Below are 56,930 nucleotides of genomic sequence, written 5' to 3'. Positions count from 1 at the left end.
CGTTTTTATTGTATGTAAAACCATTTTCAAAACCTAGGACAGAAACGCCCACAGTAGCTTTTTTGTTCTTAAGGATTGAGTTTATTTTCTGTTCTAATAAAGAAGTCTGGGCAAAGGTAAATGCTGAAATCAGAAGGAAAAAGAATGCTGTTTTTTTCATAATATGATCATTAAAAAAGCCCTCTTCTGAAGACCGGAAGAGAGCTGCAATTTAAGACAATTATTACTATTTTAATTCAAAATAATTCAGATTAACACCGTCATTTTCAAAGACAATTCTGATCTTGTTTTCACCTTTCTGAAGGCTGATGTTTTTTGCTGATACCGTTTTCCAGTTTTCATTTCCACCTGTCGATGCCAATGATACTGTAGCTAAAACTTTTCCTGAAGCCGTTTCAATTCTTATTTTAGAATCGTTGGCCGCAGAATATCTGATATCCATCGAATAACTTTTGTCTCCTTTGGACTGAACTGTGTACTGAAGCCATTCTCCGGTTTCTGTTTTTCCTACATAATACTGATTGGTAACTTTATCATTACATTTATAAATATCCACCCCGTCATTTCTCATCTGCTGTCCGGAGTTCCATTCCGATCTTTTAGCCGGATCACTTACCCAGAGATTAATAAAATCCTTATCCAGATACGCAGCCCCCATTCTTCCCAAATCATATTCTGAAGCAAATATTCTTCCCGGAGCCTGGTGATTTCTGAAAGGTTTTGTAGAAGCATCTGTAATCTGTCTGAACATCGCATCAATTACATCTCTTTTAATTTCCGTATTGTTCAGTTTATAATTGTCGGCAATCTGTAGTAAAGCTTTTTTGGCATATTCTTTAGAAGGCTTTTCACCTCCGTTTTTCCAGTAATCCAACAGCTTTTCATATTCAGGCGTGATTTTTACATTGGTAATTCCCGCGATATTATCAATCTTTTTCATCGGCCAGAAGGCATATCCTATATTATGCTTGCCCAAAAGCTGAATCAGCTCGGTAAACCATACATTGGAATTCTCACCAGTTTCCCCAAGCCATATCGGCATATTGTGTTTCTCTCTAAGATCCAGCGCGAATTGAATGGTTCGATCATCATTGTAATTCCAGTATTTATGAAAACTGAAGGCCATATTATTATCCCAGATCGCCGGAAGCCCGTTATAATTGTTTCCCCATCCGTTTCCTTCAATAAAAATAATATGTTTTTTATCAACTTCTCTAATAGCTGCAGTGATGTCTTTCTGAAGCTTCCAAAGTGGAGCATTGGACATTTCATCTGTACCATTCGGATTTTTACCTGTAAAATTGATGTTGGGTTCGTTAATCAGGTCATACCCTCCAATCCATGGATTATCTTTATACCGCTCAGCTAGTTTTTTCCAAAGCGCAATCGTTTTTCTCTGGTTTTCTTCATTAGCCCAAAGTGAAGGCTTGGATTTGTCATTATCAGAGATGTTCGCATCATTTCCCTGACCTCCCGGTGCAGCATGAAGATCCAGAATAAGGTATATTTTATTATCGGTGCACCATTGAAGAAGGTCGTCAGTCATTCTAAAACCTTCATCTAGCCATGTATCTTTTCCTTTTGCAGGTTCTTTTTCAATAGGAAGGGTGTAAAGGTTGTAATGCATCGGCAACCTTATAGAATTGAATCCTGCTTTGGCTAAAAAGTCGATATCCTGCTTTGTGATTCCATTTTTCAGGTAAGCTTTGTAGAACTCATTCATTCCGTCTTCACCAATCAATTCTGCAATTTTCTCCTTAATCTTATACTGAGGGCCTGCAAAATCAGCAGTTTTCAGCATATATCCTTCCTGTAGCATCCAACCGCCAAGCCCAAGGCCTTTCAATTGAATATTTTCACCTTTATCATTAACGATTTTTTGTCCTGAAGTCTTCAGTAATTGTGATGTCCCAAATTGAGACAATAAAAGTGCGGATAATAGAATGGCTCTTTTCATAGTAGTTTCAATGATTTAAATAATAGGAATTTTTTAGAAATTAGTCATAATGAATGGTGGCATCATAGTAAGAATCTACATTCAGACCATTTATTCTGCCAGGAATCCATTGCGTGTGTAAAACAAAATCTTTCAATTGTTTATTGAATTGTTTTTCAAATATATTGTTTTTTTTGTTTTGAAATTCACTTTTTACTGATAAATCCTTAATTTTTCCGTTTTTAGTAATAATAAAAGAAGCTGATGTGTAGGAATAAAACTTTTCCTTTTTTGATTTATATCCTTGGGGAGTAGGAAATTTTTTTAGATAATCAGTTTGTAGTTTTTCAAACTGATTGTCTGCGGTAGAGTTAGGATAGCGCGAAATATCATCACATTCTTCATATGAAAATATTTCATCGGGATGATTTTTTATAAACAGTTGCTTTGCGGTAAAGCGCAATGAGTCTATAAATTTCTTTCCGAATCTTTTTAAAATAAGTCTGTTCATCTCGATTTCCCGGCAGTTTTCATACTGATCATTCGGAAATCTTACACAAGATATGGGAATTTGCTTTGTTTTTATATGATTCTGATTCAGAAGCTCTATAAATTCCTTTTCACCCAGATAATCATAGCCTAAGCCAGAGAAATTGGTCCAGGTATAATTTTTATAATTGAAATCATTTTGTGCCTGCTTTTTTTGATCATCACAATCTATCTCGTAACCATTTTTTTTCTGATGACAAGATAGCATTGTGATTGCTGCCAAAAATAGTGCAGACTTTATTTTCATGTTAACTGATCAGTTTCATAATCTCTAAAGCCACTTTCAATGCTTCAGTTCCATCTTCAAGAGAAACTTCTACATTTTTGTCGCCAGTAATCGCATCAGCGAAAGAATTTAATTCGTCCAGAATAGCATTGTTAGGCTGGATATTTGGATATTCAAACAGAATCTGGTTCTTTTCTCCCTCTGCATTTTCAATGATCATATCAAATGGAGTAGGGTTTTCAGGAGCATCTTTCATTCTGATCACTTCAGCCTTTTTCTCAAGGAAGTCAACGGAAATATAAGCATCTTTCTGGAAGAATCTGCTCTTTCTCATCGCCTTCATAGAAATTCTGGAAGTCGTAAGGTTGGCCACACATCCGTTCTCGAACTCTATTCTTGCGTTGGCAATATCCGGAGTTTTGCTGACTACACAAACACCACTTGCGTGGATATTTTTCACTTTGGATTTCGCAATGCTTAATAAGATATCAAGATCGTGAATCATAAGATCTAATACCACAGAAACATCTGTACCACGGGGATTAAACTCTGCCAGCCTGTGGATTTCAATAAACATCGGAGTACTGATATATTCCTTGGTAGCAATAAACGCTGGGTTGTATCTCTCAACGTGTCCTACCTGTGCTTTGATTCCTTTTTCCTGGCACAAACGAAGAATTTCTTCTGCCTGCTCAAGAGTTTGGGTTACCGGCTTTTCAATAAAGAAATGAAGACCTTTTTCAATGGCTTTTAAGGCATAATCATAATGATAAACAGTTGGAGTGACAATATCAAGCATGTCAATCTGCTCAAGCAATTCATCAAAATTTTCAAAATATTTATATCCGAATTCGGCTTCTAATTTCTTTCCGTTTTCAATATCTTTATCATGGAAACCTACAAATTCATATCTATCTGACTGATTAAGAAGTTTTAAATGTATTTTTCCCAAGTGTCCGGCACCTACCAAACCTGCTTTTAACATAGCTGTATTAAATTTTTGTAAAGATAGTGAATGTACATTTATAAAATACATGACTTTTCACTTGGTGATAGTCAGGAATGAACGTCTTCATTCATTAAAGAAATTATACTAAATTCACGGTCAGAAAAATAGCTATGAAGAGAATAATTTCGATTGTAATCATCTCTGGATTATGCACTGCAGGATGTATAGGAGATAGCCCATATGATCCGCAGGCTCAATGCGGAACGCCAACAAATCTGATATTTGAAAAAGGAAATAACAAGCTTTCCTGGAGCTTTATCAGCCAGGGAGAAGGATATTTTGAAATACAGTATGGGGGGCAGGGGTTCACTTTGGGAAAGGGAACTACAGTGGTCACCAACAAGTATTTTTATAACCTTCCTCTCTATAAAGATAATAAATATGACCTTTATGTGAGAAAAAATTGTGGAACAGCTAATGGGCGCAGCCATTGGGCAGGACCTGTTACCGTATTGGCTGGCACTACAACTACCTGTGTAAGGCCAGAGTATGCAACCTATTCAAAAACAACCTCTTCTGCGAATTCTTCTATTTTTGATGCTACAGTATCCTGGGAAAATGATGGGGTTTCTGCATATGAAACGGTTTTGACAACAAGTTCTGCTCCTCCCGCAAGTGGAGATTTGGTGTTTGCAGGTCAAAAAGCTATTTATGTAGGATTAAGTAAAACAGTGAATTATAACTTTTTTGTGAGAAAAAGATGTGCTGACAATACTTTTAGTGATTTTTACGGACCTTATCCGATAAAGTGGAATTAAGAAATAAAAACCAAGCAATCAAAAAATGATTGCTTTATTTTTGTGGATAATTCTTTGCTTCAATTTCTGAAATCTAATTTCTAATTTCTTACTTTTGTCAAATGCAGGATTCGTTTGTACATAAAGGAAAAAGAAAGATTTTAGTAGATTACCTTCGAAACAGAATTGGTATTTCGGATGAAAATGTACTTTCGGCGATGAGTGAAGTTCCCAGACACCTTTTTATCGAAAGTATTTTTGAAGATTTTGCCTATGAAGACAGAGCATTTCCTATTCTGGCTCATCAGACCATTTCCCATCCTTCCACGGTAGCGGAACAGTCTGAATTACTGAAGGTAAAACCAGGTGAAAAAGTGTTGGAAATTGGAACAGGATGTGGATACCAGACCGCAGTGTTAATGGCGATGAAAGCTCATGTCTATACGGTGGAAAGACAGAAAGACCTGTTTGATTTTTCCAAAAAGAAACTCAGAGAACTTCATCTGTTTCCAAAATTCCAAAGCTTTGGGGATGGTTTTGCAGGACTTCCTACTTTTGCTCCTTTTGATAAAATTATCGTTACATGTGGCGCTTCTACACTGCCTACAGAACTTTTAAAACAACTGAATGTCGGAGGAATAATGGTGATTCCATTAGGTCCAACGGATGAGCAGGTTTTATACAGATTTACCAAAGTAGGCCCTACAGAATTTGAAAAAGAAGAATTCGGAGCTTATAAATTTGTTCCGATGCTTGGAAATACAAATCAGTAGAATAGATTTGGTAGACTTAGTGGTCTCAAACACCAGTTCTTTGTGAGAAACATCTTATCAGTAGAAGCTCACTTTTATTCGTTTTTTCAAAAAAAATCATTTGGATTTAATCAAAATTTAAAATCTTTTAACTCCGTTTCGGAATGAAAATTGATGGAATTAAAACCCTCAGTATACAATCACGATCACAGAAATATATATAGATTTTGAATCAAACATTCAGATGAAAAGAAATAATTTTTTTAATATTAAAGTTCAATAACCTTACTTTTTGAGAGTGAGGTTTTTTTATTTAAAATCATTAAACAACAGTACAATGAAAGTTTTTATCAATAAAAGAATTCCCGAAACAGGAATTGAAATGCTGAATGAGGCCGGTCTGGAACTTATATTTCCGGAAAAGGAAACCCTTTCTTACGAAGAATGGATTCATTACTGTAAAAACACTGACACCATACTCAATGTGGGCGGAGATTTCAAATATGATAAGAATTTTTTTGATGCCTGCCCGAATATCAAAGCCATTGCCTTATATTCTGTAGGATTTGATCACGTTGACATTAAAGAAGCTACGCAAAGAAATATTCCGATAGGGAATACTCCGGATGTTTTGAGCAGAGCTACTTCAGATGTTGCTTTTTTACTGATGCAGTCTGTTGCCAGAAGAGCAAGCTATAATTTTCAGAAAGTAAAAGATGATAACTGGGGAGCATTTGATCCTCTACACGCCCTGGGCCAGGAATTATATGGAAAAACACTGGGGATTTTTGGATTGGGCCGAATCGGGTATGAAATGGCTGAAAAATCAAAAAAGGCTTTTGGTATGAACATCATTTACCACAACCGCCATCAGAATGAAGAAGCAGAAAAAGAGCTGGGGGCAGCTTATGTTTCTTTTGAAGAATTGATCAGAAACTCAGATGTATTGAGTGTACATGCTAATTTTACCCCTGAACAGAAAGAATTGTTTAATTATTCAATATTTGAACAAATGAAGCCAGACTCGATTTTCATCAATACAGCCAGAGGAGGTTTTCACAATCAAAAAGATCTGTATCAGGCACTCGTTGACAAAAAAATCTGGGGAGCAGGTCTGGATGTTACCAATCCGGAACCAATGTCTGCAGATGATCCTATTCTGGGACTTTCAAGTGTCTGTATTCTGCCGCATATCGGTTCTGCGACTTTAGAAGCCCGAAATGGAATGGCCAGACTGGCTGCAGGAAATATTATCGCTTTTTCAAAAAATGAAAAAATGCCGAATTGTGCAAATCCTGACGTTTATTCTCATCAATCATCATAACTTGGAATTATTTTTGTTCTGATGATATAAACCTAAAATCTTAAATACTATGGCACCAGAGAAAAATATTAATGAGCAAAACAAGAGGTTAGAACAGATGGATTATAGCCCTAATGAAGATATATTTAAGAGAGAAAAACATATTTCGCTCGATGGCGACGGAAATCCTATTCTGGATGAAGACTTTGATGAAGATAAAATTGATAAAGGGTTAGATATCCCTGGAGCTGAGGATGATGATGAAATGGAAGAAATAGGAGAGGAAGATGAAGAAAACAACTACTGGAGTCTCAGTGATAATGAAGATGACCATGAAGAAGAAAACGATGATGTTTTAACTTAAATTTTAACGATACAAAAACCAGCCTTATTGAATTTCAGTAAGGTTTTTTTATGCTGAATAACGACTAATATGGGTAAGGGTAATTCCCCTCCCTCGGAGGGGTGGATTCGAAAATTCTTTAAATTTTTGAAGACGGGGTGGTTCCGTAATGCAGCACAATAAAATCCTCCAACTCCTTCATCACCAGACTCAGATTATTCCTCACATCAAAATCACTAATCCTGAAGACCAACAACCCCAAAGATTCAAGATATTCTTCTCTTATCCCGTCATAAATCTGTTTTTCATCATGGCTTGAACCGTTTATTTCTATAATGAGGCCAAGCGTTTTTACATAAAAATCAACGATATAATTTCCGATAATCCTTTGTCTGTCAAAATCAATGGTATAGAATTTTTTTGCACGGACTTTTTTCCAGAAGATCACTTCTCCCAAAATCCGGGCCTTACGTTTTTCTTTTGATAATGCTTTTAAATAGGGATTGTAGGGCAGGTTTTCAACGAAATTCCTGCGGATAGGAATTCCGTTGATGACGGTAATAATTTCTTTCATTGTTGTGTTTTTGACCACCCCGTCTTCCAAAGTTGTTAACTTTGAAATCCACCCCTCCAAAGGAGGGGAATTGAGGTGTGTTTATTCAAATATAGTATTTAATATTAAATGATAGTCGATTTACAGTTTTCATAATTTTGCTTAAACCTTAAACCATTCTTTCCTTCCCCTCTTGCCTATATTTCCTATTTTGAATATCTTTAAAACTTCAAACATTGTTTAAAAACATAGACCTTTAAATAGTAATATGACATTCCAAGAACAGATACAGCAGGGGATTCCGAATCAACTGCCACAACCCAAACCATATGAGAACAATATCAACCATGCTCCGAAGCGTAAAGAAATTTTAGGGGAAGAAGAGAAAAAACTGGCATTGAAGAATGCTTTACGTTATTTCGAACCTCAGTTTCATGCAGAACTGATTCCTGAATTCAAGCAGGAACTTGAAGATTACGGAAGGATTTATATGTACCGTTTCCGTCCGGATTATGAAATGAAGGCGAGACCTATTACAGACTATCCCGGAAAATCTGAGCAGGCGAAAGCGATCATGCTGATGATTCAGAATAACCTGGATTATGCAGTAGCACAGCATCCACACGAACTGATTACGTATGGTGGAAACGGAGCGGTTTTCTCCAACTGGGCGCAGTACCTGCTGACCATGAAATATTTGTCTGAAATGAGCAATGAACAGACCTTGGTAATGTATTCAGGACATCCGATGGGATTATTCCCTTCTCATAAAGACGCACCAAGAGTTGTGGTAACGAATGGTATGATGATCCCGAACTATTCAAAACCGGATGACTGGGAGAAATTCAATGCATTAGGTGTTACTCAGTATGGGCAAATGACGGCAGGAAGTTATATGTATATCGGTCCTCAGGGGATTGTTCACGGAACGACGATTACTGTGTTAAATGCTTTCAGAAAAATCAAGAAAGAACCGAAAGGAGGACTTTTCGTTACTTCAGGATTAGGAGGAATGAGTGGAGCTCAGCCAAAAGCAGGGAACATTGCAGGCTGTGTTACTGTATGTGCAGAAGTGAATCCGAAGATCACGAAAATCCGTCACGATCAGAAATGGGTGAATGAGATTCATGAAGATCTTGATGCATTGGTAAAAAGAGTAAGAGAAGCACAGGCGAACAAAGAAACAGTGTCTTTGGCTTACCTTGGAAATGTTGTAGAGGTTTGGGAGAAATTTGATCAGGAAGATTTAAGAATCGATATCGGATCAGATCAGACTTCCCTTCACAATCCATGGGCGGGTGGTTATTATCCTGTAGGACAAAGTTTTGAAGAATCCAATACCATGATGGCTGAAAACCCTGAGTTGTTCAAAGAAAAAGTTCAGGAAACGTTGAGAAGACACGCTGCGGCCATCAATAAACATACAGAAAAAGGAACTTATTTCTTTGATTACGGAAATGCCTTTTTGTTGGAAGCTTCCAGAGCCGGAGCTGATGTAATGGCAGAAAACCCGACATTAGGAAGAGAATTCAAATATCCGAGTTATGTACAGGATATCATGGGACCTATGTGTTTTGATTATGGTTTTGGGCCGTTCCGTTGGGTATGTTCCAGTGGAAATCCGGAAGATCTTCAGAAGACAGATGATATTGCCTGTGCAGTATTAGAGGAAATGGTTAAGAACTCTCCTGAAGAAATCCAGCAGCAGATGAAAGACAATATCCAATGGATCAAGGGAGCGCAGGAAAATAAACTGGTAGTAGGTTCTCAGGCAAGAATCCTTTATGCAGACGCAGAAGGAAGAATGAAAATTGCTGAAGCCTTCAACAAAGCCATTAAAAATGGGGAAATAGGCCCCGTTGTATTGGGTAGAGATCATCACGATGTTTCAGGAACAGATTCTCCTTACAGAGAGACTTCCAATATCTATGACGGATCAAGATTTACAGCAGATATGGCCATTCACAACGTGATTGGAGACAGTTTCCGTGGAGCTACCTGGGTTTCCATTCACAATGGTGGCGGAGTAGGCTGGGGAGAAGTAATCAACGGAGGTTTCGGAATGCTCCTTGACGGAAGTGATGATGCCGACAGAAGATTAAAATCCATGCTTTTCTGGGATGTAAACAACGGAATCTCAAGAAGAAGCTGGGCAAGAAATGAAGGCGCTGTTTTTGCCATTAAAAGAGCGATGGAAGCAGAACCAAACTTAAAAGTAACCCTTCCGAACCTTGTAGACGAAAACTTATTGTAATATAAAAATTTAGCATTGGCAACCATCAACAAAAAACTGTTTTCACACCTGAACGTAGAGGATAGTGATCCTGTATGGGAGAAGTTTGCTGAGGTTGAATTTTCAAAGAAAAATATATTTACTGACAACAAAGCCTATCTTGTAGAAGATGGGCTTGTCCGTAAATACTACATCAACAGTACCTCAGATATCGATACCGAGATCTGTGCAGAATTCTACTTTCCCGGCGATATTTTTACTGTGGAAGAAAAAAGCTCTGATGCCGTTTATGAGTCCATTAACAAAGGACTGGCCTGGGAAATCACCCTGGATGAGGTGAAAAAACTGTTTGCTGTCAATCCGCACTGCCGTTTCGTACAGAACTACTATCTGAGCAGAAAGCTCAATGCTGCGATGAAAAGGGAAATGCTCTTGCTGAAAAACACTCCGCAGGATCTCTATGAATATCTGTTGAAGAACAAACCCCATTATATTCAAAATATTCCTCTGAAATACCTGGCTTCTTATATCGGGATTACACCTATCTCTTTAAGCAGAATCAGAAAAAGAATTTTGTAAGATGCTGGAAATTTGAAGATAATAAAAGAAGTTACTAAGACTATATCATATTGCTGAGTTTTTTTAACATAGAACGTTTATAAAATCCTTACTGTTAATTCAAAGAAAAGGCAATAGAAACTGTAGAGAAACAATCAACTTCCATCCTCCATCTTCCAACCTTAAAAACACCCCATTAATTAACTTTTGTTTATTGACTGGCCTTCCGTAAGTTTCTTCCTTTGCTGAAAAAAGAATATGGAAATACAAAAATTAAACTGGGCAGGTGTAAAACTCACTTCACATAACAAAACCATCTTAATAGATGCTGTAGAAGATTTCTCTTATTACAAACCTGTTTTGGGTGATGCTGTAGAAAATCTCATAGAATTTTCAGACCATGTACAGGCAGATTATATCCTGTTTACGCATATGCACCTTGACCATTTTGATAAGGGAGTGATCCAAAAATGCTTAAAGAAAGACGGAAAACTGATCGTCTACGCAGGACTGGAAGCTATTGTAAGAAAACTTGTACCTGATGTTGAAATGATCGTTCTGAATCTTGATGAAAACTTCACAGAAAACAATATCACCTTCAAACCTGTATTTGCCATGGATGGTGTGGGAGAAATACAGTCTTCCTGGATTGTAGATGATGGTGATACTAAAATCTTTCATGGTGGAGATACCATCTGGCACAACCAGTTCTGGAAGCTTGGAAAAGAAAACGCTAATATCGATTACGCTTTCTTACCCGTAAACGGAGTAGTAGTGAATTTCGAGATCATTGGATTAGAATACAGCCCTGTTCCTGCTTCCCTTAATCTTAAAGAAGCCTTTGCTGCAGCTCATCTTCTGCATGCTAAAAAGCTGGTGCCTATCCATTACGGATTGTTTGCCCACGAGAAATGCTATATTCCTCAGGTGTTTGATGATCAGGATTTAAAAAACATTTCTGAGGAAGTAGGTCAGGAGTATTTGATTTTGAAGGATGGAGCTATGGTGGTAGAATCTTAACTGATATTTGTAAGGAAAATTGTCATTCTGAGTGAAATGCAATGGAGTGAAGAATCTCAATATCAATAGGAACGGGCCATGATCCTGAGCCTAGACGACGTTAACTCGTTTTGGTATGTAAAAATAAATCAATAGGAACGGGGCTTTAGCCCGTTTTATTTGTTTGTAATATAATTGGCTTTAGCCGAAATTTAAAACTAAGTTTTGGCTAAAGCCTTTGGTATTTTTCTTTTTTATATCGGGCTAAAACCCGATGATATGATACTAATAAATAAAAAACCGCTGTGCGGTAATTTTTAGTCTATAATACTAATTGTTACTGTTAAAATTAAATCTTGTAATCTTTATATTTTGATGTAAATTTACTTATATTTTCTTCTAAATCAATTAATTGTTGATTTTCAATATCAGTTAAATTTCGTTTATCATTAATTATTTTCTTTATATCATTAATTAATTTACTAAAACTATTAACTTCTATTTTAAGTTCTTCTTGAAAATTGCCAATTATTTGTTTTTTTCTACCCTCAAATTCTATGGGGTATTTTTTAGCATCAACTTCTTTGCTTAAAGTTACTAATTGAGATTTTATATTAGTGATTTTATTTGCTATATTAAAAGAGGAGGTATTAATTTTTTTGATATTAAATTCTATCCAATCATCAACTAAATAACCGATATAATTTTCTTGTAATTTTTCTCTAATCTGATCATCATTAAAATTTTTTAAATAGATTTCATATTCGAAATTTTCTAAATTAAATGTATTATCATCATTATTATTTTGATTAATAATTCTATCTATAATAAATAAAATGACATATGTTAGAATCACAATTTTAACAAATATAAATTTTTCAAATAATTCTATTTTTACTGAAATAATAAAAGAATAAATTATCACACCTAATGAAGTAAAAAACGTTACGGCTTCGATTGGGATGGTATCATTATTTGATTTTACAATTTTTATTTTCTTTGGATTATTTAATAAAATCTTAGTAAGTATTGATATAGAAATTAGATTTAAAATTCCTAAAATTAAAAAATATTCAAAATCAAGCTGTGTTGTTCTGAATCTTATTGATAAAAAAGTACTTAATATAGGTATTAGAAAAAATATGAACATCAAAAGATATCCATAAAAATTCATATTTAACTTACTATGCTTAATGGTCGTTAAGTTTGAAAATGTTTTTTTTTCAGATTGAAAAGTTATTATAATATAATAACAAGCTATCATTGAGTTTGAAGTAAAGCATATTAAAAATATAGAATTATATATATCCAAACTATCTAAATTTTGAAAGTAATAAAATACATTTTTATATAATTTATATAAACAAAATATTAATGCTGAGTAAAGAACATATGAGGTAAATCCTGATTCCCTTTTTCTTTGTAGATTTCTATCATTTAGTTTTGAAATAAAATTTCTTAAATTCTCTTGATTACTCATGGCAGAGTGTATTTGTTTTAAGTAGGTGAGTATCTTTCTACTAATGTTCCTTAACATTAGTCTGAAGTTTTAATTTATCGCTATTTCTCTAATTCTATTTGAAAGAAATGTTTCGGTAAATTGAGTGTTAAAATCATCATAATTTTCTAATATTTGAATGATATCATTATCAACAATTGGAATTATTAATCCTCTACCATCCCTGAATGTATCTCTACATCTTTCCATAAAAAGATTAAAATTATCAATATTTCGACATAAAATAAATCCGACCTGTCCGCGATTAAAGGAAAATCTTCCACCTATTTGATCTAATTCGGGATTAGCAACCTCTCGTGAATAATTTTTACATTCAATGAAAATATAAGGACAAGGGATTCTATGATTTTCAGATAATCGTCTAAAAATTCCAGTTTTTGCAGCATTATCAAATGTAATATCAATTCTTTTTCTGCCATTATGAATTTCTCTTTCTTTTATAGGATTTATTAGATGAGGATAAAAGATGATTTCTAGTATTCCTATAACTAAATTATGATATAAGGTAGCACCATCATTACCTGGAGGAATATTATTTAAATCTGTAATTAATTGTCTTGTTACTTCTCTAATATTTATACTCGTGATTTCTAAATTTAATAATGATTCAATATCATCTGCTTCATCTTTAAATTGCTGTAATACTTCTGGATGATCGTTTGTAAATCTGCGTAAAAAATCTTTTGATAAAGGATTAATTTCTTTTAAACTTTTCTTTGTAACAAAAGGAGCACCATTTTTCCGTGTTTCGACTAATGCGGTTTGAAGTCTAATATTTTCGTTTTGTAGAAATTCTAGTACAAATCTATTATAATATTTATCTGGAGTATAGGATTTACAAAATGAAACAATACCTTTTGGTACGAGTAAAATCTTATGTTCATTTATAACTAACATTTCAGAATATGAATTCACCCATTCTTCATAATCTTTGTCCCAGTAAAATCCTGTTGGAATATTTTGTACCAAAGGGATATTATGCAATCTACATTGATTTATAGTGTAATCAATTAAATGCTTTGTAATAATATTCGTTGTCATATCGGATAACTTATCTTTTCCAAATTTGTCAACGAATAGAATATTATCTTCAATATCTTGAATTAGTCCTGTTTGAATCGCTCTACTTCTTTGTAAATTATCGTAGATTTTTTCGGTATCTTGAAATCCCACCCCTCGACCTTGAGGATTTCCTCGTGATAATCCTAGGCAAGTTGAATTGGGTTCGCCTAAATGTTCAAATAATCTTTTAGCTTCTCTTTCATTCCCTTCTCTTATTAAATTAATTAATTTCTGAAAAAAACTTCGAATTGTTAATGTTGCTTCAAAAGACCAGTTATCTTTTTTTTTACTAAGAAAAAAAGGATCTATGAATAAAGGAATATCATTCTCTATATCAATATCGACAAAATCTAATTCTGCTTGAGATTTATTTAACTGAAAAATCTGACTTATTTTCACGGCTTTTGAGTTTATGGTTATATTTTTTTTCTGAAATTATATGTTTTTTTGAATTAAGAAAATTCAAAAAAACATATAATTCAAATGTAACTTAATTAGGAATATATTAATCTCCGTATTTCTACGGAAACTTAATCAAATATAAACTACATAATTATCAGAATATTACGGTTTTCCGTAATCCACAAAGTCCTGGAGCCAAAAACATCCTCTTTTACAACCTCCCCACCCCTCCAGAACTCTAAAACAACAGCAAAACACCCCTCCCAAGCCCTCCGGCTATTACAAACAAGTATGTTTGAAATTTCCCAAGAACTTGGGAAATCTCCAGCAGGTTGGGGGAAAGCTCCCAAGACCTCGGGAGGTTTGTTGTAAATATGTTTGTAACAAAACAACTTTTTTCTATATTTGAGTGTTAATTTATTAATCCCAAAAACACAAAAAATGAAAATTGCCCTCACACAGCTGAGCACTAAAGATCTTGCGACTTTAGCTCAGAGAATTCTTTCCAATGCCCAATCCGGAAAATACCCTGTTATTAACAATCATCCTCTTGTAGGCGCTTTGGCGTCTTCCTATACGGAATACGATAAGGTCTATACAAAGCAGGTCTACAGCGGAAAAGGGAAGGACGTAGCCACAGCCGATCACGAAAGAGATACCGCCTATGCCAATCTGAAATCTTTCCTGAACGGCTATCGTAAGCTGCCTTCTGCGGCCAACTATCAGCTGGCAGAGGATCTCTACGGAGTATTCAAAACTTTTGGGCTGAACCTGGACAGGCTCAGTTACTCTTCACAGACGGCTCAGATGAAGAAGCTTATAGAAGCATTAGAAACGACAGAAAACAAACAGAAGATCACAGCTCTTTCTCTGGATGCAGCCTTTGCAGAGATGAAAGCTAAGCAGGATGCTTTTGAGATCGTGTTTGCAGAGCAGGCGGGAGCTAATGCCGATCTTCGTCAAATGACGAGTGCGAGTGCTATCCGTAAAGATCTGGAGAAAACAGTGAAATCTTATCTTAATCTGCTTACGGTAATGAAAGAGGTATCAGGCTGGGAATTGCTGTACAGTGATACCAATGAGTTGGTGAAAGCTGCAAAGAACTCTACATCAGAGAAGAAAGAGAGTGGTGAAATTCCACAGAAATAGGCGAGCTGATTTTTTGTTGGAGAACCGCAAGGGCATAAAGTTTTTATCTTGATGTGTTTTGTAAGATGAAAGAGAATCTGATATTTTCAGCAAGTGGTACGGTATTATTTTCCAAAAAATTAATAGCAATTCCAACCTATTCTTTCACTAATGCATCTTTATAAGAAAAGAATCCTATGAAAATAACCATACCCAAACCTTGTCATGAAAATTGGAATGCCATGACACCAGATGAAAAAGGAAGATTTTGTGCGGTCTGTTCCAAAACAGTGCGAGATTTCAGAAGAGCATCGGATGATGAGATTATAGATGTTTTTGCTGATGCTTCGCAGGAAATCTGTGGAGCTTTTAATCCATCACAGCTCAACAGGGATTTGCATTATTCTTATATTAATTCTCTTTTTGTGAAGTTTGCCGTGGGCTTTATGCTGACAACAGGAGGGATTGTAAGTGCTAACGCACAGCAAAATAAAACCTGTGATACCTTAAAGACTGAAGATGAACATGAAATTGTTTTCAGTACTCAGAGAGACAGAAAATTGCTTGGTTCTGTTGCAGTAATGCCTGCCAGTGCTTTATTAGAAGACAAAGAAAAGGAAAATAAAGAAATTGTATCAAAATTATCAGGAGTTATTGGGAAGGTACCTAAAGATAATAGCAATATACGTATTGGTGGAGCTCCTTCAAGCGGAGCAGTCTATAAACCTATGTATATTGTAGATGGGAAAATAAGTGATTTTGAGGCAATAAATGCACTGGATCCTAATCTGATAAAAACAATGAATGTTCTGAAAGGAACTTCTGCTGTAGTAAAGTATGGCGAAAAAGCCAAAGATGGGGTAATCGTAATTACTACAAAAAGAAAAAAATATAAAACAAATTAAGACTCTTTATTTTCCCACAGATCTCACAGATCTTTTTCATATTTATCTGCTTAATCCGCCTAATCTGCGGGAGAATATTGAGATTGCTTCACCTGCGGTTCGCAATGACAGTGGTGGTGTGAAATTTTATCGGAGATAAAATCCTTGCGCCTTACAACAGAAAGTTTTTAATGTCATTTTGCGCCTTAGCGTTTTTCCAACAAAACAATTATAACAAAAAAAACTCAGCAATTCGCTGAGTTTTTTTTAAGCCATTTATTATTTCACAGCCGCAATAGCCGCCTCATAGTTCGGTTCCTGAGAAATATCCGGCACTTGTTCTTCATAGATAATATTACCTGAAGGATCTATTACCACAACCGCTCTGCTCAGAAGCCCTTTCATTGGAGAATCTACCAGTTCCACCCCATAGTTCCAGCCAAAGTCTGAACGGAAATCGGAAAGCATGATTACGTTTTTGATGCCTTCCGCGCCACAGAATCTTTTCTGGGCAAACGGCAGATCTTTGGAAATACAAAGTACTACCGTATTGGGAAGGTTTCCAGCCTCTTCATTGAAATGATGTACAGAAGCAGAACAAACACCAGTGTCTACACTCGGGAAGATATTCAGAATAACGTATCTTCCTTTGAAGGAGTCCAGGGTCTGGTCATTCATATTCACATCGGTAAGGGTAAATTTAGGAGCCGGTTTATTCAGTGCCGGCAATTTGGCATAAGTATGAACTTCTTTCCCGCCCATTAAAACTGTATTGATCGCTTTAGATTTTTGAGCAAAGCCCACCGCAGAGAAAAATAGCAGTGTGCCGCAAACTAATTTTGAAAACATGAAATTTATTTTTAAGCTAAATTATTCTTTTTTCAGGAGCTAAGATTAATTTTAATTCAAATAGATCGAATCTATTGTCAGATTATTTTTTTCAACACAATTTACTTTTACCTTTATATTATTAAACAGGGTTGTTTCAAAGGTGTCATTCTGAATGAAATAAAATGTAATGAAGAATCTCATATAAAAATCAATAAAGATTCTTTGAACAATGTTCGCAGAACTTCATTCTGTGTCAGAATGACAAAAGTCAAATAATTTAAATTTTGAGACAATCTCAATCTTATCACATAAAAAAATAGAAAGATTTATGAGTTCAGAAAATACAGCATCATTTCATCACAGCATTTTTAAAGGAGAAAACGAAATTCCGGAAGAATATAAAGTTCCGGTCATCCATCAGAGAACGTATCTTTTAAATGGAGAACTGGTAGAGTGGAAAGGAGATGTCACGGAAATTTATTCCCCGGTATGCATCCCCACAGAAAACGGATTGGAAAGAAAACTTCTGGGAAGTATTCCGAATATTGGTCCGAACGAGGCGATGGAAGTTCTCGAAGCTTGTGTAAAAGCCTATGATAACGGTCTTGGTGAATGGCCTACCATGTCTGTGGAAGGACGTATCAAATGCATGCAGAAATTCGTATATCTGATGATCCAGCAGAGAGATCTGGTTATCAGACTACTGATGTGGGAAATCGGAAAGACACTGGCCGATTCTACCAAAGAGTTTGACCGTACTGTAGATTATATTAACCAAACCATTGACGCATTAAAAGATCTTGACAGGGAATCTTCCCGCTTTCAACAGGCAGAAGGAACCATTGCACAGATCAGAAGGGCTCCGCTTGGCGTGGTGTTAAGTATGGGACCTTTCAATTATCCTCTCAATGAAATTTTTACCACATTGATTCCGGCTTTGATCATGGGAAATACCATCCTGTTTAAACTTCCAAAACATGGCGTCCTTGCTCATTATCCTTTATTGAACGCTTTCAAAGAAGCCTTCCCGAAAGGAACGGTGAATACATTATATGGAAAAGGCTCAGAAATTATCACTCCCATTATGGAAAGCGGGAAAGTAAACGTTCTGGCTTTTATCGGTTCCAGTAAAGTGGCGAACGGATTAAAAAAATTACACCCGAAAGTGAACCGTTTAAGAGCCATCCTGAGTCTGGATGCTAAAAATGCAGCCATCGTTACTAAAAATGCGAATCTTGATGTAGCGGTAAGTGAGTGTATTTTAGGAGCACTTTCTTTCAACGGGCAGCGTTGTACAGCATTGAAACTGATATTTGTTCAGAAAGAAGTGGCATTGGAGTTTACAGAGAAATTAAGTGCTGCTGTCTCTGCTTTGAAGGCTGGGCTGCCATGGGAAAAAGAGGTGAAAGTAACTCCACTTCCGGAGGTCAATAAACCGGCTTATCTGAAAGAATGTATTGATGATGCTTTACAGAAAGGAGCTGCAGTACTGAATAAAGATGGAGGCTATACAGATGAATCTTTTGTTTTCCCGGCAGTTGTATATCCTGTAAACAGTGAGATGAAACTTTATCATGAAGAACAGTTTGGTCCTGTGATTCCTGTTGTTCCCTTCGAGGATATAGAAGAGCCTATAGAATATCAGGTGAATGCCTCCCACGGAATGCAGGTAAGTATTTTCAGTGAAGATCCTCATGAAGTAGCAAGACTGATTGATCCTTTTGTAAATCTTGTAAGCCGTGTCAATATCAACTGTCAGGCACAAAGAGGCCCCGATGTTTTTCCATTTACAGGAAGAAAAGACAGTGCAGAAGGAACACTTTCTGTTTTTGATGCACTCCGTTCATTCTCCATCCGGTCTCTGGTGGCGGCAAAACTGACAGATTCCAACAAAGAGCTGCTGAATACTATTGTCAGAGAACATGATTCTAACTTTTTAAGTACAGATTATATTTTCTGATTCTGACTGAAACAGTATTTAACATAAAATAAAAATCCTCAATAAACATCTTGGTTTGTTGAGGATTTTTTTAACTTAATGCCGGAAATTAGAGTTTTGTATTATAATAAGATGGTGTTTTTTAGAAATATCATCTAAGGATCAGTGTGTAAATCATGTCTTCACCCGAAAAAGAATTTTTAGAGAAAATTGAAAAGCACAAAGGTGTTGTTTTCAAAATCTCTAAAATGTATATGGATAATAAGGACGACCAGAATGACCTCTATCAGGAGATCATTTACCAGGCCTGGAAATCATATGGTGATTTTCAAAAGAGGAGTGATTTCTCCACATGGCTGTACAGAACTGCACTCAACACAGCAATTGTTTTTCTGCGAAGTGAAAAAAAACGTAGTTTTATACAGAATCAGAATGTCGATGGGCTGAATGCCCGGCAGGAACCTTATAATGATACGGATGATATGAATATGAAGCGGATGTATGAAGCTATCCATCAGCTAAGCCCCATTGATAAAGCCCTTATATTCTTTTTTTTAGAGGGTTTTTCCGGAAAAGAGATTGCTGTACAGCTGGGAATTACTGAAGTGAATACACGGGTAAAGCTGAAGAGAGCAAAAGAAAAGCTGAAAGAGATCATTACCAGACAGGGAACAGATTCCTATTAAAAATAACACTATGGATTTAGAAAATTTTAAAGAACTTTGGAATAAAGATACAGGACAGGAATCCCCTGAAATTTCTCTGGAAAAACAGAAGGAAATACATTCTCCACTGCAGATGCTGAAAGTGAATATGGAAACTGAATTCTGGCTGATGATTGTAACACTGCCTTTGCTGTTAACAGGTTTTCCTTTCGCCTCTAAGGATTCTAATATTAAAACGATTTCAGTATTTGTCACGATCCTGACCGTTGCTATTATTGTTTATTTTTATTCCCGCTTCCTGAAATTGTATAAGCTGCTTAGAAAAAACAGTACCAATACAAATTATGATCTGTTTACGCTCAAAACGCAGCTTCTCATCTCGAAAGAAATTTATATCTCATATTATATTTCTTATATCCCGCTTGGATTTCTTTTGTCTCTGATCCAGATCAATTTTCATTTTGACAGGGAATATAACCTGGCTATTTTCGGGATCAGTCTTCTGATTACCCTTTTGTTGATTGCTTTTATTATCAGATACTGGATCTATTATATGTACGGAAGATACATTGATGATGTAGTGCGTTGGGTAGATGAACTGAATGGAATTGAAGTAAGACCAAAACGTGAAAAGAAAAAAACATGGTTTGAACGTTCACAGAAATTTTTCATGAATAAAATGGGAATTAAAGGAAACATCCTGAATACCGTCATATGGTTTGTATCCATGTATTTTTTTATTATTTTATTTCTGACAATTGTTCTTTTGATCATTATCATAGTAGGAGCAAAACTTCATTTTCTGGATATCGGATCATTGCAGAGGGCTTTAAATAAACTGAATTAGAAATTACGCTGTATTCTGTAAAATTTCTATCTTTAGAAAATTGAGTTGTAAAAAAATGTCACATGGATGATTTTAAAAATCAGGTGTATTCTATAGAAGAATTTCTGGAACTGGTAAAGAGCAAACAGGATAGGCAAGCATCCTTTGACCCGGAATATAATTATGCAGTCTATTCTTCAACAGATGAGTTTAAACCCGAAATGAAAGTTTTTATCGGAGATCCTTTGGATATTGGTGAGCATGATAATGAAATCTTACCTGATTTTGTTTTTCATAACAAACTTCATTATATGTGTTCTGATGAAAATATTCAGGATGTGGTAGATCTTGCTTTAAGACAGCGTGCTGATATTAGCTCTTCTCAGCTTATCACAGCTCTGAACCATTATCTTGAAAAAGATGATTTCTTAGATTTTAAATAATAAAAGAATTAAATACTTAAAAACAATAAGCTGATATCAAAAATATCAGCTTATTGTTTTTTTTTTATGTAACATTTTTTGTTTTTTTTCTACTAACTGACCAGGTCAGAAAAAATTATTTCGACTCATACTATTCTGAGGAAATAGTAAAAAAACTTAAAAAACACACAATGAGGCCTGGCAGTATTTTCTGTCAGGTTTTTTTATTTCTTTTGTAAAAATCTGTAACAATTTTTTTAAACGAAAACTAACTCTATAGAGTAACAAGCTATGACCTCATTAGAACAAGAGTTTATCAGTAAAATTGGACAGCATAAAGGAATCCTGTTTAAGATTGCTAAGATGTATATGACTGATAAGGACGATCGTGATGATCTTTTTCAGGAGATTACCTATCAGCTCTGGAAAGGATTTCCCGGTTTCAGAGGTGAAAGTGAATTTTCTACATGGCTGTACAGAATCGCTTTGAATACCGCTATTATTTTCCTTAAAAAAGAAAAGAGAAGAAGCTTTATTTCTCATGAAGATTTTTCTAACCAACTCATTATCCAGGAAGATTATGATGATCGTAAAGAAGAGCGCCTGACTGAAATGTACAAAGCTATCCATCAGCTTAATTCTATTGATAAGGCTTTTATATTCTATTATCTGGAAGATTTTTCAGGAAAGCAGATTGCCGAACAAATGGGGATTTCAGAGGGCAATGCAAGAGTGAAAATGAACCGGGCCAAAAATAAACTTAAAGATATCTTAAGCCAAATAAAAACCAACCAACATTAAAATCAGTAATCCAATGAATATCGATGAATTGAAAAATACCTGGAACGAAGATATTGTGGAGGAAACTCCCGAAATAACCATAGAACAGAGAAATAAACTGAATCTTCCCCTTGAAAAAATACGTAAGAATATGCGTGTTGAATTCTGGTGGATGATAGGAATCTTTGTCTTTGCTTTTCTGGTGTGCTCTGTGTGCAGACCATTTAAACTTCAGTTGTACATAACCGTATTGATTGCCTCCATGCTTATTGTTACTGTTTTCTTTTTCAGCAAGTTTTTTAAACTGTATAATGAAATCAGTAATCCTGCACCTAAAACTTATGATTCTTTGAAAGATCTCGTGATGCAGCTCAATCTTAACAAACAGTATTACCTCTCATACTATATCAGTTTTGCCCCATTTCTGGTGTGTGAAATCCTTATTGTCCTGGAGTTTATCCCGTGGCCACAACCTTTGAGCGAATTGAAGATTGCAGTGGTCTTAATTAGTACAGTAACCGTAGGATTATTTTTGCTTTATATTGTTGGAAGGTTCTGGTATCAGCGCTACTATGGAAGATACATCCAATATATTGAAGGTCTTTTGGAAGAATTAAAAAGATAAAAAGAGTTCAGCGGGCTGAAAGCCCGCCGAATCTATATTCATTACTGTCCTTTATGTTCTTTTTCTTTGGCAATTTCGTTTTTTATCCAATCCAGCTGTGGGTCTTTTTTATCAATAATATCCTGCATGTTTTCAGTAACAGTCACATCAGGAACAACACCTTTCCGTGAATCTGAAAAACTGATATTAGGTTGTACTAAAAGTAATCCTATGGGAAATCTGATTTCAGAATTGGGAAGCTTTTGGTAGGAATAAAAACCGGCCACAGTTCCGTCATTGGCACCACCTGTTTCTTCTCCCACAAGCGTTGCTCTTTTATCATTTTTAAGTTTGGCGGTAATAATAGACGATGCCGAGAAACTTCCTCCGTTAATCAGTACAAAAATTTTTCCATGGAAGGCATCCTTTTTGGGTTTTGTAGGTTTGTCAGCTTTCATCTTGTAGAATACTTTTCCATCCTTTTTATAGGTACTGAAAGTCTGCGCAAGAAAAAAACTCGGATAAGCGATACTTTTAAGAGCATACTCTAAAGGAGTACTTTTTCTGAAATAATTGGTACGCAGAGGGGCATTTCTTGAAGTTAACTGAGAAGGCTTGATCAGCGTAAAAGGTTCATCAGCTAAATAAGAATACAGGTTGTTGATTTCATACAAGGAGCCGCCATAATTATTTCGGACATCTATGATGAGGTAAGGAGATTTTGCAAGGTTGATCTTGGCAAAAGTCTTTTTATAAAACTCATCCGAATAATCCCTTGAAAAGCTTTTCACCTTAATATAAGCAATAGTACTGTCTTTGTCCAGAAACTTAAAACTTCTGTTATAAGAATTACTGGAAGCTACATAGTCGTTCAGTTTCTTTTCCGGGGTCTTTTTCTGCATTTCCTTATCCTTTTCAAGATCAGCGTCAGATTTTGTTTCTCTGGTTAAGGTATACGTCTTTTTTTCTCCCTGGTATAGGGTTTCAAGAGTAGCTTTGCTGTCAAATCCATTTTCGGCAGTATAAAAATTAAAGAACAGATCTTTTAAAAAATACGGGTGGAAAGTGGTATTATCACCATCACTGCTGATCAGACTTCTGTACTTCTTGATATAATCGGATACAGGAATATTATTGATGGATAAAATTTCAGTTCCCGGTTTTATATGTTCAATAGAATCTTTGTTTTGAATAATATACATCTGATCTCCTGAAATATAATATTCAAAACGGCTGAACATCCCTTTCTGATGTTCCAGCCTTTTTATTTCACTTTTGGTAAATTTTTTTCTGGGAATTCTCAATGAGAGATGTCCTTCTCGAATTCCTGCAATGACAGGTTGAAGTTTGAAATAAAACTGAAGAGGAGTAAGAGGCTCGGTGAGGGTCTGTTTAAGACTGTCAAATTTACGTTCCAGTTCCTTCCTGGGAATATACCAGTATAATTGAGGGTGCATTTGCTGTAGTTTTGAATACGCAAAGTCCACATCTTCTTTAAGTTGCTCCGGTGGAATACATGAGGCCCGTTGTTCGTTGTGTTTTTTTATAGAGGCACAAGACGAAAAAATAACGAGAAGAAATATTACCGAATAATTTTTCAATGTATCTGAGTTTTTTAGGGTGCTAAAATAGAAAGTTTAAAATTAATCCCGAGCTAAACGAGTAATAAATTTTTAAAAATACATGATAAATTTAGTTAAAAAATGGAGTAAAATGGAATAAACTTTCATTTAAAAGCAAAAGTCAATACATTTGATATTTATTTCGTACAGATGATTTACTGGATTATTACGTGTATAGCTGTTTTGACGGTAACTTTTTTTATAGTGATCAATATGAAGGCATTTGGTGGAGTGCCAAAAGGAAAGAGGCTGAAGCGTATCAGACAGTCAAAACTTTATAAAAAGAAACAGTTCAGGAATATCAGTCATACTCCTTCCATTACTGAAGGCTACAAGATGTGGAAAGTAACCTACGATTTCTTTTTAGGAAAAAAAGATCCGTTGTTGAAACCTTTAACAGCCATTCCATCTCTTCATACCAATCTGAAAAATATTGATAAAAACGAGGATGTATTGATCTGGCTGGGACATTCATCTTATTATCTGCAGACAGATGGAGTTTCCTTTTTAATAGATCCTGTGCTAAGTCTTTATGGATCACCTTTTAAATACTTTAATAAGGCTTTCAAAGGATCAGATATTTTTAAACCTGAAGATATTCCGAATATTGACTATCTTGTGATAACGCATGATCATTTTGACCACCTGGATTACCCAACTGTAAAATCTATCGTAGAAAGAACAGGAATGGCCATTATTCCTTTAGGAGTAGGGGCACATCTGGAAAGATGGGGTTATCCTGAGAGCAAACTTATTGAAGAAGAATGGGGAACAGAAGTTGCCCTGGAAAATAATATAAAAATTGTCTTTACTCCTGCCAGACATTTTTCCGGCAGAAGGGTAAGACAGAATGATACGCTATGGAGTTCCTATGTTCTGATAACACCTACAAAAAGAATTTTCTTAGGCGGAGATAGTGGCTATGATTCTCATTTTAAAACAATAGGCGAACAATATGGCCCTTTCGATTATGCTGTTCTTGAGAATGGACAATATGGAGAGGCATGGAGGTATATCCATACATTGCCGGAAGATGTTATTCAGGCTGCTATTGATCTTAAAGCAGAACGAATTATCCCGGTTCATGCTGCCAAATTTGCATTGGCACTTCATCCGTGGAATGAACCTTTACAAAAGATAACGGCTCTTGGAAGAGAAAAAAAACTGAACATCCTCACTCCGATGATCGGAGAGGTCGTAGATCTGAATCAGTCAGAACAAAAGTTTACAGCCTGGTGGGAAAGCTGATCAGGCATGCCAGATTTCTTTATATCTTGCGGGATGATTTTCAAACTGTTGTCTTACAAAATCACATTCCGGGTCTACAAGCAAATCTTTCTCTTCTGCGTAGCGTACAAGTTCATCCAGCAATAGTTTAGCGTATCCTTTTCCCTCACGCTCTTCGTCAAGTTTCGTATAATATACAATAAGCAGTCTTCCGTCAACCTCTATAGACATATAACCTGCCTTTTTCTCATCGATAAGTAGCTGCAATTCATCCTGATATTGAGATACCTGAAACTTTATATTTTCCATAACAATGTAAGATTTGGTTGATCAAAAATAATTTGAGAAAATTTCTTTAAAAACATTCTCTTCATTAAAATTACGAAATTAAACTATATGAAATAATAATTTATGGGAATCTTAACGAATTTTATAACATAAGTGGATAAAAGATAAAAGATAAAAGATAAAAGATAAAAGATAAAAGATAAAAGATAAAAGATAAAAGATAAAAGATATTACCATTAAATATCTGTATGCCAGGATCAATAGAGATGGGCTTAGCCCGCCACATGATATATAATTCTCTACGGCTTTTAGACGAAACTTAAATATGTGTTTTTATAAATCTGCAATGTGTTGATTATTAATGTGTAATAGGGTTGTTACTTAATAATTCTTAGGATATAATCATAACCTTAAAATAATTAATGTTTAAGAATTTAATAAAAAATACAGAAAATAATTCAAAGATAATCAGTTGTTTGTGGTTTTTTTTAACAAATATTAGTATTTGTAATTAATAATTGGCACTTTAATTGACTATCACTTGGTAATTATTTTTAAAGTGGAATGAAATGAAAAAGTTAATATTAACAGCATTATTGGTTGGGACATTCAGCTTAAGTTATGCCCAGTCAGATTATTATAATGATTACAGAAGGAGTATCTCTGATATCAACTGGCAAAGAGTAATTACTGATCTTGTGCTTTCAACAACACAGGCTAATCAGATTTATGTGTTAAATGACAGATATCGTGATTATGATACCTGGAATAGAGTGTATGTGGTGGAACCGGGAAGATGGAGAAACGACCGTTATTCAGAGCTGGAAAGAATTCTGGGTAGAGAAAAGTATATCATCTTTAAAAAGAAGTACTACAGAGGACAGAATCCTGTAATTGTTTACGGAAGAAACAAAAACGATTATAAAAAATACCGTAAACAACAGGAGAAGTATTATAAAAATCAGGAAAAATATTACAAAAAACAAAACAAACATCATGGTCACGGACATGATGATTGGGATTAGATTATTATCAACTCAATATTCACTTTTAAATGGCTGGCAGCATTGTCAGCCATTTAATTTTTTAATCCTATAATTTTATGATTAATTTGTTTGATTTTTATAACTTTGATTTATGGAATCACACGAATCACTGAATGGTTTTTATGAAAGGAATGCTCCTAATCTGGCATCTCAATGTGTTGGGGTGAATAAAATGGGGCACTTCAATGTCTTTTCACGGGAGTATTGCTCTCCGCATACTCCTTACAGCAGGAGAGATTATTATAAGATTTCACTCATCATTGGAAAAGGAAAACTTCACTATGCTGATAAATGGATCAAAGTAGATCGCCCCGCCTTATTGTTTTCCAATCCCATTATTCCTTATTCCTGGGAAGCTGATGATGAAGATCAGAAAGGTTGGTTCTGCCTTTTTACCGATCAGTTTCTCCACAATGGAAGCCGTATGGGAAACCTTCAGGATTCTCCGCTGTTCAAGATTGGAGGAACACCTGTTTTCTTTGTCGATGAGGAGCAGCAGAAGATACTTTCTGAGATGTATATCAAAATGATGACGGAGATTCAGTCAGATTATATCCACAAGTATGATATGTTGAGAGCATATCTTCATCTGATGATACATGAAACAATGAGAATGCAGCCGGCAGAAAGCTTTGAACCTTATCAGAATGCTTCCCAAAGAGTGGCGTCCTTGTTTATGGAACTATTGGAAAGACAGTTTCCTATCGACAGCCCTGAGGCCTTTTTGAAATTAAAAACCCCGAATGATTATGCTCAAAGTCTTTCCATTCATGTGAATTCTTTGAACCGTTCGGTAAAAGAGATTACAGGAAAAACAACCAGCCAGCAGATCACCGCAAGGATTATTCAGGAAGCCAATGCCTTGCTGAAACATACGGATTGGAATATTTCTGAGATTGCCTACGGATTAGGCTTTGAAGAACCTGCTTATTTCACCAATTATTTTAAAAAACAAACCGGAATTACTCCCAATGCCTTAAGAATGGATGTTGTTTGAATTTTATAATTCTTAGTTTGAATTCTATATCGTGGTTGGTTTCCGGATGTTCTAATTTTGTCATATAAAATTAAATCATACCTATCATGAAATTTAAAAAATTAGGAAACACAGAAGAACAGTTATCAGCAATCGGTTTAGGATGTATGGGAATGAGCTTTGCTTATGGTCCTACAGACGAGCAGGAAAGTATCAATACCCTGCACAGAGCGCTGGATTTAGGCGTCAACTTTTGGGATACAGCAGATATGTATGCTAATGGAGAAAATGAAAAACTGATCTCCAAGGTTTTAGTGCCAAACAGAGATAAGATTTTTATTGCAACCAAATTCGGATTCAGGTTTAAAGATGGTAAAGCAAGTCACAGTGGAGCTCCCGGAACATACTTCGACGGCTCTCCGGAATGGATCAGACAGGCAGTAGATTTAAGTCTTCAAAGATTAAAGATTGATACCATTGACCTGTATTATGCCCACAGAATAGATCCCAATGTTCCTGTAGAAGAAACAGTAGGCGCTATGGCAGAGCTGGTGAAAGCAGGAAAAGTAAAATATATCGGATTATCTGAAGCTTCTGCAGAATCTATCAGAAAAGCGAACAAAATTCACCCTATTGCCGCCTTACAGTCAGAATATTCCATCCTTACCAAAGATGTTGAAAAAGAGATTTTACCAACCATCAGAGAGCTTGGGATTTCTTTAGTCCCTTATTCCCCATTGGCAAGAGGACTTTTTACCAATATTTATGAAGCGCAGAATCTTGGCGATGACGATTTTAGAAAATCATTACCGCGTTATCAGCAGGAGTATCTTGAAAATAATACCAAACTGGCTAACGAAATCAATGAGTTGGCAGCTTCCAAAGGAGTAAAAGGAACCCAGCTTGCCTTAGCATGGGTGTTGAATCAGGGAGATGATATTATCCCGATTCCTGGTACAAAACGAATCAAATATCTTGAAGAAAACATTGCCGCTGTTAATATTGAGCTTTCTCAATCAGATCTGGATACCATTGATGCGATCCTGAAAAAATACCCTAATGTGGGAGAAAGATACAATGAAGGTTCAATGAAACTGGTGAACAATTAAAGACTATGTTAGATAAAAACTGAGTTCCTGATAATGAAGGAGCTCAGTTTTTTTGTTTTAAATTTTAAAATGAAAAACACTCAGCTATGAACAGAAGGGAATTATTAAAGAACGGATTATTGGTAGGAACATTAAGCATGATTCCTTTTTCCGGTTTAATGGCACAGTCTAAAACAACTGTTGAAAAAACTGGCGATGACCTTTCCGGTTTTAAAAAATTAAAATTGGGTGAACTGGAAGTTTTTGTACTAACAGACGGATATATTCATGAAGAAAACCTTAACTCATTCGCTCCCAGAGGAAATATTACAGAATTGAAATCAATCCTTAAAAACAATTTCAGACCGGAAAATTATATCGATATGGCGATGAATATTCTATTAGTTAAAACAAAAAATAAACTCATTTTATTCGATACCGGAATGGGGATTTTTGCTGATGAAAGAACCGGATTTCTATTAAAAAGTCTCCAAAAAGCAGGATTTTCCGCGAAAGATGTTACTGATGTCTTCATCTCTCACGCCCATCCAGATCACATTGGCGGAGTCGTGGATAAACAAAACCAGTTTATTTTCCCCAATGCTGATATTTTTATTTCTAAGATAGAACATGATTTCTGGATGAAAGCTTCCATCAAAGATTTCAGTAACAGTGCTTTGAAAACACAACCTGGATTTCTTAATCAGATTATTCCTGCAATTCAGAATATTTTGAAAACGATTCAGCCTAAACTGAAATTTTATGACCTTAATCATCCATTATATGACTATTTTAGTTTCCAGTTAGCTCCCGGTCACACTCCCGGTTTAACGGTTACAACCATCTCTTCAGAAAATGAAAAGCTGATCTATATCGCAGATTTGATTCATTCTGATGTCATTCTTTTTCCACATCCTGAATGGGGCTATTTCGGTGACACCGATCTGGATATTGCAACGGCATCAAGAAAAAAACTCCTTCAACAATTGGCAGATACTAGGATCAGAGCATTTGCTTATCATTTACCATGGCCAGGTTTGGGATACACAAAGAAAAAAGCAACAGCATTTGAATGGTTCCCGGAAAGTTTTATGAATTAGGTAATAGGCTGAAGGTGAAAGGATAAGAGGATTAGGAATAAGTGATATATCGACATTGATTAATACATATGTGCTCAGTATTCCTCTCCTCCGGAGGGGTGGCAAAAATTCAAAGAATTTTTGACGGGGTGGTCAAAAACGGGATGATACATCATACATGCAATACAATCAATAGCAGCGGACTTTAGTCCGCTTTCAAAAACAGTATTCCTCTATCCGCCTTCAGCCAAAACTTATTCATCACCTCACTGAAACAACAGATCCTCCCAGGCAACGGAAGGATCTGTTTCAAACATAAGAAAAAATTAGAGTTTTATCATTAAGCTTCTCCAAATACCAATTCAGGAGAATAAAGCTTTCTGAACATGATGTAAGTTACCGTTAACACAGAAAAGGCAACAATTGCATCTACCGTAGACGGAAAACCCAGGACCGCAATTTTTGAAAAGAAAGCAAAAAGAATATCAAAGAACATTCCTGCAAATACCCATTCTTTTAATCTTAATAATCTATTGGGAAGCAGAAGAACCAGAACTCCAGCAATTTTAAAAACACCTAATATATAAATGAAATGAGGCGGATAGCCAAGCTGTTGAGTAATGTCCCACACCACCGAATTTTTTGTCAGTTCAAAGAAACCGCTGGCCCCAAACCATAATGACATAAAAATAGCACCTGACCAATAGATAATTTTTGTAGTTTTTGTTTTCATTGTTGTAATTTTTAGTGATAATTAAATTGTACAGTATTTTATTTAAAAGCTGTTTTTGCTGATCCTGAGATTTCTCCCGTTCTCCTATTCTGAATAAAAGCGATGACTTCCCAGTTTTCCGGAGAAAAGCCTTCCGGCAGTTTAAATGTTGTGATTCCTTCCTGCTGCTTAGTCAAAATGATTGGGTTTTGCTTATGAACAATTTGCCAATGATGAAGATGACGTCCCTCATTTTCACCTTTTCCTACCTGAGTAGAAGAATGTTTTTCAATCAAATTAATAAGAAGTATATTCTGAGGATCGGTGGAAGGCGCTTTATACTGAACATTAACTGCATTCTGAGAAACGGTTGCAGATAATTCTACATTTGTTTTTTTAGAAGCAAACAAGGCTTTCTGAATGGCATTTTTGATATTGTTTTCATCAGAGCCTACAAATTCTGTTTTTCCGTTGACTATCAGCTGTGGAGTATAAACCTGTGAATTCAATATTCGGCTGTACTGCTGTTGTCGTTGAGAGTTTTCAGAACTACTGAATCGGTCTTTCCACCCAAGGCGGTTCCAGTAATCAACATGGTAGGAGAGTAGATACACAGGTTCATCCTTATATTCTTTTTCAATTTTTCCCATCAGCTCATCAGCAGGAGGACAGCTTGAGCAGCCTTCTGAAGTAAAAAGTTCCAAAACAGCAAATCCGTTATTCTCAGAAGCTTGAGATTGTGATGTCTTTTGTTCTTTATTTTGATGGATAAATGCTGAGGTAGCAAATAGTAATGCGGTGAAAGCGCTTACTGTGATTAAGTTTTTTAGTATCATGTCTTTTAATTTGATTCAAAAGTAGATACTCTTCAAAGGCAAAAGAATGCAAAAAAGGGTAAACCGGACAAATTAAGAGGTGAATCCGGAAATTGTGAGGGGAAGGGTTTTAGGATGGAAGCTGGAAGTTTCAGAGCACGAAATGGAATACAGGTTTATTTTTAATATAAGCCAGGAAGCTTAAAAAATTAACAAAAGAAAACCCTGATCATCTCAATCAGGGCTATAATTTATTTAAATAAGACTTTGTCTTCAAGTACTTCAAGCATCCATCCTCCATCTTCCTTACTGCTTTATCTATCCTCCAGCCAAGTAAAAAAACTATGGGTCTTTTCTTTGTTAATCAAAAGTTTTTCAGGGGTTTCAATAGTGAGTTTTACCAGTATTTTACGCTGAAAATAATGTTCCATCTCCTTAATGGCTTTAAAATTAACAAGATATTGTCTGTTAACTCTGAAAAACTGCTTGTCAGACACCTGTTCTGCCACTTGTCCCAAAGGCTGCGTAAGGGGAAACTGTTCTTTGGTGAACGTAACCAGATGGGTGATCTCATTATGGATATAAAAATACGCAATGTCTTCAGTAGGAATCGTAGTATATTTCTGATTTTTAAAGACCAGGAAGTTGCTTTTACCCGCAGGCTGATTCATTTTCTGTATGATAAATTCCAGATCCGGAAGATCATTCTTCTGGAAGAATTTTTTCAATTCGTCAACCTTTCTCAGAGCTTCGGCAATATCTTCTTTTGAAAATGGTTTTAAAACATAATCAACGCCTTTACTTTTAAAAGCATCCAGCATATATTGATCAAAAGCAGTACAAAAAACCACAGGACAGGTGATCTCCACCGATTTGAAAATTTCAAAGGAAAGTCCGTCCGAAAGATGGATATCCATAAAAATAAGATCGGGTTTAATGTCCTTTAAGCCTTCAATACTTGTTTCAATACTGTCATAAACACCCAGTATTTTTGAGTCCGGTTTTAAGTCTGATATCAAATTCTGCAGGGATTTTGCAGCCCGGAATTCATCTTCAATAATGATTATATTCATGGATTAATGGTAATTTTATCTGAAACTTTTTTTCGTCTGAGTTAATCATAATATCCTTTTCCAGCAAATGTTTGTAACGCATTTTAATATTGTCAAGACCAACTCCCAAAGAATCTTCAGGATTCACTTTTCGCTGTATAGGATTTTCAATTACAATATGATCATCAGCAGTGTAAATTTTAATATGTAAAGGTTTGCTTTGAGAAACAATATTATGTTTGATACAGTTCTCCACCAAAAGCTGAAGCGTAAAAGGAGGAATAAGGGTTTGGGCGGTTTCTTTTCCAAGTTCGTTGGTGAACTTAATTCCTTCTCCAAAACGGGCTTTCTGAAGGAATAAATAAGAATCTACTATTTTCATTTCTTCCTGAACGCTGATGAGGTCCAGTTTTCTGCTTTCCAGTGTAAATCTGTAAAAATCAGATAATTTTACAATAAAATCAACAGTTTCTTCATCACGGGTTTCGGCCATCAGTTTTAATGTGTTCAGACTGTTAAAAAGAAAATGAGGGTTGATCTGCTGTTTTAACAATTCATATTGAGCTCCTAAATTGTCACTTTTTACCTTTTCCAGTTCAAGCTGTACCTGTTGTCCTGTATAATTATTCTGAAGAAGGCTCAGGAACATATAGCACACCAGATTGATCAGGATTCCTCTTACCTCGATCATCAGCATCACCGGACCAAAATTAATATGGGAGAGAATCAGCTGCTGAATCCAGGCCAGGCCAAACATAATTACCATACCAAAAGCGAGTACTACCATCAATCTTGAATACGAGATATGCTGTCTGCGTTTTGTGGTGCGGTTCAGCATATAAATATTGATGTACCACATGATCACCGAAAATGCTGCCGTAATAGCTGAGTTGACCACGGCTTCTTTCCAGTCGAATTGATGGGATGCCAACTGAGGTACGGATGATAAAATACCCAGGAAAATGGAGCTTATCCAGATAATAGCTTGTGAGATTTTTATTTTTTGCTGTTGCATGAAATCTGCTGATTTGAAAAGGTTAAATTAACCTTTTTTATTTAAAATATTATGATAAATAGTGAAACTGTAGTTTTTTATTAAGGCCTGTTTACAGGGCGGTAACTCATAAAATACTGTATTCTTTCTTCTTTATTGGGAGAGCTGTTTTGTGGTAGATTATTTTTTATATCATAGGAAACCTTTCCAGAATGATCAGCCTGAACAGTTTCAATACTTACCAATTCTCCGGTGATGGTTCCTCCGATATATTGAGGATTATCATGATACTTCCAGGTTACCAGTTTCATCACAGAACCGGCTTCAGGGGTCTGGATTTCTTTTGTTAAAGATTCCAGTGCTTTTTCGTTCCCATATAAGGCAGACATAGTTTCTTTTTTAGGACTTAAAGAATTAGAGATAAATTTGAGAGGTCCCGGGTCAAAGACAACCCTTGAAAGGCCATTATTCATATCACTATTTTCTTTGCTGCAGGCGGTAAGAGAAACAAGGCTTACCAATAAGATCAGGATTGTATTTTTCATTTTTTCTGTAAATTTTGAATTAGTCTTTGGGTATTTACTTTCATGGGAACATCAAACAGGTATCCTGTTTTTTCTGCGAGTTGTCTGTGGCAGGCAATGCAGGATTCTTTGGCGAAGGAAGCCGTTTTTCCTGTTGGATGGAGATCATCTCCTGAGAATTTCGCAAATCCCCAACCCTCAGTATCTTGATATTGCTTGGAATCTTTGACCATAAACTGCGCATTGATAAATTTCCCGGGTCTGATTTCCCCATTTGGAAGTTCCTGTTGCTTCCACACAGATTTTACTACAATACTTCCTTCTGGCCAAGGATGAAAATCTTCAGTTTCTACCGCTTTTACAGCGATGTCATTTCCATAGATTACACGGATGGAATTGTCAAAAAGAGTACTCATGCTGATGACTTTCCAATTTTTAAAATCAGGAGTATATTGAACTCCATTGGGAGAAACCGGAAATTGAGCTGGAGCTAGGTCAGTTTTAGCTGCAGAAGGTGAATTGGGCACAGTTTTATTTTGTATAGAAGGTTGTACTGAGGATAATGAAAGTGTATATTTTTTGATCGTTTCAATATCTTTTGCTGTAATCTTGGCTGAAGGATGCAGAAGGGTGTACTCATGGAGAGGCATTTTACCACTTTGCATCATATTGAGGATAGCGTACATTTTTCCCTGATGTTCTGCAGGAGATAACTTTTCCCATTCTGAGAAGTTCAAGACTTCTCTGGCTCTTTTGATATCTTTGTTTACAGCCCAGGAAACATGAGCAAGTTTATCATACCAGCTTAAATTCTGCTGGTTGGAATGACAGCTGAAACATGAGTTTTCAAGAATACTGATCACTTCCTTTGGCGCTTCAATTTTTCCTGTAACCGGTTTCCCTTCCAAAGGTGTGCTGAATAACTGCAACCCTCCGAAAATTCCTAGAATAGCCAGAAATGCGATGGCAATGGGATTTCTTTTTTTCTTTACGGTATCCATAATGCGTATTGTTTTATTTTTCTGGATCAAAAGTAGGCGGGTAGTACATGCTGTGAAACGGAAAACTGTCCGAGCTGGACAAATCAAAAGGCGAATCCGGAATTTTTAACCCCGAAAATCTACAAGAAAAATCCCGGTAATTGTATTACCGGGACTTGATTAAATCTGTTGTTTATAAAGTAATACCACCATCTATCACAATTTCAGTTCCGGTGACATAGCCTGAAATTTGATCATCTGACAAATAGGTAACCAGTTTGGCAATCTCTTCAGCGGTTCCCATTTTCTTCATTGGAATCTGTTCTATGAGATGGTTTTGGATATTTTTCAAAGTTTCTTCATCCAGGCCTGCTTTACTCATGATTTCTGTTTTTATCGGACCCGGACTTATCATATTCACTCTGATTTTTCTTGGAGCCAATTCTGCTGCTGCCGTTTTGGCAATAGAATTCAGCGCGGCTTTGCTTGCCTGATAAGCTGAACTGTTGGGTTTATAGGTAGACGCAACAATAGAAGATAAAAAGATGACAGAAGCACCATCATTTAACAATGGTATGAATTTGCTTAATGTAAAATAAGCTCCTCTGAAATTAATATTCATCACCTGATCGAAATTTTCAACATCCATATTTTCAATAGGAGTCAGAGTTCCGGTAATTCCTGCATTGATAAACAGAATATCTGCTTTACCGAACTTTTTCTCTACTTCTTTCTTCAACAGATCAATATCATCAAGATTAGACTGGTCTGCTATGAACGGGATTGCTCCAAGTTCCTGAGCTGCTTTTTCTACAGCTTCTTTTCGTCTTCCGGTAATGATTACGGTTGCTCCTTCTGAGATAAGTTCTTTGGCTGCAGCGAATCCTATTCCGCTGTTTCCTCCTGTTACGATAGCCAGTTTATGGGTTAATTTTTTCATTGTAAAATTTTTTGACAAAGTTATTTCAAAATGGTATACTTTTGTAACCAGTATCACAGAGTATACCAGTATCATTCTTGATATCACTTAACTTTGCAGCTATGGAAAGAGATCAGACAGAAGAACTTAGAGCCTTGCAGGATACCCTTTATTTTATCGGAGGAAAATGGCGTATTCCTGTTATCAATTCACTTTGTAACGGAAACAGACGTTTCAGGGAAATTGAACGAAGTATTCCCGGAATTACTACCAGAATGCTTTCCAAAGAACTGAAAGATATGGAACTGAATAAACTGCTAAAACGCACCGTTTACCCGGAAACTCCTGTTTTAATAGAATACGAACCTACAGAATACTGCCGAACCTTTGGAAATATCATTCAGGAAATGATCAACTGGGGCAGGGAGCATAGGAGAGTGATTGTGGAAGACAGGTAAGGTGGCAGATGTTAGATTGCAGGGATTAGAATTAGGGATGCGTTGATCTTGATGAGTATATATGTACTCACTATTCCCCTCCTCTGGAGGGGTGTCAAAAATTCAAAGAATTTTTGACGGGGTGGTTTTTAAATAGTTCAGTTTTTAAATTCCGGAGTGGTTACAAAAAAAAGCTCCTTAAAAAGGAGCTTTCATTTATATCAAAACGAACAATTAAATTCCGTCAATGATTTCATTTAAAACCGTACTAGGTCTCATTGCTGCATACGTTTTATATGTGTCAGTTTTGTAGTATCCTTCAATGTTCTGAGGTTTACCCTGAGCACCAATTAATTCAGCATTGATTACTTCTTCGTTTTCCTGCATTGCCTGAGCAACAGGAGCAAACTGAGCTGCCAATTCAGCATCTGCAGTCTGGTTAGCTAGTGCTTCAGCCCAGTACATTGCTAAATAGAAGTGAGAACCTCTGTTATCGATCTGACCTACTTTTCTTGCAGGAGATTTATCTGTAGCTAAGAATTTAGCGTTAGCTTCATCCAATGCATCAGCCAGAACCTGAGATTTCGTATTTCCCTGAGTTTGTGCCAGGTGCTCTAAAGAAGCCTGAAGCGCTAAGAATTCACCTAGAGAATCCCATCTTAAGTATCCTTCTTCTAAGAACTGCTCAACGTGTTTTGGAGCAGAACCTCCGGCACCAGTTTCAAATAAACCACCACCGTTCATCAATGGTACAATAGAAAGCATTTTTGCAGAAGTACCAAGCTCAAGGATTGGGAAAAGGTCTGTTAAATAATCTCTCAATACGTTTCCGGAAACTGAGATTGTATCTTTACCTTCTCTTGCTCTTTTCAACGTTTCAGTCATAGCATCTTTTACATCAAGGATTCTGATGTCAAGACCTGTTGTATCATGATCAGCAAGATATTTCTCTACTTTTTTGATGATTTCTCGGTCGTGAGCTCTTCCTTTGTCTAACCAGAAGATAGCAGGAGTATCAGATAATCTTGATCTGTTTACAGCTAATTTTACCCAGTCCTGGATAGGAGCATCTTTAGTCTGACACATTCTGAAGATATCATCTTTTTCTACTTTCTGAGAAAGAAGAATGTTTCCAGCTTCGTCCTGAACTTCTACAGTTCCGTCAGCAGCTACTTGGAAAGTTTTATCGTGAGAACCATATTCTTCAGCTTTCTGAGCCATTAAACCTACGTTTGGAACAGATCCCATAGTGGTAGGGTCTAATTTTCCGTGCGCTTTCATATCATCAATCACAGATTGATAGAAACCAGCATAAGAACGGTCTGGAATGATACAAACGGTATCTTCCTCATTTCCGTCTTTGTTCCACATTTTACCTCCTCCTCTTACAAGGGCAGCCATAGAGGCATCGACGATGATGTCAGAAGGTACGTGGAAGTTGGTAATTCCTTTGTCAGAATTTACCATTGCCACTCTAGGTCCTGCAGCAAGAGCTTTTTCAATATCAGCTTTAATGTCAGCTTCCTGAGCATTTCCTTTGATTTTTTCAAAAAGATCCGCAAGACCGTTATTTGGATTGATGTCTAAAGACTTGAAAGTCTCAGCATATTTTGTAAATACTTCTTTGAAGAAAGTCTCAACGATAGCCCCGAAAATGATTGGGTCAGAGATTTTCATCATTGTTGCTTTAAGGTGAGCAGAAAGAAGTACATTTCTTTTCTTAGCTTCCTCGATAGCTTCCTGAACGAACGCTCTTAATGCATTAAGGTTCATTACAGAAGAGTCAATTACTTCACCAGCCTGAAGACCTGCGAAGTCTTTCAATACAGATTCAGAACCGTCGTTTCCTTTGAATACGATTCTGTATTTGGTAGCATTTTCTAACGTTGTAGAAGTTTCTGTACCGTAGAAATCACCATTGTTCATGTGAGCTACGTCAGTTTTGCTGTCAGATGCCCAGTTACCCATTCTGTGAGGGTTTGCTTTTGCATAGTTTTTAACAGCTTTTGGAGCACGTCTGTCAGAGTTTCCTTCTCTTAATACTGGGTTTACAGCACTTCCTAATACTTTAGCATATTTAGCTTTGATTGCTTTTTCTTCGTCATTTTTAGGCTCTGCAGGATAGTTTGGAACTGCGAAACCTTTACCTTGTAATTCAGCAATCGCTGCATCCAATTGAGGTACAGAAGCAGAAATGTTCGGTAACTTAATGATGTTGGCTTCAGGTTTTGTTGCCAATTCTCCAAGTTCTGCCAAAGCATCACCGATCTTTTGGTCGTCTTTTAAAAACTCAGGGAAGTTGGCTAAAATTCTTCCTGCCAAAGAAATGTCCGGTACTGCGATTTCGATATCTGCTGATTTTGTAAAAGCTTTTACGATAGGTAAAAACGAGTGAGTAGCCAGCATTGGAGCTTCATCAGTAAGTGTGTAATAGATTTTTGATTTTTCTGACATTATACTGTTATTTTTTATTTGAAATTTTAAGTCCCACAAATTTAGTAAATATCATTGTTTTATTTAAGATATTTCCATAAAAAAAAGAGGCTTTTGACTCTTTATATTGATATCTGCTTAATTTATGTTCACCTTCCGGTTATATTTATTTTAGAAATAATTTTATAATGTTCAGAGGCTGAACTTTTTGTCCTTAAAATCAGGCTTTTTTGAGGCTGTAGTTATATAGTAATTATGTCTGATAAAACTGATTATCAATAAGATGTTTTTTATTTTCACTTTAAGATTAATTTAACCATAATAAAACCGGAAAAATTTTCTTTTTTGATTACATTTGAAAAAATAAAAAAATAAATATTATGTCAACGACAATCACTTTAAAAGGAAACGAAGTACACACAATAGGAGCATTACCATCAGTAGGAACCACTGTAAAAGACTTTGCATTGGTAGATTCAGGATTAAATGTAAAAACACTTCAAAATTTTGACGGAAAGAAAAAAGTATTCAATATTTTCCCAAGCATTGATACCCCTACCTGTGCTGCTTCTTCCAGAAAATTCAATGAGGAAGCTTCAAAGCTTGATAATACGGTGATCATCAATGTTTCTAAAGACCTTCCATTTGCATTAGGAAGATTCTGCGCGGCAGAAGGATTGAATAATGTAGAAACACTTTCAGACTTCAGAAGCAGCTTCGGAGACGATTATGAAGTGACCATCGCAGATTCTCCTATGAAAGGATTACTGAGCCGCGCCGTTATCGTTACAGACGAAAACAACAAAGTAGTATATACAGAGCAGGTTCCGGAAATTGCTAATGAACCTAATTACGATGCCGCTCTTGCAGCATTGAAATAATAAAATAATTTTTGTAGAAAAGCCTTGTGAATATGATTTTGCAAGGCTTTTTTAATCAAAAAAATTGAACATGGTAAAAAGAATCGTAGTCAATATTAAAACCAATGATCTTTCCAGAGCCCATCAATTTTATCAGGATATTTTAGAACTGGATGTTTTGATGGATCATGGCTGGATTAAAACGCTGGGTAACGAAGAAGAAGCCAAAGTTCAGATCAGCTTTGCTGAACAGGGTGGAAACGATACGGAAGTTCCTGATCTTTCCATTGAAGTGGATAATGTGAATGAAGTGTATGAAAAGATGAAAAAGGCCGGTTTTGAAATCACTTACGAACTTACCCATGAAGAATGGGGAGTACGAAGATTTTTCGTTATAGATCCATTTGATAGACTGATTAATATACTGTCTCACCAATAAAAACAGTTTTATGAATCAGTATGTTTTACCGTAATTAAACATTATTAATGATCCGGATCATTAAATAATAAGATGAATAAAACCTACCTTTACAGTTTGACAATAGAATGAAACGTTCAGGAACTGCAGATTTACCCCTTCACTATGGCAAAGTACCGCCATGGCTGTATGAGCGTATGTCTGTTCTTGGGCTTTCCATTATTGAAGTCATTCTCATGGATTATGGTAAAGATGAGGTTCTACGCCGGTTGGCAGATCCATTCTGGTTTCAGAGTTTTGGAGCGGTGATGGGAATGGACTGGCATTCTTCAGGGATTACCACTTCCGTTATGGGAGCTTTAAAACGTTCTGTTAACCCAAATTCTCAGTCGCTGGGACTTTATATCTGTGGCGGAAAAGGGAAGTTTTCCCGCGAAACTCCATCAGAGCTTATTAAAATTGCAGATAAAACCGGACTGAACGGAACAGAACTGGTAAGAGCCAGCAAGCTTTCTGCAAAAGTAGATAATACGGCCATCCAGGATGGTTACCAGCTGTATTTACACAATTTCATTCTTTCAGACAATGGAAACTGGAGCGTCATTCAGCAGGGAATGCATGAATCTGACGGAACAGCAAGACGTTACCACTGGCACTCGGAAAACATTACCTCTTTTGTAGAACAGCCCCACACAGGAATTAATGGGATTTCAAGAGGGAGAATTCTTAACCTTACGGATACCGAAGCCTCGGATAACAGAAAAGGAATTCTGAATATTTCCCATACCGATTCTGCAGAAGTGATGAAAGATTTTGCACGACTGATTCTTCCTGCCCACCATGATGTGCAGGCCTCTGATGTTGATCTGAAACGTCTCGGAGCCCTTCTGTATGTTACCAGAGAACAGCAGCCACAGAATTTTGAAGACCTGCTGATGCTGGAAGGAGTAGGTCCAAGAACCATGCAGTCTTTGGCTTTGGTAAGTGAAGTGATTCATGGAGCACCCTCAAGATTTGCAGATCCGGCAAGGTTTTCCTTTGCTCATGGCGGTAAAGACGGACATCCTTTCCCTGTTCCGATCAATACATATGATGACAGTATCAGCATTCTCAGAAAAGGGATTGAAAAATCCAAACTTGGAAATTCTGATAAGCTGAATTCTTTAAATAAACTTCATCAGATCATAGCAAAAGCAGAAAAAGATTTCACTCCGGATTTTGATATTCAGCAGGTGATTGAAGAAGAAAGGCAGAATTCCTGGCGTTTTGGTGGGAAAACGGTTTTCGGCGATGCCCAGAAACCCACTGCTCCAAAATCAATACAGCTTTCCCTGTTTTGAAAAAATATTTCCTGTAAAAAGCTTACAATGACTGTATCGGCAGATAGTCATTCCCATCCTCCGGAGGGGTGGCGAAAATTCAAAGAATTTTTGACGGGGTGGTCAGAGATAGTATGTTTCAAATAACTGTTTAAAAACAAAAAGCTTTTAAATGTCTTTAATTTCAATAGAGTATGTTCTTTTGATAAAAATATTCAATGCTTTGTTTAATATTTTTTGCTCTGAATTCAATTAAAAATTTTACTTTTAAAGACTTAAAAAATTGACACCAAATGACCAATAAAGCTTTAGAAACCTGCTATGATTTCCCCTTTTTTTTCCCTGAAGAGCTTGCTGAAATATTCCAGGCTCATGAAAAAACATCTTTCCAGAAAGGTGATTTCATTCTTGAGGAAGGAAAAACAGCCAATGAATATTATATTCTTGAAAGCGGATTGGCGCGTTCCTATGTGAATGATTTCAACGGAAATGAAGTAACAACCCACTTTTTTGTAGAAAATGAAGTCATTATTGAGGTTTTGTCAATGTTTCAGCGGGTTCCGTCTCAGGAGAATATCGTTTGTATTACAGACTGCGAGTGCTGGAGGCTGGATTATGATACCTTCCAGGAGTTGTTCCATAAAATCCCCAACCTCAGGGAATGGGGAAGATCGTGGATGTCTCAGGAGCTTTTTGCCTACAAACAAAGATCTGTAGAAATGTTTACCCTTTCTGCCACCAGAAGATACCTTAATCTGCTGGAGCAAAAATCTAAAGTCATACAATTTGCCCCCTTGAAACAAATAGCGTCCTATCTGGGAGTTACAGATACTTCTCTGAGCCGTATCCGTAAGGAAATCGTCTCTCATCCTAAGAAAATTTAAATCTTGCCCTATGGCAAGTAGATTTTCATTGCACCTCGGTAATTTTGGATTACAGATTAACACTAAAATTACGAAAAATGAAAGTCAATCAAATTTATGTGAACCTTCCGGTAAAAGATGTACAGAAAACAAAAGAATTCTGGACTAAGGTAGGTTTTTCTATCAATGAACAATTCTCTGATGATAAAGCAACCTGCGTTGTTTTGAATGATACCATCTATGTGATGTTTCTGCAGGAAGATTATTTTATGACCTTCACCAATAAACCGGTTGCCAAAGAAAATACCAGTCAGGTTCTTGTAGCGGTAGGTTTGAACAGCCGTGAAGAAGTAGATAAAATAGTAAACACTGCTGTAGATAACGGAGCACGACAGCACGAAGAGCCCCAGGATTACGGATGGATGTATCAGAACTCCTTCTGGGATCCGGATGGGCATGGCTGGAATATTACTTTTGCAGATATGTCCCAAATGCCTGCTGAATAAATTAATCCAAATAAAAAAATAAATCTTGCCCTATGGCAAGCACATTCTTACCAAATCCTGATAATTTTGGATAACAATCACCACTAAAATTTAGAAAATGAATATTACAGATATTTACGTCAATTTACCTGTAAAAGACGTTCAAAAAACCAGAGAATTCTGGACGAAGCTTGGTTTTTCTATCAATGAACAGTTTTCAGATGATAAGGCCATATGTGTAGTCATGAAAGAAAATCATATCTACACCATGTTTCTTAAAGAAGAGTTTTTCCAAACCTTTACCAACAGACCTTTTGCGAAAGGAGATACTACTCAGGTACTTCTTGCTATCGGAGTCAACAGCCGGGAAGAAGTAGACGGTATGGTAAAAACAGCGATCGAAAACGGAGGGTCAAAATACAGTGAACCTGTAGATTACGGATGGATGTATCAAAGCAATTTTGCTGATATCAACGGCCATCAGTGGGAAGTAGTGCATGGTGATGCCTCTCAGATCCCTGCAGAATAATCCATAACACCACAAAATATATCATATGGAAACACAATCAAACGATATAGAAATCATAAAAAATCAGGTAACCAGTAACTATTTTGTGATTACGATGAATATCGATGGTATTACCCATGAAGAATCTATGATTTTTCCCAATGGTGAAGCTAATTGTATGAACTGGATTCTGGGACATTTAATTTACATCAGAAATCCCTTACTGAATATTTTAGGAGAACAATCTGTCTGGGATAGTGAAAAATTTTCTTTCTATAACAGGGGTGAAATTGCTTTAGATCATCAAGATAAATTGATTAGTTTCGAAGATTTAAAATCCTATCTTAAACAATCCCAGGATAAGCTGGAAGCAAAGCTCAGCACGCTTGATAGTTTTAAACCTGAAATGGTTAAAGATATATCAACCTTAAGCCTTCATGAAATCTATCACAGTGGGCAGCTGGGTTATCTCCGCAGAATTTTAGGAAAACCGGGTGCTATAAAATAGCAGGTTATTTTTAGATTTATTGATTCACTGGGAATGACAGGTACATCGCTGAAATATGAGTATTCCCTTTTTAGAAGAGTACAATTTTATCGCAGATAAAATCCTTGCAACTTAAAAACGCATAGTTTATAAAACTCTTAGCGCCTTTACGTTTCTCCAACCTACTAACCTCTAATTTCTAACTTCTAATCTCTGATTAAAAATGAAAACACCAAAATCAAAAAAAATGGAGCTCGTTATTCCGGCTTACAGAATGCATTCCCAAAGCTTTATGAATGTTTTGGACGGCATTTCGGAAGAAGACGCCTTGAAAAGAATTGAAAATAAAACCAATCATATCGTATGGATGGCAGGAAACTTTGTCAATATGCGCTACGGATTAGGTTCAATACTTGGGCTTCAGGGAGAAGACCCGTACAATGATTTGTTTTTCCAGGGAAAAGCACTGGATGAAAGTTTTAAATATCCAACCCTTGCTGAACTGAAAGAAAACTTTCATACAATTTCATCCAAAGTCTTTCAAAAACTTCATGAAGTAACCGATGAAGAGCTGGATGAAATATTTGAAATAGGAATGAACATCCCTTTCATTAAAGAAACAAAACTCAATTTTGTCGGAATGTGCATCGGCCGTGAAGACTATCTCTGCGGACAGATAGGTCTCATGCGCAGAATTTTGGATTATCCGGGAATGAAATATGATGTGGACGAAAATCTTAAATATTAATAATGAATCCAGTAGAAAAAGGCTATAGAAAAGTCAACGGAATCCAATTATATTACGAGATCTACGGATCAGGAAAACCTGTGGTTTTAATCCATGGCGGTGGCTCTTCAATGCTTTATGATTTTAAAGAAGTCATTGCAAGGCTGGAAGGCAAGTTCCAGCTGATAGGAATCGATTTACAAAACCATGGCAGAAGTGAACACCGCGATATTCCTGAAACATTTGAACAGGATGCAGACGATGTTGCAGGACTTTTGGCAGAACTTAACATTGAAAAAGCTTCATTCTGGGGATTCAGTAATGGAGGAAGTACGGTAATGCAGATTGGGCATCGTCATCCAGGAATTGTTGAGAAATTAGTGATTGCCTCTGCTTTTTATAAAAGAAGCGGAATGATAGACGGCTTTTTTGAAGGAATGCAGGAAGCAACTTTTGAATCAATGCCGGAACCTTTTAAAATTAATTTCTTAAGCCTCAATCCTGATTTTTCAAAGCTTGAAAACCTTTTTGAGAAAGATTGTACAAGGATGCAGACTTTTCAGGACTGGAATGATGAAGTGCTGAGGTCGATCAAATCACCTGCATTATTTATCAGCGGCGATCAGGATGTGATGAAGCCGGAACATACTGCCGAAATGTGGAGGTTGGTGAAAGGCTCCCGGTTATTGATACTTCCCGCAACTCATGGTACTTATATGATGCCGGACTTTGATGGAAGTATTGATGCCAACTTAATAGACTTTACCGTCAGGGAAGTAGAAAAATTTTTAAACCATTAAGCGTTTTTTTATTCATAGTAAATTAATTAATCCTTAATGGATCAACAGTAGAAACAATATTTTATAATAATAACTTTAAAATTAAAAATCATGGCTAAATTAAATCCATACCTAAATTTTGATGGAACAGCTGAAGAAGCGTTCAATTTTTACAAAAGTGTTTTCGGTGGTGAATTCGTTGGTGGAATTCATAAAATGGGAAATGCTCCCGGAACAGAAAACCTTTCGGAAGAAGAAAAAAACAGAGTAATGCACATCGCTCTGCCTGTAGGTGGGGACCTGTTAATGGCCTCCGATATTGTACCGGCATTCGGGCAGACTCTTACCGTAGGAAATAATAATTATGTGTCTATTTTCCCTGATTCAAAAAGCGAAGCAGACAGGATTTTTAAAGAACTTTCTGATGGCGGAAACGTTGAAATGCCTATTGAAGATCAGTTCTGGGGAGACTACTTCGGATGTTTTCAGGATAAGTATGGTGTTCATTGGATGGTGAACTATAATGAAGAATCTGCAAAATAATCTTATATTTAACTAATGATAATAAAGAGATGCTCATTTTTGGGCAGCTCTTTATTTAAACTTTTAAAAATATAGAACTATGGATCCAATTAAAATAGACATCACAATTTTAGCACCGGTGGAGAAGGTTTGGAATTATTTCAATGAACCCAAGCACATTACGAAATGGAATTTCGCCCATGAAACCTGGCACTGTCCTAGTTCTGAAAATAACCTTGTAGTAGGAGGCAAATTCAAAAACAGAATGGAAGCAAAAGACAAAAGCTTCGGATTCGATTTTGAAGGCGTATATGATGAGATTATTCCTCATGAGATCATGAGGTATCACCTTGAGGACGGACGAAAAGTGGAAGTTGTATTTGATAAGATAGATGAGAATACAACGAAAGTGATTGAAATTTTCGATCCGGAAAAACAAAATTCTGTGGAAATGCAGCGGGATGGCTGGTATGCTATTCTCAACAACTTCCACAAATATGTTGAGAATCATTAACAATATTTTTTTGTAGCCATGATCAATCTAGTTATCATGTCAAAGAGTTTAAACTCTATGTATGCTTTTAATTATGACTCTGCAGAGCAATTCCTTCACGGAGTTATTGCAATACCTGCTAGAAAAGCCTTAGAAAAAGAAAAAATAAATTCTTTGGAAAAACTTTCAGATTATTCCGAAAAAGAAATTATGCAGCTTCATGGTTTCGGTAAAAATGCAATGATGAAACTGAAGAATTACATGAAAGAAAATCAGGTCTGCTTTAAAGAAGCATAATATATATACAAATGAAAAATTTTGCAGTGTCATTGCAGTAAAACGGATTGGTATCGTTTAAAAGCAAAGGCATAAGATCTGTTTTTGCTGTATAGAAAGTTAAAAATACATCACCCTTTTTAAAAATTAAAATTATGAATAACGATATTTTCCCATGTCTCTGGTATGATGGAGACGCCAAGCAGTCAGCCGAATTTTATTGTAAGGTTTTCGGAGGCGAAATCACTGCAGATACTCCTGTTGTCATGAATATTGATTTGTTTGGACAGAGAATTATGCTTCTGAATGGAGGCCCGCAATTCAAAAAAAATGCTTCTATCTCTTTTATGGTAATCTGTGAAACAGAAGACGAAGTTCAAAAATACTGGGATCAGTTACTGGATGGCGGAATAGCTTTGATGGAACTGGGATCTTACTCGTGGAGCCCGAAATACGGATGGGTTCAGGATAAATATGGCGTAACATGGCAGTTGTTTCTGGGAGAAAAAGCAAGCGATCAGAAAATAATTCCGACTTTGATGTTTATCCATCAGAATAACGGAAAAGCCAAAGAAGCAATGGAACTTTACACGAAAACTTTTCCCAATTCAAGCATCGGAAATATATTGACCTACGGAGCAGGGAGCGAAGGACATAACATTCCGGAACCGGCAGAAAATGTTCAGCATGCTCATTTTACAATCGATAATTACAGCGTATTCTGTATGGATAATTCCTATGATCACCCATTTGACTTCAATGAAGGAATATCTTTAGTAGTAATGACTGATGATCAGGAGCAAACCGACAGATATTGGAATGCCTTTACAGCCGATGGCGGCAGAGAAAGTATGTGCGGCTGGCTGAAAGATAAATACGGATTAAGCTGGCAGATTGTTCCTAAGAGACTCATCCAGCTGATGAATGATTCTAACCAGGAAAAAGCCTATAAAGTTGTTCAGGCGATGATGAAAATGCAGAAAATTATTATTCAGGATCTGGAAGACGCTTATAATTCTTAAATATTTTCGGCGTATTGTTTGATGTGATTTAGGAAAAAGATTTGCATATGAAAACACAGAACAAATCAAACTCTAAGTCAAAAGTCCCTAAAGACGGGGTGTTTCCGGAAATTATCCGGAACGATTATCAGGGAAGCCGGAAGCTGCAGGGTAAAAAAGCGGTTATTTCCGGAGGAGACAGCGGCATAGGACAGGCGGTGGCCGTTCATTTTGCCAGGGAAGGAGCAGATGTCGCCATTATCTATAAAGAAAGTGACGATGATGCCAGAGAAACTCAAAAGCTGGTTGAGAAAGAAGGACAGAATTGTCTTGTGATCAAAGGAGATCTTACCCGGAAAGCATTCAGAACCAAATGCGCAGACAAGATTAAAACAGAGTGGAAGAATATTGATATTCTTGTTAATAATGCAGGAATTCATACCTCAAAAAGCAGTCTGGAAAAAATCTCTGATGAACAGATTCAGGAAACGTTTGATACCAATATCATTTCCATGATTTCGTTCACCAGAAATTTTCTTCCTATGATACCAAAAGGAGGACGAATCATTTGTACAACCTCTGTTACAGCGTACCGCGGAAGTGATCACTTAATAGATTATGCGGCAACAAAAGGTGCTGTTTTGTCCTTTATCCGGTCTCTTGCCGATAATCTTGCCGAAAAGGAAATTCTGGTAAACGGAATTGCACCAGGACCTATATGGACTCCATTGGTGAAAGAAGCTTTTGATGACCTTTCCACCTTTGGAAAAGACACTCCGCTGAAACGTGCGGGACAACCTTCTGAAGTAGCACCAGCTTTTGTTTTTCTTGCCTCAAAGGATGCAAGTTATATTACAGGAGAAATTATTCATATCAATGGAGGTGATTTTGTCGGAGGATAGAATGAGAAGCTAGAAGTGGTCACAATAACACTCTTACTCTCTGACCCTCAAACTCACTCGCTCTCCGGTACAATCACCTGCAACCTATTATCCACCACCTAATCGCTTAAAAAATATATGGAAAAATTATCATACGAAATAGAAATCAATGCTGAACCTGAAAAAGTATGGAGTGTCCTTTGGGGAGACATTACCTACAGGCAATGGACAACAGCATTTACAGAAGGTTCTTTTTATGAAGGAACGCTTGAAGAAAATAATATCGTTAAATTTCTTGATCCCAAAAACAATGGGATGTACAGCAGGGTAGAAAAAGTGATTCCCAATGAGGAAATAAAATTTTTGCACCTTGGAGAAATTTATGAAGGAATCGAAGTCCCTCAGGACTGGGGAGAAGCTACAGAGGCTTACTTTCTTGAGGAGAACGAAGAAGGAACTTTACTGAAAACAGAAATTCAGACACCGGCAGAATTTAAAGAATTTTTTGAAGAGAAGTTTCCAAAAGCGATGTCACTGGTTAAACATCTTTCAGAAAATCAGCTGTAAATAATTGAGTTAGAATTAAAGAAAAATCTGTGAGCTTTGAGATTGCTTCACTTTGCTCGTAGTGACCGATTAAAAAAAATGAAACAAATGGAAACCTTATCATACGAAACAGTAATTGATGCTCCCCTTCAGAAAGTGTGGGACATCCTCTGGAGTCCTGAAACATATAGTGAATGGACTAAGTATTTCGGTGCAGGATCTGTTATGAAATCCGACTGGAAGGTAGGTGGGAAAACTTATTTCCTGAATGCACAGGGAGAAGGAATGGTTTCAACCATAGACAGCATGGATGAACCTAACCAAATTGTATTCAAACATCTGGGAATGGTGGATAAAGAGGGAAATGAAGACACCCAGAGTAAAGAAGTCATGGAATGGAACGGAAGTTTTGAGAAATACTTTTTGATAGACTTTGGAGGAAAAACAAAACTTCATGCCGAAGTTCAGGTAGAAAAACAATGGCAGGATCATATGAATACAGGCTTTACAAAAGGATTAATGGTTGTGAAAAGTCTTGCGGAAGGAGTGAGCCTTGGTTCAGTTTGATGAAATCCAATGTTTAATGTTTAAGGTTTAGAGTTGGTTTCTTACCCTGAATACTAATATCTGCTACCTGCCACCTAATATCTACCACCTATAAATGAAATTACTCGTAATACTTTTCGCAACTTTTATTCTGGCTTTGCTGGGGACTTTTTTGTTTCAGGGGAAGCCGGATTTTATATTTTCAGGAAACCTGGGAATGGCTGTTTTTATCCTATTTACAGGTTTCTCTCATTTTAAATTTCAAAAGGGAATGGCGATGATGATTCCTGATTTTATTCCTGCCCGAATGTTTTGGGTATATTTTACGGGAGTTCTGGAAATTGCAGCAGGAATTGGATTGATGATCCCGTCAATTCGTGAGATGACAGCAATTTTACTGATCATTTTTTATGTACTGGTTTTTATAGCCAATATCAATTCTTCCAGGAATAAGATTAATATTTTTAAAGCCGATTACACCGGTCCGGGAATGAAATACCTTTACACGCAAAGGATTCCCATGCAGATTATTCTGATCGTATGGACCTGGTATTTCGGAATTTATTTACACTAAAAAGACAGTCTTTACAGACTGTCTTTTTTATATAATTGAGATTTTTTTTAATTAAATGATATAAAATTGTAACATTTTGTAACCGAATGTGTCTTATTATATAAAATGCATTTGTTTTCTATTGTTTTAAAAATGAGTGCTTTCTATAACTTTAACCTTTAAAACAGAAGTTATGAACCTAAATCACAACATTTTCGGTACAGCCCTTATTGTACTATCCACTATTATGACCAACGCACAGAGTTCTACTGCCAAACTGCCTGGAGATCCTACTTTGCCATCTTCCAAGGCTAATCTTGAGAAACTGATTTCTTACGACAAAGGAAACTTTAAATACAAAGTCGAAGACTATTTTGCAAGACCTAAAGCTTCAGCATTTAAAATCTCTCCTGACGGGAAATATCTTTCCTATAAAGAAAAAGATCAGGAGAAAAAAAATCATGTCTATGTAAAGGACCTGAGTACAGGAAAAATTACCAAAGCTATTGTAGAAAAAGATGATCTGATAAGAAACTATGGCTGGCTGAACAAAAAACGCCTTTTCTATACACAAGATAGAGGTGGAAATGAAAATATCCACCTGTATGCTACCGATACAGACGGAGGAAATCAAAAGGATTTAACACCATTTGACGGAGTAAAAGTGCAGGCCATTATTCCTATAAAAGATACTGATTTCGTTGTGGTAACGATGAATAAGAATAATAAACAAATCTTTGAACCTTTTAAAATCAATTTTGTCACCGGGGAAATGACCCAGCTATATGAAAATAAAGACGTAAACAGCCCTATCGACGATTATCTTTTTGATAAAGACGGAAATCTGAGAGGTTATAGCGTCCTTGAAAACGGATTAACCACAAAAACCTATTATAAAGATCTGCAGACCGGAAAATTCAATCTGATCAAATCTGCAGACTGGTCTGATACCTTCAGTATTATAGAGTTTAATGAAAATTCTAAAAATAAAGATGAAGCGTATGTAGTAACCAATCTGGATAGCGATAAAGCGAGAATTGTACTGTATGATCTGAAGAAGAATACAGTGATTAAAGAGGTTTATTCCAATCCTGTCTATGATGTAAGCTCAATAAGCACGGCGGGTAAAAACAGAAACTATGAACTTGACTATATCAGCTATGAAGGCACAAAAGGAGAAACAGTTCCGGTAAGTAAATTTTATAAAGAAATACATGACAAATTAAAATCTCAGTTTGGAGACAAGGAATTTGGAATTGCTTCTTCTGATGATAATAATGATAAACTTCTGGTTGTTGTAGGAAGTGATAAACTGTATGGAACTTATTATGAATACGATACCAAAACCAAGCAGACCAAGCTTCTGTACAACCTGATGCCGCAGCTGAAGGAAGAAGATATGGCTGAAATGAGACCTATCGAATTTAAAAGCAGAGACGGATTGACAATCCATGGGTATATTACCCTACCTAAAGCGGCATTGGAAGGTAAAAAAGTTCCTTTGATCGTAAATCCTCACGGTGGTCCTCAGGGAATCAGAGACAGCTGGGGATTCAATCCGGAAACACAATTGTTTGCCAGCAGAGGTTATGCAACCCTTCAGGTTAACTTCAGAATCTCCGGCGGATATGGAAAATCATTCCAGAAAGCGGGTTATAAGCAGATCGGAAGAAAAGCAATGGATGATGTGGAAGATGGTGTAAAATACGCCATTGAACAGGGATGGGTAGATAAAGATAAAGTTGCCATTTACGGAGGAAGCCACGGTGGATATGCAACATTGATGGGATTGATCAAAACTCCGGATTTATATGCTTGTGGAGTGGATTATGTAGGTGTATCCAATATCTTTACTTTCTTTGATTCTTTCCCGGAATACTGGAAACCCTACAAAGAAATGGTAAAACAGATCTGGTACGATCTTGATAATCCTGAGGAAGCTAAAATTGCTAAAGAGGTATCTCCTGTGTTTCAGATTGATAAGATTAAGAAACCATTATTTGTAGTACAGGGAGCTAATGACCCAAGGGTAAACATCAATGAATCTGATCAGATTGTAAAAGCGATGCGTGCCAAAGGATTTGAAGTTCCTTATCTTGTAAAATACGATGAAGGACACGGATTTGGAAAAGAGCCGAACAGAATTGAACTTTACAAATCGATGTTGGGATTCTTTGCTGAAAATTTTAATAAGTAAACTATTAATTAAATAGCATTTGAACGGAGGACTCAGGTCTTCCGTTTTTTTTACCATAAAGTCATTGCGAGCAAAGCGAGGCAATCTTATTAAAACTAGAAGTAGTAGAGTTGGAAAACGCAAAGACGCTAAAAATTTTCACAACAATCTGTATATTTTTAAGGCGCAAGGATTTTATCTCAGATAAAATTGAAGACTGCCTATTTTAGTTTTTTAGCTGATTATGTTGACTAAATAGATTTGAGAAGTCCCATGATTAGAAAATAATAAGACAGATCGCTTGCTGAAAATCTCTGATTTTCTTGCGCCTTACAATTATACATTATAACGATAAAAACTTTGTGCCCTTGCGTTTTCCAACAAAAATATTATTTTACAATTTTATCATTCATCATTCATCAATTATCAATTATCAGTCACCACCTTAGCCCCGATAGCAGCGGTTACCCCGGAACACGAGTGGGAGAGTCGTAGGGTAGGGTGTGGGATGGTCTGGCGTGAGGAGTATGAGCGGAAAGCGGGAAAAAGCTTCTTAAACATAAGTAATGAGTAATCCGGGAATAATTGAGAAGATAAAAACATGATGAATAAAAGAAAAATTGAATTGTAAGAAAAATATTTTAAATTTATTAAAGTAAAACTAAAAGGCTAACCGTCATATCAGTATGGAGGTTGTCGAAAAAATAACAATGCCACAGAAGGAGAAAGAAAGCATCATCTCACAGACCGTTTCCAACTACGGAGGGAAGCTGATGTCTTATATTCGTCCGAAAGTGAAAAACACGGAGGATGCGGAAGATATTCTGCAGGAAGTGTGGTATCAGTTCAGTAGCCTTACGAATCTCTCTGAGATCGTAAACGTTGGGGGCTGGCTGTACAGGGTGACGGCAAATAAAATCACAGACCGTTACCGGAAAAAGAAAACAGAAAATCTTGAAGATTTCGTATATGAAGATGAAGATGGCAGTTTTTCTATCAAGGATATCCTTTTGATGGATGAAAGTGCCGGTCCTGAAGTGAAGATGTTTCAGGATGAGATCTGGAAAAAACTGTTTGAAGCGCTTGATGAACTTCCCGAAAAACAAAGGCTGGTCTACGTAGAAAATGAACTGAACGACAAAACCCTCCAGGAGATCGCCGATGAACAGGGAGAAAACATCAAAACCATCATCAGTAGAAAAAACTATGCTGTGAAGCATTTAAGAAACAGATTGAGAAAATTATACGAAGATTTAAAAAGTTAGAAAAAGAAATTATGAATCATAAACACAAAAAGGGTTGGATTTTTTTATTGCTGTGCCCGCCATTAATTTTAGCTGCCGTTACATGGATTGTCATGATGCTTTGGAACTGCCTTCTTCCGGAGATTTTAGGAGCAAAAACAATTACTTTCTGGCAGGCCATGGGAATACTGATCTTAAGCAAAATTCTTTTCGGAGGTTTCCATTTTGGTAAAGGGGTGAGAGATTTCAAGGAAAGAAAGATGAGAGAAAAAATGGCAGGTTTATCTCCGGAGGAAAGAGAGAAATTTAAAGAAGTCTGGAGAAATAAATGCTCCGGTGGATTCTTCAACAGAAATAACGAATAATCTGAAATTTTTAAAGAAGTAGTAAAGTAAAAATCAGCATTCATTCGTCTCTATAAAAAACAAGAAGTAGTAAAATTTAAAATTTTGAAAAAATGAAAAATTCAGCATTAAAAGGGGCTCTTGGGGCATTAGCCGTTGCAGGTGTAGCCTTAATCGCTAAAAAAGCAATACAAAGAAAAAGATTTATCAAAGGTATTTTTGATGAGTACGGAATCAAAGAAAAGTCACCTTTCGGACTGGCAGATAAGATCAGGGAAATGAGTGATGAAGACTATCAGGAACTGAAAGGGAAATTCAAAAAAGAATTTCATTCAAGATGCTGCAAAAAGGATAATATGTGTGAAGCATAAGAAAAGTAAAAAACTAAATTGAAATTGTTACATTCCGGCTCGGGAAGCGAAGCTTCCCGAGCCGGAATTTTTATATAAAATAGTCCTGGTAAAGGCTTTTTAATACTATATTTGTTTCTTTCTAATTAAAAGCTATTTCCGGTTATGATGAGGTTTAGAAATATTTTTATTATCGTGTTTTCATTTTTTTCGATCATATTGTTTGGGCAAAAGTCACAACAAAAACAATATATTTTCTTTTTACATAATAAATTTTTGGAAGATCATTCTTTTGAGGAAAAACATGCGAAGTATGGTGTTGCAGAATATGAGACAATACTCAATAAGCTAAAGGATAAAAATACGATTATCATTTCTGAGAAAAGAAAAACGGACACAGATCCGTCAGCGTATGCTGAAAAAGTAAAAAAGCAGATTGACAGCCTGATAAAAAAGGGAATTCCTGCCGGAAGAATAACAGTGGTAGGAACTTCTCAGGGAGGTTATATTGCACAATATGTCTCTTATTATGAAAAGAATCCACAATTGAAATTTGTCTTCATCGGAGCTAGTTTCAAAGATGATTCTCTGGAAAAAGATAAAAATTTCAGATTGTATGGAAGGATTCTTTCCATTACGGAGAAATCAGATGACGGACATGTGCCGATGTCGTATGAACAGCGGTTCGTCAGATCCCACCTAAAAGATTTTAAAGAAATAGAGCTTAATACGGGATTGAATCATGGCTTTCTTTTCAAAGCACTCAATGAGTGGATTGCTCCCACTAAGGATTGGATTTCCCGTAAGTAATTACGGTCGGTCTATTACCGTTCAGTTCTTATGATTGAAGTTACTACGAAATGATCTGGGTAATTTGCGGCATCTGTGGGAAATACCTTTAATATAAAGTTGAGATTCCTTGCTTTGCTCGGAATGACAAAGGGGCTGTTGAACTCATTCAATTCATTTATTTGTTGAGAAGTACAATTTTATCGGGGATAAAATCTTTGCGCCTTAAAAATATGAAGGTATCTGTAAAAAAAACTTAGCGTCCTTGCGTTTTTCAACCAATAAATTATGAGAGATATTGAGATTTCTTCACCTTCAATCCACAATGACTTTTTGATCTATACTTCCAACAAAATTTTACCATAAACATCAAACGCAAAGAAAAATAAATCCTTATTTTTGTATTGCTCAATGAAAGATTACTACTATTTTCTCGGTATATCACAGGATGCTTCAGAAGAAGACGTCAAAAAAGCCTATCGTAAACTGTCCTTAAAATATCATCCCGATAAAAATGCCAATGATGACTTTTTTGCGGACCGTTTCCGTGAGATTCAGGAGGCTTATGAAACCTTAAGTGATCGCGCGCTGAGACGTACTTATGATCAGAATTTAGAAAACCATCAGCGAAGTTTCAGGTATAATATTCCGCCAGCCATCAAAACTTTTACAGCGAATAAAATTCATGCGAAAAAAGGAGAGGAAATTATCATCAACTGGCAGACGAGTAATGCCGATGTGGTGAAAGTTTTGCCTTTCGGATTAGAAAAGCCGTATGGAGAGAGGATCTTTAAGATCACAGAATTTAAAGACGGAAAATTCCAGCTTCTGCTTCATGCAACGAATTCTCTTTTGCACAAAACGGTTGTTCAGGGAATTACCATCACAGAAGTTTTTGAAAACGATTCTGAAAAGTTCAAAAGTTCGGTGGAAGAAATGTTTAAGCCGCAGCCTGCAACAAGAATAAACAAGTCGGGTCAGCCTAAGATAATGATGCTGATCTGGGGAATTATTATTCTGGCAATTGCGATCTATATGCTGATAAAAAACTTCAGCTAATTGCGTTTATGCCATTTTCTTTCTTCCCGGGCATTTTTTACATCTTTTTCCCTTCTTGAATTTTTTACAGCATGATTTCTTTTCACAGAACATCTCTTCGTTATTGAATGAGTAAGGTGCCAATGGCGGAACTTTAAATGGGACAATCATATTCATGCTGCAAATATATTAATTTAGAATAAATATAATTAATAAAATTTCATAAAATTCTTACAACCTGATGAATAGCAGTGGAAAATTACTTTAAAAGAGTTTTAATAGAATTAAATTTGAATGACAGACACTTTCAGTAGAAGTATAAAAATAGATGTTGAATACATTATATTTTTAAAAAAAATCGTTTAATAGATTCAATAATATGAGTGAGATTTATTGATTATATACACTAATTTAATACTACGTAAAGAACTTAATTATATAGAAATCGATGGTTTTTCTTGTGTATTATGCATAGAATAATGGTTATTGTTGATAAAATTAATGTCAACCTTATCATAATTTACGAAATGTAAATTGTGAGAAATATCACAAATAGATGTGTGAATTATCACCTCCTTGGTACTCTTGTGAAATCATTCAAAAAATTGTAATTTTACCCATCTTTTTACAAACAAAATCTAATAAATAAAAATGAATACAGAACAGTTTGTGAGCCGTCACATTTCCCTTAATGAAGCCGATAAACAGGCGATGTTGGAAAAACTTGGCGTTTCTAGTATTGAAGAGTTAATTTCTCAGACCATCCCTTCTTCTATCCGTTTAGAGAAAGATCTTGAGATCTCGGAACCACTTTCTGAATACGAAATGTTGAACCACTCAAAGGAATTGGCATCTAAAAATACTGATTATACAAGTTATATCGGATTTGGATACCACAATACACTTTTACCTTCAGCAATCCAGAGAAATATTTTTGAAAACCCTAGCTGGTATACGGCATATACTCCATACCAGGCTGAAATTGCACAGGGAAGACTTGAAGCTCTTCTTAATTTCCAGACTGTAGTATGTGATCTTACTGGTTTTGCATTAGCCAATGCCTCTTTGTTGGATGAATCTACTGCTGCTGCTGAAGCAATGCATATGTTCTTCAACAACAGATCTAAAGACCAGAAAAAAGCAGGAGCTAATAAGTTCTTTATTTCTGACCTTGTGCTTCCTCAAACAGTTTCTGTATTAAAAACAAAAGCTGAAGGATTAGAAATCGAAATCGTAGTGGGAGATCATAAAACTCACCAGTTGGATGCTTCTT

At 36.2% G+C, this 56,930-nt stretch carries 64 protein-coding genes (2 of these 64 cut by a window edge); 45 read left to right on the top strand and 19 right to left on the bottom strand.

All coding sequences use genetic code 11. From position 1 onward, the window contains the following. The 4 genes from bla-A to DEU39_RS08470 form a co-directional block, all read right to left on the bottom strand. Positions 1-160, bottom strand: partial view of a CGA/CIA family class A beta-lactamase gene (gene bla-A, locus DEU39_RS08485; protein ID WP_120231620.1) — the 5' end (the start) only. The gene continues 719 nt to the left of window position 1, outside the view; 160 of the gene's 879 nt are visible here — the first part of the coding sequence; its start codon is at positions 158-160; the stop codon falls past the left edge of the window. A gap of 66 nt (positions 161-226) precedes the next feature. Then, entirely contained in the window at positions 227-1,957 is a 1,731-nt protein-coding gene (locus DEU39_RS08480) for a cellulase family glycosylhydrolase (RefSeq protein ID WP_120231619.1), read from the bottom strand. Between the two features lie 40 nt (positions 1,958-1,997). Next, entirely contained in the window at positions 1,998-2,732 is a 735-nt protein-coding gene (locus tag DEU39_RS08475; RefSeq protein WP_120231618.1) for a hypothetical protein, read from the bottom strand. Position 2,733: 1 nt separating this feature from the next. Then, positions 2,734-3,696: a Gfo/Idh/MocA family protein gene (locus tag DEU39_RS08470; RefSeq protein WP_034699728.1), complete on the bottom strand. Its 963-nt coding sequence runs from the start codon at positions 3,694-3,696 to the stop codon at positions 2,734-2,736. Positions 3,697-3,830: 134 nt separating this feature from the next. Here DEU39_RS08470 and DEU39_RS08465 point away from each other — a divergent pair, with 134 nt between their 5' ends. The 4 genes from DEU39_RS08465 to DEU39_RS08450 all read left to right on the top strand — a co-directional run bounded on the left by DEU39_RS08465 (position 3,831) and on the right by DEU39_RS08450 (position 6,876). Further along, complete coding sequence (locus DEU39_RS08465) at positions 3,831-4,478, top strand: hypothetical protein (RefSeq protein ID WP_120231617.1); 648 nt, start codon at positions 3,831-3,833, stop codon at positions 4,476-4,478. Between the two features lie 101 nt (positions 4,479-4,579). After that, positions 4,580-5,230 carry a protein-L-isoaspartate(D-aspartate) O-methyltransferase gene (locus tag DEU39_RS08460; RefSeq protein ID WP_062671873.1) on the top strand — a complete coding sequence of 217 codons (651 nt, stop codon included), beginning with the start codon at positions 4,580-4,582 and terminating at the stop codon, positions 5,228-5,230. Positions 5,231-5,546: 316 nt separating this feature from the next. Next, the gene (locus tag DEU39_RS08455; protein WP_120231616.1) at positions 5,547-6,533 is read left to right on the top strand and encodes a 2-hydroxyacid dehydrogenase; all 987 of its coding nucleotides are present in this window, start codon (positions 5,547-5,549) and stop codon (positions 6,531-6,533) included. Between the two features lie 49 nt (positions 6,534-6,582). Further along, positions 6,583-6,876: a hypothetical protein gene (locus tag DEU39_RS08450; RefSeq protein WP_062671877.1), complete on the top strand. Its 294-nt coding sequence runs from the start codon at positions 6,583-6,585 to the stop codon at positions 6,874-6,876. A 118-nt stretch (positions 6,877-6,994) separates the two neighbouring features. Here DEU39_RS08450 and DEU39_RS08445 read toward each other — a convergent pair whose 3' ends face one another. Beyond that, positions 6,995-7,429: an endonuclease domain-containing protein gene (locus DEU39_RS08445; RefSeq protein WP_120231615.1), complete on the bottom strand. Its 435-nt coding sequence runs from the start codon at positions 7,427-7,429 to the stop codon at positions 6,995-6,997. Between the two features lie 247 nt (positions 7,430-7,676). On the opposite strand from DEU39_RS08445, the gene DEU39_RS08440 reads away from it, so the two are divergent. From DEU39_RS08440 to DEU39_RS08430, 3 genes are all read left to right on the top strand, one after another. Continuing rightward, positions 7,677-9,662, top strand: coding sequence for a urocanate hydratase (locus DEU39_RS08440; protein ID WP_120231614.1), 1,986 nt, complete (start codon positions 7,677-7,679; stop codon positions 9,660-9,662). A gap of 15 nt (positions 9,663-9,677) precedes the next feature. Then, positions 9,678-10,220, top strand: a complete 543-nt coding sequence (locus tag DEU39_RS08435) for a Crp/Fnr family transcriptional regulator (RefSeq protein WP_120231613.1) — start codon at positions 9,678-9,680, stop codon at positions 10,218-10,220. Between the two features lie 237 nt (positions 10,221-10,457). Further along, a complete protein-coding gene (locus DEU39_RS08430; RefSeq protein ID WP_120231612.1) occupies positions 10,458-11,219 on the top strand; it encodes an MBL fold metallo-hydrolase in 762 nt (253 codons plus the stop codon). Between the two features lie 328 nt (positions 11,220-11,547). Here DEU39_RS08430 and DEU39_RS08425 read toward each other — a convergent pair whose 3' ends face one another. Beyond that, entirely contained in the window at positions 11,548-12,678 is a 1,131-nt protein-coding gene (locus DEU39_RS08425) for a hypothetical protein (RefSeq protein WP_147367570.1), read from the bottom strand. 69 nt (positions 12,679-12,747) lie between these two features. Then, on the bottom strand, positions 12,748-14,178 hold the full coding sequence (locus tag DEU39_RS08420; protein WP_120231610.1) for a hypothetical protein: 1,431 nt from the start codon (positions 14,176-14,178) through the stop codon (positions 12,748-12,750). A gap of 444 nt (positions 14,179-14,622) precedes the next feature. On the opposite strand from DEU39_RS08420, the gene DEU39_RS08410 reads away from it, so the two are divergent. Both DEU39_RS08410 and DEU39_RS08405 read left to right on the top strand, forming a co-directional pair. Continuing rightward, positions 14,623-15,330, top strand: a complete 708-nt coding sequence (locus DEU39_RS08410) for a DUF6261 family protein (RefSeq protein WP_120231608.1) — start codon at positions 14,623-14,625, stop codon at positions 15,328-15,330. Between the two features lie 176 nt (positions 15,331-15,506). Continuing rightward, a complete protein-coding gene (locus DEU39_RS08405) occupies positions 15,507-16,214 on the top strand; it encodes a TonB-dependent receptor plug domain-containing protein (RefSeq protein WP_120231607.1) in 708 nt (235 codons plus the stop codon). A 258-nt stretch (positions 16,215-16,472) separates the two neighbouring features. Here the strand turns inward: DEU39_RS08405 and tpx (DEU39_RS08400) are convergent, their stop codons facing one another. Then, positions 16,473-17,042 carry a thiol peroxidase gene (tpx, locus tag DEU39_RS08400; protein ID WP_171006332.1) on the bottom strand — a complete coding sequence of 190 codons (570 nt, stop codon included), beginning with the start codon at positions 17,040-17,042 and terminating at the stop codon, positions 16,473-16,475. A 310-nt stretch (positions 17,043-17,352) separates the two neighbouring features. Here tpx (DEU39_RS08400) and DEU39_RS08395 point away from each other — a divergent pair, with 310 nt between their 5' ends. From DEU39_RS08395 to DEU39_RS08370, 6 genes are all read left to right on the top strand, one after another. Continuing rightward, a complete protein-coding gene (locus DEU39_RS08395; RefSeq protein WP_120231606.1) occupies positions 17,353-18,984 on the top strand; it encodes an NADP-dependent glyceraldehyde-3-phosphate dehydrogenase in 1,632 nt (543 codons plus the stop codon). A gap of 155 nt (positions 18,985-19,139) precedes the next feature. After that, positions 19,140-19,649: an RNA polymerase sigma factor gene (locus tag DEU39_RS08390; RefSeq protein ID WP_062675295.1), complete on the top strand. Its 510-nt coding sequence runs from the start codon at positions 19,140-19,142 to the stop codon at positions 19,647-19,649. A gap of 10 nt (positions 19,650-19,659) precedes the next feature. Continuing rightward, positions 19,660-20,475, top strand: coding sequence for a hypothetical protein (locus DEU39_RS08385; protein ID WP_062675294.1), 816 nt, complete (start codon positions 19,660-19,662; stop codon positions 20,473-20,475). Between the two features lie 62 nt (positions 20,476-20,537). Beyond that, positions 20,538-20,897 carry a hypothetical protein gene (locus tag DEU39_RS08380; RefSeq protein ID WP_062675293.1) on the top strand — a complete coding sequence of 120 codons (360 nt, stop codon included), beginning with the start codon at positions 20,538-20,540 and terminating at the stop codon, positions 20,895-20,897. Between the two features lie 270 nt (positions 20,898-21,167). Beyond that, complete coding sequence (locus DEU39_RS08375) at positions 21,168-21,677, top strand: RNA polymerase sigma factor (RefSeq protein ID WP_120231605.1); 510 nt, start codon at positions 21,168-21,170, stop codon at positions 21,675-21,677. Between the two features lie 13 nt (positions 21,678-21,690). After that, positions 21,691-22,281: a hypothetical protein gene (locus DEU39_RS08370; RefSeq protein WP_120231604.1), complete on the top strand. Its 591-nt coding sequence runs from the start codon at positions 21,691-21,693 to the stop codon at positions 22,279-22,281. 41 nt (positions 22,282-22,322) lie between these two features. On the opposite strand, the gene DEU39_RS08365 is transcribed toward DEU39_RS08370, so the two are convergent. Continuing rightward, entirely contained in the window at positions 22,323-23,717 is a 1,395-nt protein-coding gene (locus DEU39_RS08365) for a S41 family peptidase (RefSeq protein ID WP_228436707.1), read from the bottom strand. A gap of 378 nt (positions 23,718-24,095) precedes the next feature. Between DEU39_RS08365 and DEU39_RS08360 the strand changes: the two genes are divergently transcribed. Continuing rightward, positions 24,096-25,130, top strand: coding sequence for an MBL fold metallo-hydrolase (locus DEU39_RS08360; protein ID WP_228436705.1), 1,035 nt, complete (start codon positions 24,096-24,098; stop codon positions 25,128-25,130). Here DEU39_RS08360 and DEU39_RS08355 read toward each other — a convergent pair whose 3' ends face one another. Beyond that, a complete protein-coding gene (locus DEU39_RS08355; protein ID WP_062675288.1) occupies positions 25,131-25,418 on the bottom strand; it encodes a GNAT family N-acetyltransferase in 288 nt (95 codons plus the stop codon). It abuts the gene before it with no gap. A gap of 548 nt (positions 25,419-25,966) precedes the next feature. Here DEU39_RS08355 and DEU39_RS08350 point away from each other — a divergent pair. The 4 genes from DEU39_RS08350 to DEU39_RS08335 all read left to right on the top strand — a co-directional run bounded on the left by DEU39_RS08350 (position 25,967) and on the right by DEU39_RS08335 (position 29,607). Next, positions 25,967-26,422 (top strand): hypothetical protein, encoded by a 456-nt coding sequence (locus DEU39_RS08350; protein ID WP_120231602.1) that lies wholly within the window; start codon positions 25,967-25,969, stop codon positions 26,420-26,422. 112 nt (positions 26,423-26,534) lie between these two features. Beyond that, complete coding sequence (locus tag DEU39_RS08345) at positions 26,535-27,440, top strand: helix-turn-helix domain-containing protein (protein ID WP_120231601.1); 906 nt, start codon at positions 26,535-26,537, stop codon at positions 27,438-27,440. Between the two features lie 86 nt (positions 27,441-27,526). Next, positions 27,527-28,528: an aldo/keto reductase gene (locus DEU39_RS08340; RefSeq protein WP_120231600.1), complete on the top strand. Its 1,002-nt coding sequence runs from the start codon at positions 27,527-27,529 to the stop codon at positions 28,526-28,528. Positions 28,529-28,614: 86 nt separating this feature from the next. After that, complete coding sequence (locus DEU39_RS08335; RefSeq protein WP_120231599.1) at positions 28,615-29,607, top strand: MBL fold metallo-hydrolase; 993 nt, start codon at positions 28,615-28,617, stop codon at positions 29,605-29,607. Positions 29,608-29,926: 319 nt separating this feature from the next. On the opposite strand, the gene DEU39_RS08330 is transcribed toward DEU39_RS08335, so the two are convergent. The 7 genes from DEU39_RS08330 to DEU39_RS08300 all read right to left on the bottom strand — a co-directional run bounded on the left by DEU39_RS08330 (position 29,927) and on the right by DEU39_RS08300 (position 35,603). After that, a complete protein-coding gene (locus tag DEU39_RS08330) occupies positions 29,927-30,319 on the bottom strand; it encodes a DoxX family protein (RefSeq protein WP_062675283.1) in 393 nt (130 codons plus the stop codon). Positions 30,320-30,357: 38 nt separating this feature from the next. Further along, a complete protein-coding gene (locus tag DEU39_RS08325; protein ID WP_120231598.1) occupies positions 30,358-31,134 on the bottom strand; it encodes a DUF1223 domain-containing protein in 777 nt (258 codons plus the stop codon). A 293-nt stretch (positions 31,135-31,427) separates the two neighbouring features. Further along, positions 31,428-32,186 (bottom strand): LytR/AlgR family response regulator transcription factor, encoded by a 759-nt coding sequence (locus DEU39_RS08320; protein WP_062675281.1) that lies wholly within the window; start codon positions 32,184-32,186, stop codon positions 31,428-31,430. Beyond that, positions 32,167-33,180: a sensor histidine kinase gene (locus DEU39_RS08315; protein ID WP_120231597.1), complete on the bottom strand. Its 1,014-nt coding sequence runs from the start codon at positions 33,178-33,180 to the stop codon at positions 32,167-32,169. The genes DEU39_RS08320 and DEU39_RS08315 overlap by 20 nt, the downstream gene beginning before the upstream one ends. 80 nt (positions 33,181-33,260) lie before the next feature. Then, on the bottom strand, positions 33,261-33,704 hold the full coding sequence (locus DEU39_RS08310; protein WP_120231596.1) for a hypothetical protein: 444 nt from the start codon (positions 33,702-33,704) through the stop codon (positions 33,261-33,263). Continuing rightward, positions 33,701-34,684 (bottom strand): heme-binding domain-containing protein, encoded by a 984-nt coding sequence (locus tag DEU39_RS08305; RefSeq protein ID WP_120231595.1) that lies wholly within the window; start codon positions 34,682-34,684, stop codon positions 33,701-33,703. The genes DEU39_RS08310 and DEU39_RS08305 overlap by 4 nt, the downstream gene beginning before the upstream one ends. 172 nt (positions 34,685-34,856) lie before the next feature. Then, on the bottom strand, positions 34,857-35,603 hold the full coding sequence (locus DEU39_RS08300; protein WP_228432193.1) for an SDR family oxidoreductase: 747 nt from the start codon (positions 35,601-35,603) through the stop codon (positions 34,857-34,859). Between the two features lie 101 nt (positions 35,604-35,704). Here DEU39_RS08300 and DEU39_RS08295 point away from each other — a divergent pair, with 101 nt between their 5' ends. Next, positions 35,705-36,040 carry a winged helix-turn-helix transcriptional regulator gene (locus DEU39_RS08295; protein WP_047377604.1) on the top strand — a complete coding sequence of 112 codons (336 nt, stop codon included), beginning with the start codon at positions 35,705-35,707 and terminating at the stop codon, positions 36,038-36,040. A 213-nt stretch (positions 36,041-36,253) separates the two neighbouring features. Here the strand turns inward: DEU39_RS08295 and DEU39_RS08290 are convergent, their stop codons facing one another. Next, positions 36,254-38,473 (bottom strand): NADP-dependent isocitrate dehydrogenase, encoded by a 2,220-nt coding sequence (locus DEU39_RS08290; protein WP_120231593.1) that lies wholly within the window; start codon positions 38,471-38,473, stop codon positions 36,254-36,256. Positions 38,474-38,832: 359 nt separating this feature from the next. On the opposite strand from DEU39_RS08290, the gene tpx (DEU39_RS08285) reads away from it, so the two are divergent. From tpx (DEU39_RS08285) to DEU39_RS08175, 23 genes are all read left to right on the top strand, one after another. Continuing rightward, complete coding sequence (tpx, locus tag DEU39_RS08285) at positions 38,833-39,333, top strand: thiol peroxidase (RefSeq protein WP_062675275.1); 501 nt, start codon at positions 38,833-38,835, stop codon at positions 39,331-39,333. A 70-nt stretch (positions 39,334-39,403) separates the two neighbouring features. Beyond that, complete coding sequence (locus DEU39_RS08280) at positions 39,404-39,751, top strand: VOC family protein (RefSeq protein ID WP_120231592.1); 348 nt, start codon at positions 39,404-39,406, stop codon at positions 39,749-39,751. Positions 39,752-39,858: 107 nt separating this feature from the next. Then, positions 39,859-41,070, top strand: coding sequence for a DUF763 domain-containing protein (locus DEU39_RS08275; protein WP_120231591.1), 1,212 nt, complete (start codon positions 39,859-39,861; stop codon positions 41,068-41,070). Positions 41,071-41,342: 272 nt separating this feature from the next. Beyond that, positions 41,343-41,933, top strand: a complete 591-nt coding sequence (locus DEU39_RS08270; RefSeq protein WP_079242156.1) for a Crp/Fnr family transcriptional regulator — start codon at positions 41,343-41,345, stop codon at positions 41,931-41,933. A 77-nt stretch (positions 41,934-42,010) separates the two neighbouring features. Next, entirely contained in the window at positions 42,011-42,418 is a 408-nt protein-coding gene (locus DEU39_RS08265) for a VOC family protein (RefSeq protein ID WP_120231590.1), read from the top strand. Positions 42,419-42,515: 97 nt separating this feature from the next. Continuing rightward, entirely contained in the window at positions 42,516-42,926 is a 411-nt protein-coding gene (locus tag DEU39_RS08260; RefSeq protein ID WP_120231589.1) for a VOC family protein, read from the top strand. A gap of 25 nt (positions 42,927-42,951) precedes the next feature. Further along, positions 42,952-43,413 carry a hypothetical protein gene (locus tag DEU39_RS08255; protein ID WP_120231588.1) on the top strand — a complete coding sequence of 154 codons (462 nt, stop codon included), beginning with the start codon at positions 42,952-42,954 and terminating at the stop codon, positions 43,411-43,413. A gap of 202 nt (positions 43,414-43,615) precedes the next feature. Next, positions 43,616-44,140, top strand: a complete 525-nt coding sequence (locus DEU39_RS08250; RefSeq protein WP_120231587.1) for a DinB family protein — start codon at positions 43,616-43,618, stop codon at positions 44,138-44,140. 2 nt (positions 44,141-44,142) lie between these two features. After that, positions 44,143-44,919 (top strand): alpha/beta fold hydrolase, encoded by a 777-nt coding sequence (locus tag DEU39_RS08245; protein WP_120231586.1) that lies wholly within the window; start codon positions 44,143-44,145, stop codon positions 44,917-44,919. Between the two features lie 90 nt (positions 44,920-45,009). Next, positions 45,010-45,441, top strand: a complete 432-nt coding sequence (locus DEU39_RS08240; RefSeq protein WP_062675266.1) for a VOC family protein — start codon at positions 45,010-45,012, stop codon at positions 45,439-45,441. 79 nt (positions 45,442-45,520) lie between these two features. Then, positions 45,521-45,934: an SRPBCC family protein gene (locus tag DEU39_RS08235; protein WP_120231585.1), complete on the top strand. Its 414-nt coding sequence runs from the start codon at positions 45,521-45,523 to the stop codon at positions 45,932-45,934. A gap of 36 nt (positions 45,935-45,970) precedes the next feature. Continuing rightward, positions 45,971-46,210 (top strand): hypothetical protein, encoded by a 240-nt coding sequence (locus DEU39_RS08230; protein ID WP_228432187.1) that lies wholly within the window; start codon positions 45,971-45,973, stop codon positions 46,208-46,210. Between the two features lie 134 nt (positions 46,211-46,344). Then, positions 46,345-47,211 (top strand): VOC family protein, encoded by an 867-nt coding sequence (locus DEU39_RS08225; RefSeq protein ID WP_120231584.1) that lies wholly within the window; start codon positions 46,345-46,347, stop codon positions 47,209-47,211. A 47-nt stretch (positions 47,212-47,258) separates the two neighbouring features. Beyond that, positions 47,259-48,092 carry an SDR family oxidoreductase gene (locus DEU39_RS08220; RefSeq protein WP_120231583.1) on the top strand — a complete coding sequence of 278 codons (834 nt, stop codon included), beginning with the start codon at positions 47,259-47,261 and terminating at the stop codon, positions 48,090-48,092. A gap of 117 nt (positions 48,093-48,209) precedes the next feature. After that, the gene (locus DEU39_RS08215) at positions 48,210-48,638 is read left to right on the top strand and encodes an SRPBCC domain-containing protein (RefSeq protein WP_120231582.1); all 429 of its coding nucleotides are present in this window, start codon (positions 48,210-48,212) and stop codon (positions 48,636-48,638) included. Positions 48,639-48,725: 87 nt separating this feature from the next. Beyond that, positions 48,726-49,184, top strand: a complete 459-nt coding sequence (locus tag DEU39_RS08210) for an SRPBCC family protein (RefSeq protein ID WP_062675261.1) — start codon at positions 48,726-48,728, stop codon at positions 49,182-49,184. A gap of 94 nt (positions 49,185-49,278) precedes the next feature. Continuing rightward, positions 49,279-49,737 carry a DoxX family protein gene (locus DEU39_RS08205; protein WP_120231581.1) on the top strand — a complete coding sequence of 153 codons (459 nt, stop codon included), beginning with the start codon at positions 49,279-49,281 and terminating at the stop codon, positions 49,735-49,737. 172 nt (positions 49,738-49,909) lie between these two features. After that, entirely contained in the window at positions 49,910-51,913 is a 2,004-nt protein-coding gene (locus DEU39_RS08200) for an alpha/beta hydrolase family protein (RefSeq protein ID WP_120232223.1), read from the top strand. 665 nt (positions 51,914-52,578) lie between these two features. Beyond that, positions 52,579-53,157 carry an RNA polymerase sigma factor gene (locus DEU39_RS08195; RefSeq protein WP_034697053.1) on the top strand — a complete coding sequence of 193 codons (579 nt, stop codon included), beginning with the start codon at positions 52,579-52,581 and terminating at the stop codon, positions 53,155-53,157. Between the two features lie 11 nt (positions 53,158-53,168). Beyond that, positions 53,169-53,501 carry a hypothetical protein gene (locus DEU39_RS08190; RefSeq protein WP_047433535.1) on the top strand — a complete coding sequence of 111 codons (333 nt, stop codon included), beginning with the start codon at positions 53,169-53,171 and terminating at the stop codon, positions 53,499-53,501. 92 nt (positions 53,502-53,593) lie between these two features. Further along, a complete protein-coding gene (locus DEU39_RS08185; RefSeq protein ID WP_062675259.1) occupies positions 53,594-53,851 on the top strand; it encodes a hypothetical protein in 258 nt (85 codons plus the stop codon). A 255-nt stretch (positions 53,852-54,106) separates the two neighbouring features. Further along, on the top strand, positions 54,107-54,640 hold the full coding sequence (locus DEU39_RS08180; RefSeq protein WP_183037394.1) for an alpha/beta hydrolase: 534 nt from the start codon (positions 54,107-54,109) through the stop codon (positions 54,638-54,640). Positions 54,641-55,030: 390 nt separating this feature from the next. Further along, positions 55,031-55,678: a J domain-containing protein gene (locus DEU39_RS08175; protein WP_120231579.1), complete on the top strand. Its 648-nt coding sequence runs from the start codon at positions 55,031-55,033 to the stop codon at positions 55,676-55,678. A gap of 6 nt (positions 55,679-55,684) precedes the next feature. On the opposite strand, the gene DEU39_RS24330 is transcribed toward DEU39_RS08175, so the two are convergent. Beyond that, complete coding sequence (locus DEU39_RS24330) at positions 55,685-55,834, bottom strand: hypothetical protein (protein WP_164723264.1); 150 nt, start codon at positions 55,832-55,834, stop codon at positions 55,685-55,687. A gap of 474 nt (positions 55,835-56,308) precedes the next feature. On the opposite strand from DEU39_RS24330, the gene gcvP reads away from it, so the two are divergent. Beyond that, positions 56,309-56,930 carry the beginning of an aminomethyl-transferring glycine dehydrogenase gene (gene gcvP, locus DEU39_RS08170; protein WP_120231578.1) on the top strand. It continues 2,237 nt past the right edge of the window, so the window shows 622 of its 2,859 coding nt (coding positions 1-622); it begins with the start codon at positions 56,309-56,311; the stop codon falls past the right edge of the window.

The sequence above is a fragment of the Chryseobacterium sp. AG363 genome, from assembly GCF_003610675.1.
Classification (GTDB): domain Bacteria; phylum Bacteroidota; class Bacteroidia; order Flavobacteriales; family Weeksellaceae; genus Chryseobacterium; species Chryseobacterium cucumeris.
Note: the sequence above shows the minus strand (reverse complement) of the source record. Positions and strands in the feature narration are given on the sequence as shown.

Excerpts from the sequence above, each read along its gene's own strand:
- DEU39_RS08350 (WP_120231602.1), top strand. The coding sequence starts at position 25,967 with ATGAAAAAGTTAATATTAACAGCATTATTGGTTGGGACATTCAGCTTA.
- DEU39_RS08195 (WP_034697053.1), top strand. The coding sequence starts at position 52,579 with ATGGAGGTTGTCGAAAAAATAACAATGCCACAGAAGGAGAAAGAAAGC.
- DEU39_RS08450 (WP_062671877.1), top strand. The coding sequence starts at position 6,583 with ATGGCACCAGAGAAAAATATTAATGAGCAAAACAAGAGGTTAGAACAG.
- DEU39_RS08230 (WP_228432187.1), top strand. The coding sequence starts at position 45,971 with ATGTCAAAGAGTTTAAACTCTATGTATGCTTTTAATTATGACTCTGCA.
- DEU39_RS08305 (WP_120231595.1), bottom strand. The coding sequence starts at position 34,684 with ATGGATACCGTAAAGAAAAAAAGAAATCCCATTGCCATCGCATTTCTG.
- DEU39_RS08315 (WP_120231597.1), bottom strand. The coding sequence starts at position 33,180 with ATGCAACAGCAAAAAATAAAAATCTCACAAGCTATTATCTGGATAAGC.
- tpx (WP_171006332.1), bottom strand. The coding sequence starts at position 17,042 with ATGTTTTCAAAATTAGTTTGCGGCACACTGCTATTTTTCTCTGCGGTG.
- DEU39_RS08295 (WP_047377604.1), top strand. The coding sequence starts at position 35,705 with ATGGAAAGAGATCAGACAGAAGAACTTAGAGCCTTGCAGGATACCCTT.
- DEU39_RS08275 (WP_120231591.1), top strand. The coding sequence starts at position 39,859 with ATGAAACGTTCAGGAACTGCAGATTTACCCCTTCACTATGGCAAAGTA.
- DEU39_RS08310 (WP_120231596.1), bottom strand. The coding sequence starts at position 33,704 with ATGAAAAATACAATCCTGATCTTATTGGTAAGCCTTGTTTCTCTTACC.
- DEU39_RS08455 (WP_120231616.1), top strand. The coding sequence starts at position 5,547 with ATGAAAGTTTTTATCAATAAAAGAATTCCCGAAACAGGAATTGAAATG.
- DEU39_RS08255 (WP_120231588.1), top strand. The coding sequence starts at position 42,952 with ATGGAAACACAATCAAACGATATAGAAATCATAAAAAATCAGGTAACC.
- DEU39_RS24330 (WP_164723264.1), bottom strand. The coding sequence starts at position 55,834 with ATGAATATGATTGTCCCATTTAAAGTTCCGCCATTGGCACCTTACTCA.
- DEU39_RS08270 (WP_079242156.1), top strand. The coding sequence starts at position 41,343 with ATGACCAATAAAGCTTTAGAAACCTGCTATGATTTCCCCTTTTTTTTC.
- DEU39_RS08480 (WP_120231619.1), bottom strand. The coding sequence starts at position 1,957 with ATGAAAAGAGCCATTCTATTATCCGCACTTTTATTGTCTCAATTTGGG.
- DEU39_RS08425 (WP_147367570.1), bottom strand. The coding sequence starts at position 12,678 with ATGAGTAATCAAGAGAATTTAAGAAATTTTATTTCAAAACTAAATGAT.
- DEU39_RS08385 (WP_062675294.1), top strand. The coding sequence starts at position 19,660 with ATGGATTTAGAAAATTTTAAAGAACTTTGGAATAAAGATACAGGACAG.
- DEU39_RS08290 (WP_120231593.1), bottom strand. The coding sequence starts at position 38,473 with ATGTCAGAAAAATCAAAAATCTATTACACACTTACTGATGAAGCTCCA.
- DEU39_RS08460 (WP_062671873.1), top strand. The coding sequence starts at position 4,580 with ATGCAGGATTCGTTTGTACATAAAGGAAAAAGAAAGATTTTAGTAGAT.
- DEU39_RS08465 (WP_120231617.1), top strand. The coding sequence starts at position 3,831 with ATGAAGAGAATAATTTCGATTGTAATCATCTCTGGATTATGCACTGCA.
- DEU39_RS08190 (WP_047433535.1), top strand. The coding sequence starts at position 53,169 with ATGAATCATAAACACAAAAAGGGTTGGATTTTTTTATTGCTGTGCCCG.
- DEU39_RS08300 (WP_228432193.1), bottom strand. The coding sequence starts at position 35,603 with ATGAAAAAATTAACCCATAAACTGGCTATCGTAACAGGAGGAAACAGC.
- DEU39_RS08410 (WP_120231608.1), top strand. The coding sequence starts at position 14,623 with ATGAAAATTGCCCTCACACAGCTGAGCACTAAAGATCTTGCGACTTTA.
- DEU39_RS08380 (WP_062675293.1), top strand. The coding sequence starts at position 20,538 with ATGGATGATTTTAAAAATCAGGTGTATTCTATAGAAGAATTTCTGGAA.
- DEU39_RS08440 (WP_120231614.1), top strand. The coding sequence starts at position 7,677 with ATGACATTCCAAGAACAGATACAGCAGGGGATTCCGAATCAACTGCCA.
- DEU39_RS08375 (WP_120231605.1), top strand. The coding sequence starts at position 21,168 with ATGACCTCATTAGAACAAGAGTTTATCAGTAAAATTGGACAGCATAAA.
- DEU39_RS08225 (WP_120231584.1), top strand. The coding sequence starts at position 46,345 with ATGAATAACGATATTTTCCCATGTCTCTGGTATGATGGAGACGCCAAG.
- DEU39_RS08205 (WP_120231581.1), top strand. The coding sequence starts at position 49,279 with ATGAAATTACTCGTAATACTTTTCGCAACTTTTATTCTGGCTTTGCTG.
- DEU39_RS08260 (WP_120231589.1), top strand. The coding sequence starts at position 42,516 with ATGAATATTACAGATATTTACGTCAATTTACCTGTAAAAGACGTTCAA.
- DEU39_RS08340 (WP_120231600.1), top strand. The coding sequence starts at position 27,527 with ATGAAATTTAAAAAATTAGGAAACACAGAAGAACAGTTATCAGCAATC.
- DEU39_RS08215 (WP_120231582.1), top strand. The coding sequence starts at position 48,210 with ATGGAAAAATTATCATACGAAATAGAAATCAATGCTGAACCTGAAAAA.
- DEU39_RS08470 (WP_034699728.1), bottom strand. The coding sequence starts at position 3,696 with ATGTTAAAAGCAGGTTTGGTAGGTGCCGGACACTTGGGAAAAATACAT.
- DEU39_RS08200 (WP_120232223.1), top strand. The coding sequence starts at position 49,910 with ATGAACCTAAATCACAACATTTTCGGTACAGCCCTTATTGTACTATCC.
- DEU39_RS08235 (WP_120231585.1), top strand. The coding sequence starts at position 45,521 with ATGGATCCAATTAAAATAGACATCACAATTTTAGCACCGGTGGAGAAG.
- DEU39_RS08320 (WP_062675281.1), bottom strand. The coding sequence starts at position 32,186 with ATGAATATAATCATTATTGAAGATGAATTCCGGGCTGCAAAATCCCTG.
- DEU39_RS08220 (WP_120231583.1), top strand. The coding sequence starts at position 47,259 with ATGAAAACACAGAACAAATCAAACTCTAAGTCAAAAGTCCCTAAAGAC.
- DEU39_RS08210 (WP_062675261.1), top strand. The coding sequence starts at position 48,726 with ATGGAAACCTTATCATACGAAACAGTAATTGATGCTCCCCTTCAGAAA.
- DEU39_RS08395 (WP_120231606.1), top strand. The coding sequence starts at position 17,353 with ATGAGTTCAGAAAATACAGCATCATTTCATCACAGCATTTTTAAAGGA.
- DEU39_RS08335 (WP_120231599.1), top strand. The coding sequence starts at position 28,615 with ATGAACAGAAGGGAATTATTAAAGAACGGATTATTGGTAGGAACATTA.
- DEU39_RS08445 (WP_120231615.1), bottom strand. The coding sequence starts at position 7,429 with ATGAAAGAAATTATTACCGTCATCAACGGAATTCCTATCCGCAGGAAT.
- DEU39_RS08365 (WP_228436707.1), bottom strand. The coding sequence starts at position 23,717 with ATGCACCCTCAATTATACTGGTATATTCCCAGGAAGGAACTGGAACGT.
- DEU39_RS08405 (WP_120231607.1), top strand. The coding sequence starts at position 15,507 with ATGAAAATAACCATACCCAAACCTTGTCATGAAAATTGGAATGCCATG.
- DEU39_RS08390 (WP_062675295.1), top strand. The coding sequence starts at position 19,140 with ATGTCTTCACCCGAAAAAGAATTTTTAGAGAAAATTGAAAAGCACAAA.
- DEU39_RS08265 (WP_120231590.1), top strand. The coding sequence starts at position 42,011 with ATGAAAGTCAATCAAATTTATGTGAACCTTCCGGTAAAAGATGTACAG.
- DEU39_RS08185 (WP_062675259.1), top strand. The coding sequence starts at position 53,594 with ATGAAAAATTCAGCATTAAAAGGGGCTCTTGGGGCATTAGCCGTTGCA.
- DEU39_RS08325 (WP_120231598.1), bottom strand. The coding sequence starts at position 31,134 with ATGATACTAAAAAACTTAATCACAGTAAGCGCTTTCACCGCATTACTA.
- DEU39_RS08430 (WP_120231612.1), top strand. The coding sequence starts at position 10,458 with ATGGAAATACAAAAATTAAACTGGGCAGGTGTAAAACTCACTTCACAT.
- DEU39_RS08175 (WP_120231579.1), top strand. The coding sequence starts at position 55,031 with ATGAAAGATTACTACTATTTTCTCGGTATATCACAGGATGCTTCAGAA.
- DEU39_RS08475 (WP_120231618.1), bottom strand. The coding sequence starts at position 2,732 with ATGAAAATAAAGTCTGCACTATTTTTGGCAGCAATCACAATGCTATCT.
- DEU39_RS08245 (WP_120231586.1), top strand. The coding sequence starts at position 44,143 with ATGAATCCAGTAGAAAAAGGCTATAGAAAAGTCAACGGAATCCAATTA.
- DEU39_RS08250 (WP_120231587.1), top strand. The coding sequence starts at position 43,616 with ATGAAAACACCAAAATCAAAAAAAATGGAGCTCGTTATTCCGGCTTAC.
- DEU39_RS08355 (WP_062675288.1), bottom strand. The coding sequence starts at position 25,418 with ATGGAAAATATAAAGTTTCAGGTATCTCAATATCAGGATGAATTGCAG.
- DEU39_RS08330 (WP_062675283.1), bottom strand. The coding sequence starts at position 30,319 with ATGAAAACAAAAACTACAAAAATTATCTATTGGTCAGGTGCTATTTTT.
- tpx (WP_062675275.1), top strand. The coding sequence starts at position 38,833 with ATGTCAACGACAATCACTTTAAAAGGAAACGAAGTACACACAATAGGA.
- DEU39_RS08345 (WP_120231601.1), top strand. The coding sequence starts at position 26,535 with ATGGAATCACACGAATCACTGAATGGTTTTTATGAAAGGAATGCTCCT.
- DEU39_RS08370 (WP_120231604.1), top strand. The coding sequence starts at position 21,691 with ATGAATATCGATGAATTGAAAAATACCTGGAACGAAGATATTGTGGAG.
- DEU39_RS08280 (WP_120231592.1), top strand. The coding sequence starts at position 39,404 with ATGGTAAAAAGAATCGTAGTCAATATTAAAACCAATGATCTTTCCAGA.
- DEU39_RS08360 (WP_228436705.1), top strand. The coding sequence starts at position 24,096 with ATGAAGGCATTTGGTGGAGTGCCAAAAGGAAAGAGGCTGAAGCGTATC.
- DEU39_RS08240 (WP_062675266.1), top strand. The coding sequence starts at position 45,010 with ATGGCTAAATTAAATCCATACCTAAATTTTGATGGAACAGCTGAAGAA.